Annotated in this window: 41 protein-coding genes, 1 tRNA gene, 2 pseudogenes and 1 other annotated feature; of the genes and pseudogenes, 10 read left to right on the top strand and 34 right to left on the bottom strand. The window is 37.6% G+C overall.

What is annotated here, in order from left to right; genetic code table 11:
* Positions 1-440: 440 nt before the first annotated feature.
* The 3 genes from celB to IV87_RS07630 all read left to right on the top strand — a co-directional run bounded on the left by celB (position 441) and on the right by IV87_RS07630 (position 4363).
* Positions 441-1793: a PTS cellobiose transporter subunit IIC gene (gene celB / locus IV87_RS07640; protein ID WP_057807040.1), complete on the top strand. Its 1353-nt coding sequence runs from the start codon at positions 441-443 to the stop codon at positions 1791-1793.
* Between the two features lie 197 nt (positions 1794-1990).
* Entirely contained in the window at positions 1991-2791 is an 801-nt protein-coding gene (locus tag IV87_RS07635) for an HAD family hydrolase (RefSeq protein WP_057807038.1), read from the top strand.
* A 165-nt stretch (positions 2792-2956) separates the two neighbouring features.
* Positions 2957-4363, top strand: coding sequence for a C69 family dipeptidase (locus tag IV87_RS07630; RefSeq protein ID WP_057807036.1), 1407 nt, complete (start codon positions 2957-2959; stop codon positions 4361-4363).
* A gap of 337 nt (positions 4364-4700) precedes the next feature.
* On the opposite strand, the gene IV87_RS07625 is transcribed toward IV87_RS07630, so the two are convergent.
* From IV87_RS07625 to IV87_RS07580, 10 genes and pseudogenes are all read right to left on the bottom strand, one after another.
* Positions 4701-5165 (bottom strand): universal stress protein, encoded by a 465-nt coding sequence (locus IV87_RS07625; RefSeq protein WP_057807033.1) that lies wholly within the window; start codon positions 5163-5165, stop codon positions 4701-4703.
* A gap of 173 nt (positions 5166-5338) precedes the next feature.
* A pseudogene (gene lacG, locus IV87_RS07620) lies at positions 5339-6760 on the bottom strand (6-phospho-beta-galactosidase).
* Between the two features lie 26 nt (positions 6761-6786).
* Entirely contained in the window at positions 6787-7140 is a 354-nt protein-coding gene (locus IV87_RS07615) for a PTS lactose/cellobiose transporter subunit IIA (RefSeq protein ID WP_057807031.1), read from the bottom strand.
* Between the two features lie 33 nt (positions 7141-7173).
* On the bottom strand, positions 7174-8034 hold the full coding sequence (locus tag IV87_RS07610; RefSeq protein WP_057807029.1) for a PRD domain-containing protein: 861 nt from the start codon (positions 8032-8034) through the stop codon (positions 7174-7176).
* 30 nt (positions 8035-8064) lie between these two features.
* A complete protein-coding gene (locus IV87_RS07605) occupies positions 8065-9822 on the bottom strand; it encodes a PTS lactose transporter subunit IIBC (RefSeq protein ID WP_057807027.1) in 1758 nt (585 codons plus the stop codon).
* A 235-nt stretch (positions 9823-10057) separates the two neighbouring features.
* Complete coding sequence (gene lacG, locus IV87_RS07600; RefSeq protein ID WP_057807024.1) at positions 10058-11470, bottom strand: 6-phospho-beta-galactosidase; 1413 nt, start codon at positions 11468-11470, stop codon at positions 10058-10060.
* A 19-nt stretch (positions 11471-11489) separates the two neighbouring features.
* Positions 11490-13238 carry a PTS lactose transporter subunit IIBC gene (locus tag IV87_RS07595; protein WP_057807022.1) on the bottom strand — a complete coding sequence of 583 codons (1749 nt, stop codon included), beginning with the start codon at positions 13236-13238 and terminating at the stop codon, positions 11490-11492.
* 23 nt (positions 13239-13261) lie between these two features.
* Positions 13262-13612 (bottom strand): PTS lactose/cellobiose transporter subunit IIA, encoded by a 351-nt coding sequence (locus IV87_RS07590; RefSeq protein WP_057807020.1) that lies wholly within the window; start codon positions 13610-13612, stop codon positions 13262-13264.
* Positions 13602-14486 (bottom strand): PRD domain-containing protein, encoded by an 885-nt coding sequence (locus tag IV87_RS07585; protein WP_057807017.1) that lies wholly within the window; start codon positions 14484-14486, stop codon positions 13602-13604. The genes IV87_RS07590 and IV87_RS07585 overlap by 11 nt, the downstream gene beginning before the upstream one ends.
* 227 nt (positions 14487-14713) lie before the next feature.
* Positions 14714-15226, bottom strand: coding sequence for a TetR/AcrR family transcriptional regulator (locus IV87_RS07580; protein WP_057807015.1), 513 nt, complete (start codon positions 15224-15226; stop codon positions 14714-14716).
* 175 nt (positions 15227-15401) lie between these two features.
* On the opposite strand from IV87_RS07580, the gene trhA reads away from it, so the two are divergent.
* The 3 genes from trhA to IV87_RS07565 all read left to right on the top strand — a co-directional run bounded on the left by trhA (position 15402) and on the right by IV87_RS07565 (position 16622).
* Positions 15402-16028 (top strand): PAQR family membrane homeostasis protein TrhA, encoded by a 627-nt coding sequence (trhA, locus tag IV87_RS07575; RefSeq protein WP_057807045.1) that lies wholly within the window; start codon positions 15402-15404, stop codon positions 16026-16028.
* Between the two features lie 31 nt (positions 16029-16059).
* Entirely contained in the window at positions 16060-16308 is a 249-nt protein-coding gene (locus IV87_RS07570) for a hypothetical protein (RefSeq protein ID WP_057807012.1), read from the top strand.
* 116 nt (positions 16309-16424) lie between these two features.
* Complete coding sequence (locus tag IV87_RS07565) at positions 16425-16622, top strand: hypothetical protein (protein WP_057807011.1); 198 nt, start codon at positions 16425-16427, stop codon at positions 16620-16622.
* 44 nt (positions 16623-16666) lie between these two features.
* On the opposite strand, the gene ispE is transcribed toward IV87_RS07565, so the two are convergent.
* From ispE to IV87_RS07515, 10 genes are all read right to left on the bottom strand, one after another.
* A complete protein-coding gene (ispE, locus tag IV87_RS07560; protein WP_057807009.1) occupies positions 16667-17521 on the bottom strand; it encodes a 4-(cytidine 5'-diphospho)-2-C-methyl-D-erythritol kinase in 855 nt (284 codons plus the stop codon).
* Between the two features lie 167 nt (positions 17522-17688).
* Positions 17689-17925: a Veg family protein gene (locus tag IV87_RS07555; protein WP_057807007.1), complete on the bottom strand. Its 237-nt coding sequence runs from the start codon at positions 17923-17925 to the stop codon at positions 17689-17691.
* 519 nt (positions 17926-18444) lie between these two features.
* Entirely contained in the window at positions 18445-19320 is an 876-nt protein-coding gene (gene rsmA / locus IV87_RS07550) for a 16S rRNA (adenine(1518)-N(6)/adenine(1519)-N(6))-dimethyltransferase RsmA (RefSeq protein ID WP_057807005.1), read from the bottom strand.
* A gap of 9 nt (positions 19321-19329) precedes the next feature.
* Positions 19330-19881, bottom strand: coding sequence for a ribonuclease M5 (gene rnmV, locus IV87_RS07545; protein WP_057807003.1), 552 nt, complete (start codon positions 19879-19881; stop codon positions 19330-19332).
* A complete protein-coding gene (locus tag IV87_RS07540) occupies positions 19868-20653 on the bottom strand; it encodes a TatD family hydrolase (protein ID WP_057807001.1) in 786 nt (261 codons plus the stop codon). The genes rnmV and IV87_RS07540 overlap by 14 nt, the downstream gene beginning before the upstream one ends.
* Positions 20654-20753: 100 nt before the next feature.
* Positions 20754-22784: a methionine--tRNA ligase gene (metG, locus tag IV87_RS07535; RefSeq protein ID WP_057806998.1), complete on the bottom strand. Its 2031-nt coding sequence runs from the start codon at positions 22782-22784 to the stop codon at positions 20754-20756.
* A gap of 146 nt (positions 22785-22930) precedes the next feature.
* A complete protein-coding gene (locus IV87_RS07530; protein ID WP_057806997.1) occupies positions 22931-23779 on the bottom strand; it encodes a DUF72 domain-containing protein in 849 nt (282 codons plus the stop codon).
* Between the two features lie 276 nt (positions 23780-24055).
* Positions 24056-25021: an AEC family transporter gene (locus IV87_RS07525; RefSeq protein WP_057806995.1), complete on the bottom strand. Its 966-nt coding sequence runs from the start codon at positions 25019-25021 to the stop codon at positions 24056-24058.
* 57 nt (positions 25022-25078) lie between these two features.
* Positions 25079-26470, bottom strand: coding sequence for a class II fumarate hydratase (locus IV87_RS07520; protein ID WP_057806993.1), 1392 nt, complete (start codon positions 26468-26470; stop codon positions 25079-25081).
* A 99-nt stretch (positions 26471-26569) separates the two neighbouring features.
* Positions 26570-28198 carry a malolactic enzyme gene (locus tag IV87_RS07515; RefSeq protein WP_057806991.1) on the bottom strand — a complete coding sequence of 543 codons (1629 nt, stop codon included), beginning with the start codon at positions 28196-28198 and terminating at the stop codon, positions 26570-26572.
* Positions 28199-28434: 236 nt separating this feature from the next.
* Here IV87_RS07515 and IV87_RS07510 point away from each other — a divergent pair, with 236 nt between their 5' ends.
* Positions 28435-28623: a PspC domain-containing protein gene (locus tag IV87_RS07510; protein WP_057806989.1), complete on the top strand. Its 189-nt coding sequence runs from the start codon at positions 28435-28437 to the stop codon at positions 28621-28623.
* A 158-nt stretch (positions 28624-28781) separates the two neighbouring features.
* Positions 28782-29657: a LysR family transcriptional regulator gene (locus IV87_RS07505; RefSeq protein ID WP_057806987.1), complete on the top strand. Its 876-nt coding sequence runs from the start codon at positions 28782-28784 to the stop codon at positions 29655-29657.
* A gap of 55 nt (positions 29658-29712) precedes the next feature.
* Here the strand turns inward: IV87_RS07505 and IV87_RS07500 are convergent, their stop codons facing one another.
* The 4 genes from IV87_RS07500 to IV87_RS07485 all read right to left on the bottom strand — a co-directional run bounded on the left by IV87_RS07500 (position 29713) and on the right by IV87_RS07485 (position 33348).
* Complete coding sequence (locus tag IV87_RS07500; RefSeq protein WP_057806985.1) at positions 29713-30036, bottom strand: hypothetical protein; 324 nt, start codon at positions 30034-30036, stop codon at positions 29713-29715.
* Between the two features lie 100 nt (positions 30037-30136).
* Positions 30137-31093, bottom strand: coding sequence for a hypothetical protein (locus tag IV87_RS07495; RefSeq protein ID WP_057806983.1), 957 nt, complete (start codon positions 31091-31093; stop codon positions 30137-30139).
* A complete protein-coding gene (locus IV87_RS07490; RefSeq protein WP_057806981.1) occupies positions 31086-32345 on the bottom strand; it encodes a hydroxymethylglutaryl-CoA reductase, degradative in 1260 nt (419 codons plus the stop codon). The genes IV87_RS07495 and IV87_RS07490 overlap by 8 nt, the downstream gene beginning before the upstream one ends.
* 82 nt (positions 32346-32427) lie before the next feature.
* Positions 32428-33348, bottom strand: coding sequence for a Ppx/GppA family phosphatase (locus IV87_RS07485; RefSeq protein WP_057806980.1), 921 nt, complete (start codon positions 33346-33348; stop codon positions 32428-32430).
* Between the two features lie 297 nt (positions 33349-33645).
* On the opposite strand from IV87_RS07485, the pseudogene IV87_RS07480 reads away from it, so the two are divergent.
* Positions 33646-34720, top strand: a pseudogene (locus IV87_RS07480) (IS30 family transposase).
* A gap of 104 nt (positions 34721-34824) precedes the next feature.
* Here the strand turns inward: IV87_RS07480 and trpS are convergent.
* On the bottom strand, positions 34825-35844 hold the full coding sequence (trpS, locus tag IV87_RS07475; RefSeq protein WP_057807042.1) for a tryptophan--tRNA ligase: 1020 nt from the start codon (positions 35842-35844) through the stop codon (positions 34825-34827).
* Positions 35845-35907: 63 nt separating this feature from the next.
* Positions 35908-36082: a binding site (T-box leader), on the bottom strand.
* 291 nt (positions 36083-36373) lie between these two features.
* On the opposite strand from trpS, the gene helD reads away from it, so the two are divergent.
* Positions 36374-38680, top strand: a complete 2307-nt coding sequence (gene helD, locus IV87_RS07470) for an RNA polymerase recycling motor HelD (RefSeq protein ID WP_177159945.1) — start codon at positions 36374-36376, stop codon at positions 38678-38680.
* 68 nt (positions 38681-38748) lie between these two features.
* On the opposite strand, the gene IV87_RS07465 is transcribed toward helD, so the two are convergent.
* The 9 genes from IV87_RS07465 to IV87_RS07425 all read right to left on the bottom strand — a co-directional run bounded on the left by IV87_RS07465 (position 38749) and on the right by IV87_RS07425 (position 49786).
* Positions 38749-39975 (bottom strand): hypothetical protein, encoded by a 1227-nt coding sequence (locus tag IV87_RS07465; RefSeq protein ID WP_057806977.1) that lies wholly within the window; start codon positions 39973-39975, stop codon positions 38749-38751.
* A 121-nt stretch (positions 39976-40096) separates the two neighbouring features.
* Complete coding sequence (locus tag IV87_RS07460; protein ID WP_057806975.1) at positions 40097-41254, bottom strand: cation:proton antiporter; 1158 nt, start codon at positions 41252-41254, stop codon at positions 40097-40099.
* An 18-nt stretch (positions 41255-41272) separates the two neighbouring features.
* On the bottom strand, positions 41273-42604 hold the full coding sequence (locus IV87_RS07455; protein ID WP_057806973.1) for a dihydrolipoyl dehydrogenase family protein: 1332 nt from the start codon (positions 42602-42604) through the stop codon (positions 41273-41275).
* 37 nt (positions 42605-42641) lie between these two features.
* The gene (locus IV87_RS07450) at positions 42642-43613 is read right to left on the bottom strand and encodes an ABC transporter ATP-binding protein (RefSeq protein ID WP_057806971.1); all 972 of its coding nucleotides are present in this window, start codon (positions 43611-43613) and stop codon (positions 42642-42644) included.
* Positions 43610-45139 carry an ABC transporter permease/substrate-binding protein gene (locus tag IV87_RS07445; protein WP_057806969.1) on the bottom strand — a complete coding sequence of 510 codons (1530 nt, stop codon included), beginning with the start codon at positions 45137-45139 and terminating at the stop codon, positions 43610-43612. The genes IV87_RS07450 and IV87_RS07445 overlap by 4 nt, the downstream gene beginning before the upstream one ends.
* Positions 45140-45463: 324 nt before the next feature.
* Entirely contained in the window at positions 45464-46699 is a 1236-nt protein-coding gene (codA, locus tag IV87_RS07440) for a cytosine deaminase (RefSeq protein WP_057806967.1), read from the bottom strand.
* Positions 46699-48066: a cytosine permease gene (locus IV87_RS07435; protein ID WP_057806965.1), complete on the bottom strand. Its 1368-nt coding sequence runs from the start codon at positions 48064-48066 to the stop codon at positions 46699-46701. Before IV87_RS07435 ends, codA begins: the two co-directional genes overlap by 1 nt.
* 219 nt (positions 48067-48285) lie before the next feature.
* Entirely contained in the window at positions 48286-49371 is a 1086-nt protein-coding gene (locus tag IV87_RS07430; protein ID WP_057806962.1) for a hypothetical protein, read from the bottom strand.
* A gap of 341 nt (positions 49372-49712) precedes the next feature.
* Positions 49713-49786: transfer RNA gene (locus IV87_RS07425), tRNA-Thr, on the bottom strand.
* Positions 49787-49916: the final 130 nt, after the last annotated feature.

Below are 49916 nucleotides of genomic sequence, written 5' to 3'. Positions count from 1 at the left end.
TACTTCGGACATTATCATTTGTGAATGACATTATTTAACAAATGTTTTCAGAAAGTTCTTGCAAAAGAAATACAAATACCTTAAACTGATCAGTATAAGTAAGCGCTCACCGTTTCCGATTTAGAGGTGATTTTAATGAAAACATAATTTAGAATCTTCATTCATGCTTGCTAGAGCAATTCTTAAATAAATTAAATTTTTTTCATTTGCTATTATTATATTTAATAAAAGTTACATTGTTTACTTTTATATTTATTTTTTTCACGTAATTTTTATTAACATTTGTTTTTTGATCTGGACCAATTTTTATTTAAGAGTAATAAAGCATGATTTGAATTTATTGATAACAACTACAAAAGTAATGAACACACATTTTGTGAAATGAATTTATTGCATGTTTGTTTATTCATTACTTCTCAAATCTTATTGGAGGTAGAAATATGGCTGATCAACCTGAAACATTCAAAGATAAATTTGGTAACGCAGTTGGTAAATTTTCTGGATCACGTTTTGTTCGTGCTATTATGGCTGCTGGCTACAGTGTTATTACATTCTCTATTATTGGTGCTATTTTTCTAATTTTAACCGTTTTGCCGCAAGCCTTTCCTATTCCAGGTTTTGCAACCTGGTACGCAGGCACAATTGGTAGATTTACTAACATGTTTCAAGTGATTTATAACTCTACAATGGGTATTTTGGCACTGGTTTTCTCAGGAACCTTCACTTACACCTACACCCAAATTTATCATGAAGAAGAAAATATTGACGTTGTTCCAGTAGATGGTCTGATGATGTTTTTAATGGCTATGTTCATCACAGTACCACAATTAGTTTGGAAAAACGGCAGTGTTCAATTTGTTCAATCATTAAATAAACTAAATATTATCGGTGGTGGCTATGCGGTTTCCACAAGTGGTATCACTCGAATTGCCTCAGTCGGAATTTTTACTGGCTTAGTTGTTGGTTGGTTAACGGTTCAGATTTATCGTTTTACCATAAAACACAACTGGCGAATTAAAATGCCAGATTCAGTACCTGCTGGTGTTGCCAATTCTTTCAGTGCATTAATTCCAGGATTTTGCGTGGCTTTTGTCGTAGGTGCCATCAACTTAGCATTGGTCATCGCTGGTACCGATATTTTCAAAGTACTTTACATTCCATTTTCATTTATCAGTAATATCGCCGATACTTGGTGGGGCTTCTTAGTCATCATCTTCTTGATTCACCTACTCTGGTGGTTCGGAATTCATGGTGCCACAATTATGAGTTCATTCTATACACCTATTGTTTTGGCCAATATGGCTGCTAATGTTAACGGTGCTAACCATTTCTTTGCTGGTGATCCAATGAACGCCTTTGTTATCATTGGTGGTTCTGGTGCCACTTTAGGTATGGCTATTTGGTTAAGTTTTAGAGCCAAATCAGCACAACTTAGCAGTATTGGTAAAGTTGAAATTGTGCCAGCTATTTTTAACATTAACGAACCTATTTTATTCGGACTACCAATCGTCTACAACGTTCAACTGGCCATCCCATTTATCTGTGCACCGTTAGTATCTGGAATTGTTGGTTATATAGCTGTAACAACAGGATTGGTTCACAAAATCATCCTTCAGCAACCATGGCCTACTCCAGTTGGACTAAGTGGCTTTCTCGCTACTGCTAGTTGGGAAGGTGCTGTCCTATCCATTTTCTGTGCCTTCGTTGCTTTCCTTGTTTGGTACCCATTCATTCGTCATTATGATCGTACTATTCTTAAGAAGGAACAGGCTGCAGCTGCTGCAGAGAAATAAAAAAATATATAGTTAATTCAATTTTAACAAAACGACTCTAAACCAATGTATCTAGTTTAGAATCGTTTTTTATATGTTTTTTGAAAACTTGATTTTTATTTGGAAAATACCCCAACTACGAATGTTTTCATGCTACACTTTATTTATGAAAGCGTCACCTTTACTATAATAAATACTGATGAAAGCGTGAATTTTATATGATTCAACATATTTTTCTAGATATGGACAACACTCTACTAAGCCCGGATGGTTCCATTAGTCCTAAAAACATTTCCGTTATTCAAAATAGTTCGATTCCAGTTTCACTTGTTTCAGCACGTGCCCCATTTGAAATGCAATTTGCAATTGACGAACTTAACCTTCAAACAACACAGGTCGCATTTAATGGTGGTTTAATTTATAAACCACAAACAAATGGTTATCAACAACTCTACTCACAGGCAATTGATCCACAAACAGTCAAAAAAATAATGACGATTGTTCATCAAAATTTTCCTAAAGTCTCATTAAACTGGTATTCTGATCACACTTGGTATACAGATAAAAATTGCCAAGAAACTGACGCTGAAACTGCCATTACTCATGAAAAACCCGTTATTCAAAAGACATCAGCTAATCTAACTCAAACAATATATAAATTTATGGTAATGAGTTTTGATCCGATCTTGTTCGACCGTCTCCAGAATTATCTCAAGCAGTTAGACTTACCGGATCTTAATGTGATGACCTCAGGAGATGCTTATATCGAAATCACCCCTATTAGTGCCACCAAAGCCAATGCAGTGGCGCACATTCAAAAAGAAGAACACTTGAAAATAGATCAATTGGCTGCTTTTGGCGATGGCGAAAACGACATTCCAATGTTTAAACACGTCGGTCTCCCGATTGCAGTGGCGAATGCCAGTCAAGAGGTTAAACAGTACGCCAAATTTGTCTCAACCAGTAATCGTGAAGATGGGGTTGCCAATGGCATTGAACGTCATATTTTAAAAAAATAGATTTTTATAATATCAATACCCAAAGCACTTGTAACCGACCCAATCTGTCGATAACAAGTGCTTTTTGTTCAATTCCAATTCTCAAATGGTTTGAAATTCGCAATTCGCATTTTTCCTCCAAGTAATCTACAATTAAGTAAATACTTAAAGTGAGATGATATTTTTATGACAAAACGTATCAAAGGCTCTTGTACGACTATTTTAGTCGGTAAAAAAGCTTCCATTGATGGTTCCACAATGATCGCCCGTAACGAGGACGGTGCAGGTCCACTCAATCCCCAAAAATTTGTTGTTGTAAAACCTGAAGATCAACCTAAACACTATCAGGCTGTTTTAAGTCCCGTTAAAATTGATCTTCCCGACAATCCATTGCGCTATACGTCAACGCCTGATGCTACTGATGGTCATGGCACATGGGCTGGTGCTGGTATTAATAGTGATAACGTTGCAATGACAGCTACTGAAACGATTACTTCCAATTCACGTATCTTGGGTGTTGATCCTCTTGTTGAAGACGGAATTGGTGAAGAGGATATCACTACCATTACTCTTCCTTATATCCATTCTGCCCGTGAAGGTGTTCAACGTCTTGGTGCACTTTTGGAAAAGTACGGAACTTATGAAATGAATGCCATGGCTTTTTCTGATCATGATGAAGTATGGTATTTTGAATCAATTGGTGGTCACCATTGGGCTGCTATTCGTATTCCCGATGATGCTTATGTAATCGCGCCTAACCGCTTTAACATTGATCAATATGACTTTGATTCTGAGGATACTTTGTTTGCTAGTGATCTACCTGAATTAATTGAAAAAAACCATTTAAATCCAGATCGGGATCAAGTAAACTTACGTCACATTTTTGGCAGCGCCACGATCAAAGACACCCGTTATAACAATCCGCGTGCTTGGTATGGTCAAAAATATTTTAATCCTGAATTTAAGAATTCACCAATTGATCAGGATTTACCTTTCATTTGCCGAACTTCTAAGAAAATCAGTGTGGAAGATATGAAGTTTGTTTTGAGTTCTCATTATCAAAACACACCTTATGATCCATATGGAACGGGCACTGAAGATGAAAAGAAACAATTTCGACCAATCGGTATTAACCGAAATCAAGAATTGCATATTTTACAAATTCGCTCAAATGTTCCTGATGAGATTGCCGGTGTTCACTGGTTAGCCTTTGGTCCTAATACGTTCAACGCTGTAATTCCATTTTATGCAAATGTGAATGATACTCCAGAAGCATACAAAAAGACAACGGGCGAGTGTGATCCAACAAGTATGTACTGGCTCACTAATGTTTTAGCTTTAATGGGTGACCATAATTTTGGTTTGTATGAGGATCAGGAAAACCTGTTTGAAGAAAATACGGTTGCTGATTGTCGTCATTTGCAGATGCAAGCGGACAAAGCTGCTGCACAACAGAAGGATGTTTCAAAGTATTTGGAATCTGTTAATGAACAGATGGCAGATGTTGCGATGAAATATGCCAATAAGTTACTAGGTCAAATGTTGGCATTGGGCGAACCACGGATGAAGTTGCAGTTTACGTTAAATGATTAGAGTGAGAAAAAGAGCGTTTAGCTTTTGAGTATTGTCTAGATAGGTCAATGATTCGCACTTGGAATCGTTGACCTATCGTAGCAAAACGGAGAAAGCTGCTCTTTTTTTCACGTTTCAGACCAAAAACAATCAACTAAAAAAGAGGATGGACAACAAGTTAGTTAAGCTTGTGCATCCTTTTTTTGATGTTGAGGGCTGTTTTTGTGGCCGAAACGTGTTGAAAAAGACAGTTTTTTCCGCTTAACCTAAATAATCCAACGATTCCAAAAACGAATCATTGGATTATTTTTGTTATTGCTCAAAAACTAACCATCTTTTTCAACACTCTAATCATCTACTAGCTTAGTAGGTTTGTTAGATCCGTTCTTACCAATAAAACATCGCACTTAGCTACTCGAACCACATAATCGGCCACTGAACCAATCATTGTTCGTTGTAAAGCTGACATCCCAGTTGCTCCCATCATGATTAAATCATCATCAAATTCCTTAGGAGCTACCTCCGCAATGATTTTAGCCGCGTTACCAGATTCAACTGAAATAGACACATCCTCAAAATTATATTTCTCTTTAATTGTCTCTTTCAGCATTTCTACATACTCTTTAGTCTTTCGATAAGTAATGTCTAAATAGTCTGTATTAGATCCCATGTGCCCATAAACGTCCAAGAAACGGCTTGTTTGGATGATAGAAATAATATCTAAATGTGCCGAATTTCGTTGGGCAGTGAACACGGCCTTTGTCACAGCAAGTTCAGCATTTTTCGATCCATCTACCGGAACCAGAATTCTTTTATATTGCATTGGGTTTACCTCTCACTTCAGTCTTCTAACTTGATTATAATCAATATTAGTCTGTAGCGCTACCATTTAGAAAAAATATTGACACATTTATAAAGTGAATCAAAAAAGCTCTAGTACTAAACATTTATGCAGACCAGCAGATGTTTATTCCAGAGCTTTCTTGTTAAAACATATTAATTTGGCATTGTATCAGCTAATTCTTTAAACCACCGGGCACTTTTTTTGATTTCTCGTGCTTGGGTTTCGAAGTTCACATAAAATAGTCCATAACGCTTGTTATAACCATTAGCCCAAGAGAATTGATCTTGTAATGACCAAACGAAGTATCCCTGAACATCAACATCTTCATTGCGCGCTTTAAGAAGTGCTTCAATGTGTTGATCAATAAAGTCAATTCGTGGTTCATCATCAATTACTTTTCCAATGCCCTTGTATTCATCCTTATAGCCAAGACCATTTTCAGTAATATAGATTGTTTTACAGTTTCTATAGGTTTCACTAACCCGTTTGAGCATATCATACAAGCCTTTAGGATAAATATTCCAATCCCAATCAGTTGTAGGAATTTCTGGATTCTTAACGTGTTGACAAACACCTTTAAACTTAAACGAACTGGTTCCTTTTTCACCTATTCCGTTAAACGTATTGGTGCTCTCGCCATTATATGCCGCAACAAACGATGGTTGATAATAATTCATTCCAAAATAGTCGTTGCGCGTTGACGCCTTTTTCAAGATAGCCATGTCACCCGGTTCAATGTTCAGTTGTGCATCGTTGGCCTTCAATACCTCATTGACCAACTTCATTGTTTCAGGTTGATATTCGCCTTTAAACGTCCCATCAAGTAAGAACGTATTCATGAACGCGTCTTCACATTGCGCTGCATGTGCATTTTCAGGTGTATTAGGATAGGGATAGACAGGTTGTAAGACATGAATTAAACCAATTCTGCCTGAATATCCTTTGTCCTTAAATAAATTAACAACCCGTGCGTGTGCCACTAATTCATTATGTTCAGCTTGAATGGCACTTGAAACATCAAAATGATGACTCGGAAGGAAATTGCCCTGAATATATTGAGAAAATGCCAATGAAATTAGTTCATTGATGGTGAACCAGTTTTCCACTTCAGAAAACTCTTTGAAACAGAAATCTGCATAATCAACAAAATAATCAATATTTTTGCGATTCAACCAATCGCCGTCATCGAACAACGTTTTGGGTGAATCAAAATGATGCAAAGAAACATATGGTGTTATCCCATTATCAATACAGCATTTAAATAAACGATGATAATAATCTACTCCAGCTTGATTGGGTTTTCCATAACCATTTGGGAAAATACGTGTCCATGAAATTGACAACCGAATCGCATTTAATCCATACATTTTGGAAAGCATAATATCTTCCGGATATAAATGGTAAAAATCACTGGCTGGATCAGGCGCAAAACGACCTTGCTTTTTTAAGTAATCGTCCTACATAGTTTTGCCTTTACCATCAACCTTAGTCGCACCTTCAACCTGATAAGCGGCTGTAGCTCCTCCCCACACGAAGTTTTTAGGTAACGACTTCACACGTTTTAAAAGTGTCATTTCTATATCGTTCTCCTTTTTTATCGCTATTTGGGTGCGTCAATTCCGAGTTGACTTTCAATTCTATGAATGCGCTCATATTCATCAATGAAAAAGGTGACTTCATCTTTAAGCATCATGGTGGTCATCAGCGTGTCTTGTCCGTGAACCATAATAAAGGTCACGTCCATATCACTGCCACCTGCTTCTTTACTTAATAATTTTGTCTGTTCATTATGGGCATCAACAATTGCTTGATTAGATTCTTTTACAAGCGAACGTGCATGTTCAAAATTTCCCTTACGAGCCTCTTGAAGTGCCTCAATTAAATCGGTTTTAGCATCACCGGCGTACGCAACAATGGCAAATCCTGTCATTGAAATTTCTTCTTTTGTAGCCATATCATAATCCTCCGTTCATCTAAAAAATTACTGCTAAGATGGTTTATTTTCATTTTCCTGAATTAACCTTTGAATGTGAATGATAAAGTAAACCCTTTCATTTTCATTCAAAGTAATATTCAGTTTTGATTCTAATTGTACACATATCTTTCCGGAGATTTCATATGATTTGGGATAAAGTTGATGAAAATCTCGTTCAATATTATTGTTCAAAGCATGATTATCTAACGCTTTGTTTTGTACTCGTTCAACTAAATATTGAAGATGAATCATTAAGCGATCAAAATAATTTTGGTTGTTCAAATTCCGTTTAATGTTATATTCTTTGAATACTGCATTCACAATTCTGTTTACCTTCATACTTAATGTATCCGTCGGTTCAGAGTCAGGATCATTTCCTTGAGCATTAATGAAATGCAATGCAATATTTTTTACTTCCGCATCTGGAAAATGAACATTTAGATTTTTATTGATTATTTCCAGAACATCTTTTGCAATTGCGTATTCGGTTGGATAACGTTCATGGATATCCGGAACCATGCTTGATCGATATTTTCCATTCATTAAATGCTTATACATTTGAAAAATATGATCTGTCAAGGTGACATAAATATAGTTCAAAACTGAATAATGATAATTCTTTTTAGCCATGTCAATAGCCGAAAAGGCAGTCACTACAATATCAATAGGAACATCTTTGAGCAATGTGGCAAAATGTTTTTTAATGCGCTCATCTTCCAAATATAAAATACTGCTTGTATTTGTCGACGAAATCGTATCACCTGGACGCTTTCGATATCCAATCCCTTTGCCAGAAACAATGGCCTGTTTTCCGGATCCTAAATTCACCAACACACTATTGTTGTTGTATACCGAACGAATCACCAGTTGCATTTTCCCACCTCCTGTCTGAACTATTTTCAATTACTTGGTAAAATCTGTTCCTTTCAAGTTTTCCAAAACAAAATTTAACGCTTTTTCTGGATCTCGGGTTAAGGCAATATATTGCTGTCCCTTTGTTGCCACTAATTTAATGCCCAGACGATCCGTATCACTCTTTAAATCATCATAATAAGTTCTTACTTGCGGTGCTAAAATAACCATATCATAGTTTGGTAAAATATCATGATGAGATCCATAGGCACCGGCACTGGCAACAATTGGTTCTTTATATTTCTTAGCAGCTGCAGTTAATGCATTAGCAAGTTGTTCACTAGTACCACCGCCTGCACATAAAACAAGTACTTTAACTTCACGAGCTAATCTTTGACTAACACTTGAATCATTAACAGTTGCAGATGTATCAGTTGTTTCAACAGTTTCATTTGTATTTTCAACTACAGGATTAGGTGTATCAGTAGTTGTCGTTACTGAAGCAGTAGCAACCGCACCGGCTGCTTCTTGAGCATCAACTTGAGCTTCTTTTTCAACTAAGGTGGCATCGTATGCGCGACAGAATGGTAAATAGATTAATGTATCAAGAACTAACAAGACAACCATCAAAAGTAAGGATATTGGCTGGAAGTTCGTATCCATAAACGCCCCAATCGGTCCAGGTAACGCCCACGAAAGGATATACATAAAGCCATTCATATGAAGCAAATCAATAAACAATTTACCAATCAGCACATTGATCATTGGTGTTAAAACAAATGGAATAAAGAAATAAGGATTCAAGATGATTGGTGCACCAAATAGTAAAGGTTCATTAACCGCAAACATAACTGGAATAACAGAAGCTTTCCCAATTGCTTTTAACTGCTTTGATCTCATTAAGAAAATGAAAATCAAAGGAACAACAAAGGTTGCACCAGTACCACCAAGCTCACCGACGAAATTTAAAAAGTTTTCAGTTAAAGCATGAACTGGAAAATGACCACCTTTGAACAAGGCCAAGTTAGCAGTTGTATTGCCATACAAAGCAGCTTCAAAAGCTGGTTTAACAACTGAAGGACCATGAATACCTAAGAACCAGAACATTGGAATTAAGAATTCGATCAGTGCTAATCCGGCATAACTATCAGCGCCTTTAAACAACGGTTGAATTAATGTAGCAATCAATGCTGAAAATGGTACATGTAAAGTTGCACGAACGATTACATCAACAATCGCACAAGCTAAAACGGGAAAGGCAAACGGAAAAATATCACGGAAGTTTTGTGAAATTGTTCCAGGAACTTCTTTTGGCATTTTGATTGTAATATCACGTTCTACAAAAAACTTATAAATATTAACTGTGGCAAACGCAGCAACAAACGCGGATAAAATACCTTCAGTACCAAAATATGTACCTAGATAAGCGCCACTTTTAGTGGTTCCAATTGCGAGTAACATAAATCCACACATTGCAGCCATCATTGTGGAAGTGCTGTTAATAAATTTTCCACCTTTGATTCTGTGATTCATTGAACCAGTCAAGGCCTTTGCAGTTGTCCCAGAAACGTACAAACCGACAAAACCCATGGTGTAACTATAAATCTTATTGAACCAATTAATTAAATCTGTCGGAACATTCATTCCAATCAAAGTTGGAATATTTGCTAAAAGAATAAAGACACTTGAAAAAAGAATAATTGGCATTGCTGCCAGAAAACCATCTTTAATTGCCATCAAGTAAATATTCTTTGAAATTTTTTCAAAAAATGCTTGATGCTTTTCAAGTCTACTAATGATGAAATTCATAATATAACTTCCTTCCTATATGTAAATAATAAATTAATAAAAAATTGCAAAAGAAAAACCACGAACCATGATAGAGTAAAACTCTAATCAAAGATTCGTGGTTACGCCTAATCGAATAGTTACGATCCACTTCTAATGCCTAATATTCTTTTAACAAATTCATATTAGCACGATAAGCAGTTTTTGTAAACGCTTTATTTTTAAATTACAAGTTACATCAAATACTCAAAAAACATTATTTCATCGTGTCAGCTAATGCCTTAAACCATTCTGCACTCTTTTTAATATAACGTTTTTGAGTATCGAAATCGACATAGAATAATCCATAACGCTTGTTATAGCCATTAGCCCACGAGAACTGATCTTGCAGCGACCAAACAAAGTAGCCTTGAACATTGACACCTTCACTGCGTGCTTTTAATAAAGCTGCCACATGTTGATCAATATAATCAATGCGCGGTTCATCGTCAATCACTTGATCTTCAGACACAAATTTATCTTTATATCCCAATCCATTTTCAGTAATATAAATGGTTTTAGAATTAGGATACTCTTTTGAAACTCGTTTCAAGATATCGTATAGGCCTTCCGGATAAATATTCCAATCCCAGTCAGTTGTCGGCACACCTGGTTTTTGCACAATCTGTCCTACACCATGGAAACTAAACGAAGAAGACCCCTTATCACCAGTACCGTTAAACTTATTGCCACTTGGCCCATCATAGGCTTGTATAAACTGTGATTGATAATAATTCATCCCAAAATAATCATTTTGAGTTGCAGCTTGTTTCAAAATAGCCCTGTCGCCATCTTGAATCTCTAATTTAGCATCGTTTTTATCTAGAATTTCATTAATCAGACTCATTGTTTCATCTGAATATTTACCTAAGAATGTCCCATCTAACAAGAAACGATTAATAAATGCATCGTATAGAGCAGCAGCATGCTTATTTTCAGGAGTTTCCGTAATTGGATAAATTGGCTGAAGCACATGAATTAAACCAATTCGTCCGTCTAAATGCAGTGACTTGTACAAGTTAACTGCTCTAGCATGTGCCAGCAATTCATTATGCTGTGCTTGAATAGCACTCGTCACATCAAAATGATGATTTGGTGGAAAGTTTCCGGCAATATATTGTGACAACGAAAGTGAAATTAATTCGTTGATCGTAAACCAATTTTTAACTTCAGTAAATTCCTTAAAACAAAATTCGGCATAATCAACAAAATAATCAATGTTTTTACGGTTTAACCAATCTCCTTGGTCGAACAATGTTTTCGGCGAATCAAAATGATGGAGAGAAACATACGGTGTCACGCCATTTTCAATACAAGTTTTAAATAAATCATGGTAATACTTTACGCCAGCCTGATTGGGTTCACCATAACCATTAGGAAAAATTCGCGTCCAAGCAATTGAAACTCGAATTGCATTTAATCCATACTTATGAGACAGTTTCACATCTTCCGGATACCGATGATAAAAGTCACTGGCAGGATCTGGTGAAAAACGACCTTGGGTCTTCAAATAATCATCCCACATGGTTTTACCTTTTCCGTCGACTTTTGTGGCACCTTCAACTTGATAGGCAGCTGTCGCACCACCCCAAACAAAATTCTTTGGTAATGCTTTTACTCGATTTAACATGTTTACCTCCTATAAGTTTCTATGCAGTTGGTGTTGGTGTATGAGTAGTCTCTTGACTATCTTCGGGTTCACCCTTTAACTTACCAACAATAAATTGCAAAGCTTTATCCGCGTGTCTTGTGAGATCAATGTACTGCTTACCAGTTGTAGTGATCATCTTGACATTGGCCTTATCCGTTTCTAACTTCAGTGAATCCCGCATCGCATCCATTTGAGGAGCGAGAACGACCACATCCATATCAGGCAATAAATCACCATGAGCGCCATATGCGGCCGCGGCAGCTTCAACAGGTAAATCTTTTTCTTTAGCCATCTTATTTAGTGCATTGGCTAAAATACCACTAGTACCACCACCGGCACAGATAACCATAATATTTAGATTCTTTTTATCTTTAGTCATACTTACTGGAATTTCACCACTGTCCACTTCAGCAGGTGCATCAACTGTTGTTGCTGAAATGCCAGCAGCAGCGTTTTTAGCATCAACTGCAGCTTCTTCTGCAACTTTTTGTACATCGTAAGCCTTGAAGAATGGGTAGTAACAAACGACATCCATTGCCAAAATAGCGACAATGAGAATTAATGCTTGAATCGAGAAACCAACTCCCATAAATAATCCAATTGGACCTGGAGTTGTCCATGGCAAGTTATAAATGAACCCATTCATACCAAAGAAATCAACGAAAATCTTGAATAACCAAACGTTAAAGATTGGTGTCAAAATAAATGGCAAGAAGAATACTGGGTTTAAAATCAAAGGAGCACCAAACAAAATTGGCTCGTTAACTCCGAATGAGACTGGAATTACCGAAGCTCGACCAACAGCTTTTAATTCCTTTGATTTTGCAAATAATGCAAACATATACGTAATCACTAGAGTAGCTCCAGTACCACCAATGGTAGCAACAAAGTATTGAGTACCTTGAGCTAAAATATTAGTTGCATGTCCCCCAGCTTCAAATACCTTTAAGTTAGCTTCTACATTAGTTAAATAAATCGCTGTAACAGCTGGTTCAACAATGGATGGTCCTTGAATTCCGATAAACCAGAAGAAGGCCATCGCACCATAGACAATTGCTAAACCAAAGTAACCATCAGCAGCTGTAAACAATGGTGAAAGAACCTGAATAATCCAAGCTGCTAAGTTTGCGCTTGTCAGTGTTCTGAATACAATGTCAAAAATCCAGAAGAAAAAGCTGGCAAATGCAAATGGAATAATATTTGTAAATGCTGACGAAATGTTTTGTGGGACTGCATCAGGCAACTTAATGGTAATGTGATGTTTAAAACAGAAAAAGTAAATATTCGGTACAATAAACGCAACTAAGAAAGCACAGATCAAACCTTTAGTACCCATAAATGCAGTATTAAAGAACAATACACCTGCTTTGTTAGTAAATGGGTCAACGGCAACCAGTAAGAAACTGATTTGTGCACCAAACATAACGGCTGCTTCTGGAATCTGATCAATTTTTGGTAACCGTACGTTCAAATTTCGTGTTAATGCACGCGCAACGTTTGCGGCTGCCATCAGTGACAAAACTCCCATTGAATAATTATAAAATCTGTTCAAATTATCGCTTACATTTGTTGGCCAATAAAAGCCCCAAATATTAGGTACGTTTGCAACAAGGATAAAAATACTTGAGAAAATGATAATTGGCATTAATGAAATAAAACCATCACGAACCGCTTGCAAATATATATTTGCCGACAGTTTTCGAAAAAACGGTTGTGCTTTCTCAATCTGTTTAACAATCCAATTCATGAGATAACCCTCCTACTATATTTTCAATTTTTTTCAATTCCTAATTTCTTTTCAATTTTATCTAATCTTTCGTACTCATCAATAAAGTACTGGACCTCATCCTTTAACATCATGGTAGTCATTAAAGTATCTTGCCCATGAACCATAATAAATGTAACGTCCATATCGTCACCACCAGCTTCTTTGCTTAGCAGTTTAGTTTGCTCATTGTGTGCGTCATTAATTGATTGTGTTGATTCTTCTACCAGGGCACGAGCCTTAGTAAAATTTCCATCTCGTGCTTGATCTAAAGCCTTCATTAATGCCGTTTTTGCATCCCCTGCATAAGCGACGATTGCAAAACCAACCATTGATACTTCTTCTCTACTTGCCATTTTGAATACCTCCATTAATATCCGTATTTTTAGGCTGTTCGTTAATTAGTTGTTGAATATGGATAATAAAATATAATTTTTCATTATCACTAAGTGTTGCGGATAATTGTTTTTGTAAATTGTCAAAAATTTCTTTAGCAATTCTAGCTGAACTTGGATAAGAGTTTTCTAGACTGTTTTCTAAGGATTCTGTAAAGGCTGAACTGTGCGTATCAGATTGGTTTAGTCGATCTACCAAATACTGCAAATGCACCATCAGTCGATCATAATAATTGCCGTTTTCTTTGGTTCGTAAAATATGATTCTGATTTAAAATTTCTTGAACAATGTCATTCACACTTGTTGTCAGTGACTCATCAAGTTTGTCGGCTCCCGGTGTGCCTTGCGCATTGATGAAATGTAATGCAATACTTTTTACCTCACTGTTGGGTAATTGAATATGCAAGTTGTTAGAAACTATTTCAACGGCTTTTCTTCCAATTGCATACTCAGTCGGGTACTCTGTGTGCATGTCTGGAACCAAACTTTCATGATAATCATTAGCTTGAATTCGTTTATAAACACCATAAATATGATCACTTAGGGTGATATAAACATAATCCAGAACTGAAAAACCAAAAGTCTTTTGAGCAACATCCACTATTTCATAGGTGGTTGTCACAATATCAATTGGAATATCTTTAAGTAAAAAATATAGATTTTCTTTAGATTCCGCGGTCTCCAAATAAAAAATTTTTTCTACTTGATTAACGTCTACCTGGTCACCTTTCTTTTTCTGAAAGACGATCCCTTTTCCTTTTACAATTGCCTGCCGATTATCATTTAACTTGATCAAGGCCACATTGTTATTAAAAATCTGAACGATGGTCAACATTTTATCATATCCTTTTTTTAAAAAAAAATGACCGCAAGCAATGAGTTACACTGCTTGTGGTCACGCCTAATCGAATTAGTAACGATCCACAAAAACTTTATCCATAAGTAATTGTAGACCAATTCTTCCAAAATGTAAACGCTTTATTTAATTTCTTTTCATTTTTCAGTATTAATTCCTTATGCCACAACTATTAGAATGGATAAAATAGCTAAAATAATTCAGTTTTATTTCAAAAATTTCCGACCAATCATGACCATTTCGGCATTGGACTCGACCATATCATCTTTATCCCACTCCACAATCATTTGAGTTAAACCACCTGCCACAAAGGCAATCCACATTTTAGATGCGCGATCCCGAATTTTTAAAACATCCTTATCCACAAGATCCGTAATATAGAATTGCAATTTATCCAAAATAATACCCACTAAATCGGCCTTGATTAAAATGTTTACTGTTCCCCGATGACGACGAATAACCGTAAAAAAGGCATCCAAAAAAGCCGTCATGTCATGATTGTTCATCACCTGAAGGTAGCTAAAGAATTCTTGAAACACTTCATCAAATTGGTATTCCAAGATCTGTTGTTTTGATTTAAAACTTCGATAATATGACATCCGCGATACAGACGCCTGTTTACAAATATCGCTAACTGTCACTTCATCTACTGAGCGGGTCTTCATTAATTCAAATAAGGCCAGCACAATTTTTTGTTTAGTATTCGAACGCTTTGCCATGATTTCCCTCTTTACTTTACTCTTTCTAATATCATACCATTTTCAGAAAAATTAGGTAATTTACAAGTTTTTGATATCATCTAGTTTTAAAAACTAGATAATTAGTATATAATATCTAGTTGAAGTGGAGGAATGCACATTGAAACCAACAACTAATCTAAAGAATCCCCTTTCTATGCATCACAGCCAATTACTAAACGAAATTTGGAGTGCCATTACACATGGTTTAGGCTTCTTTTTAAGTATCGCTGGAACCGTTTTGCTATTAATAAAAGGAATTGGACTTGGCAAACCACTCGATATAGTCGCATACACCATCTACAGCATCAGCCTTTTGGTCCTATTCTTTTCTTCTACTATGTTTCATAGTCTCTATTTCACAAGAGCTAGTCATGTCTTCCAAATATTAGATCATGATAGTATTAATTTTTTAATTGCTGGTACCTACACGCCATACTGTTTGTTGGCAATTCGTGGCGCCTTAGGAATTGTTTTATGTATTGTTATTTGGTTATTAGCCATTTCCGGAATTATTTTTCAATTTTTTGCGGTTGGAAAATTCAAAAAAATTGAAACTTTGATTTATGTACTAATGGGGTGGTTATGCCTAGTGGGTGCAAAACAGCTCTATGAAAGCTTAGGTATTGTTGGAATCAGCCTGCTTGTAGCCGGTGGCATTGCTTTTTCCTTAGGTGGTTTAATTTACAACATTCCTCACGTAAAATATGTCCATGTTTGGTGGCATATTTTAGTTTTGGTAGGCGCCGCACTCATGTATTTTTCCATTTTGCTGTATATTTAGGGTACAACAATGTATGGGAGGGTAAATTTAGATGAAGCGACCTAATAACCAATTTATGCTCATTCAGTATCTGTTTGGCTATGTGATTATGGCCTATTTTCTCTATAAATTTGGGTTTCCAATTTCGCTGATCATTATCTTAATTGCCGTTAGTTTAAGTTTGGCCGGTGGATCAATGTATTTATCACGTCATTTTTCTTGGCTAAACCTTGGTCTAATGCTTCTGGTGATTCTGATTGGCACCGGACTCTTATTTATGATTTTCAGAAGTTATTATTAAACAATCAGTCGAAGCTGAAAGCGTTTGCAAAAGGCTGATATCGATGCTATACTTTGGTTAATAATGTGGAAATAATTGTTTAATTAGATTTGTAAACTTGAATGAAGGCGATTGTGATGAATGCTAACCTCATAATTGGTGTAGTAGCTATCTTGATTGGTTTGTTTCAGTTTTACAGTGTTCACAAGAGTTGGAAAACATTACGTGTCAGTATGAATAGTCACTCATCTCTATTTATGCCATTTGCAATTTGGTACAGTATCTTTTTTGGCTTAATCTTTATCGGCCTTGGCATTTCCGCATTATTAGCTTAAAAAATAGAGAATTGACCAATTTAAATTCATTGGCAATTCTCTTTTTAATTTACCGGTCTCACAAGATAAACTTCAGGACAAAATCCTTTCAAACTATTCACTAAATGCTGAGCACGACTTTCTTTGCGACAAATTCCAAATACGGTCGGCCCTGTACCGCTCATTTGTGCTGCTTCAGCACCATAACGAAGCATCCGGTCCTTTAACTGAAGAATTTGAGGATGCATCTGTCCGGTCACCGGTTCAAGAACATTTCCCACATTCGCACAGATTTTTGTAAAATCATTCTGCTTAATGGCGTCTAAAATGCCCTCGATTTCCAAATGGTCTAAACTTTTATGATCAATCTGTCTCAAGATTTTTGGTGTTGAAACACTCAGCTTAGGTTTAGCAATCACAAAGTACATTGCCGGTAGTTGTCTTAAAAGCTGAATCCTTTCGCCTTTTCCATAAACATAGGCCGTTTGACTATACACACAGTAAGGCACATCAGAATCAATCTGCAAACCCAACTCTGCCAACTGTTTTTTAGAAACACCAAGATTCCATAAATTATTTAAACCACGTAAAACCGCAGCAGCATCTGATGAACCACCGCCCATTCCTGCCGCAACAGGAATATTTTTTTTAATTCGAATTTTTGCACCTGCCTGCACATGAAATTCATGTTGCAATAATTTTGCCGCTTGATAGGCCAAATTACGACTGTCATTTGGTAAAAACCCGGTATCTGTATGCACACTAATAGCGTGTTTCCCAGGTTTTGTTTCAATTTTAACGTAGTCGGCAAGATCCACCGAGGTCATTACCATGTTCCACTCTTGAAGCCCATCCGCATGATTATATGGGGTATCCAAAAACAAATTTAGTTTGGCCGGGGCTTTTTCCGTTGTCTCCATGCAATCACCTTGTTTATTAATCCTGTATTTTATCACAATTATACTTAAAAAAACGGTAAAGTACCAGTGTTGCATAAAAAGCTCAATTTTTTTATCTAATCTTACTTTCTCCAAAGGGACTAATTAAATTTAGACAAAATAAAAAGACCTTCGCGGTCCGATTATTTTTAATCTTCAAATGCGATTTCGATGTTCTTAGTTAGAATATCAGTATAACTGTATGATACTCGTTCGAAAGAATTTTCATCCTGATCTAAATCAACCACGAAAACCGCTGGATAAGTTTTGTGGAGAATTCCATGACGCTTCGTAATCTTCTTACGACCAGCTTGGGCAACAACCATCATTTCTTCTCCAACTTTGTTGTCTAGCTTTGACTTAATTGTGGCTAGTGTGTTTGGCATTGGCTTCACCTTCCCATGTGAAACATTGTAACATAGTTTCACAAAAAACGCAAATTATACCACAACGTTCAGTGAGCTGCAACCGCTATTTTTAAAACAACATGTTTTATTGTTACTTCTAGGACAGCTCGGCAAGTCTGAAGGGCAAACCTAAGCCCAACTCTCGCGGGATCGCGATCCCGCATCCGTCTCTTCTCCTTTTTTCTTTCTCATGCCCTAGGACAGCTCGGCAAGTCTGAAGGGCAAACCTATGGCCAACTCCCGCGGGATCGCGATCCCGCATCCGTCTCTTCTCCTTTTTTCTTTCTCATGCCCTAGGACAGCTCGGCAAGTCTGAAGGGAAAACCTATGGCCAACTCCCGCGGGATCGCGATCCCGCATCCGTCTCTTCTCTTTTTTTCTTTCTCATGCCCTAGGACAGCTCGGCAAGTCAGAAGGGCAAACCTAAGCCCAACTCCCGCGGGATCGCGATCCCGCATCCGTTGACCTTAGGTTTGCCCTTCTATCGACTTGCCTCGCTCACTTTTCTAATTCATTCGTCAACCTTATAAAATCAACAACCGTCAATCTTTCTGGTCTTATTCCTGGTTTAATACTCAGTTTCTCTAACACCTTAGTTAAACTTTCTTTCACTTCCGGCGTCTTACCATACATACCCAATAAGTTGTTCCACAACGTCTTTCTTCGGTGCGCAAAACAAGCATGCACCGTCTTAAAAAACGCATCTCGTGAATTGGGTTGCACTGGCCACGGCTCCCTTTTGGTTAACTTCACAATCGCCGAATCCACATTAGGCTGTGGCATAAAAGCCGTTCTTGGCACCTCAAATTCTACATTCACATTCATATCAAGCTGTACCGCCACACTCAATGAACCATATTCTTTATTGCCAGGCTGTGCATTTAGTCTATCCGCAACCTCTTTTTGCATCATCACCACAATTTGATCCAGTTTCAAAGAACTTTGCAACAACCCCTTTAGAATTGGTGTTGTAATATAGTACGGTAAATTTGCCACAATTTTTAAGGTATGGTTACCATCCAAATTTTCTGCCACAACTTTGGGTAAATCAACCTTCAAAATATCCGCATTCACAATCGTGATATTTTCGTAGGGATCCAGAGTTTCATCCAAAACATCAAGTAAATTTTCGTCAATTTCAAACGCCAAAACATGGTGTGCATGACGAGCCAGTTGCTCCGTCAGCGCACCAATTCCTGGGCCAACTTCAATCACATCGTCCGCATCAGAAATGTCAGCAGCTGCCACAATATCTTTTAGGATTTGTGGTCGCGTCAAAAAATTTTGGCCCAAACTCTTTTTGGCATTTAATCGATAACGTTCTAAAATTGCCCGCGTTCGAATTGGATCCGCAATATCTATGTGTTCTGTCATTTTTTCTCCCTATTTTTGATCTAATTGGTCAACAGCAGCTTGAAAGGCTTTACGACTTATTTGAAACAACTGTAACCTCTTAACTAATTGTTTACCGTTAACATATCCAATATTCAAGAGCTCGCATAACTCCATACGGCGTTGTTTTGCATGCGTTCCTGCAATTAGATCTGCATCCAGTAAATCATCCCTCGTAATTTGCAACGGCGCATCAGCAGCTTCCGTGTACACTTTACCTAGCGCTTCGCGAATCACTTCAGGTGTTGCGTGTTCTACACCTAAACTTCCTTTTTTACTTGGCACAGCATCTTTTCTGGCCAAAAATGCATGTTTAACTTCAGGGACTTCAGCCGAAATGGTCTTACGAATTTTCTCACCCGAAAAATCAGGATCAGTAAACACAATTACACCCCGTTCTGCTTGTAAACGCCGAATTTGTTCGATCGTTTCCTCAGAAATGGCAGAACCTCGTGTTTCCAACGTATCTGCATTCACAGCTTTTTTTATGCGTACCGTGTCATCCTTACCTTCAACAACAATAACTTCTTTAATTTTTTTCATCATCATTTACCTTATAAAATTGTTTGGCATTTTCGTAGGTTGCCTTTCCTGTCACATCAGGATCCTCATCACGTAGACGGGCTAAAGCTTCAACCACATACAACGTGTAAGCAGGTTCGTTTTGTTTCCCCCGAAAGGGAATTGGTGCTAGATAAGGGGCGTCCGTTTCCGCCATAATGCGATCTGCCGGTGTTGCCTGAACTGATTTATGAACATCATGTGCCGAGTTAAAGCTGGCCACACCACTGTAAGAGATATGCATCCCCAACTCTAGAAATTTGTTTAGCCACTCAGGATCACCATTAAAACTATGCATGACACCGCCAAAATTTTCTACATGTGCATTCTTCAAGATGGCATACGTATCTTCAAAAGCGTCACGATTATGAATAGCAACTGGTATATGAAATTTACTAGCCAATTCAAGTTGTTCTTCAAAGACACGACGCTGAATTTTTCGAGGTGAATTTGTCTCATAATAATCCAATCCAATTTCACCAAGAGCTACTACCTTAGAATCTTGTAATTGATTCCGTAAAACTTCTGCTTGCGTTTCATGGAAATATTTAGAATCTTCTGGATGCCAGCCAACTACTGCGTAAACATCATCATATTGATGAGCCAGTTTGATTGCAGACGCATTAAACTCGGCATTTGAACCCACCATCGCCATCTTTTCAACACCTAGTTTATGTGCATGCTCGAGATAAGCTTTTTCATGTCCCAAAAAAGCTGGATCATTTAAATGGGTATGTGAATCAAATAATTGCATAGTTACCTCCAACTATCAAAAACCAACCCAAGACGCCGCTAACTGTTCACTTAGTCTTAGATTGGTTTTTACAATATCATCGTGTTCTTATAAAACTAACTTATTCGACTCCGGAACCATTTACTAAACTAGTTGGAACTTCGACAACTTGAATATGACCATCATGTTCAGCTGATAGCAACATGCCTTGACTAAGTTCACCACGCATTTTACGGGGTTTTAAGTTAGCCACAATCAAAACTTTTTTACCCACTAAAACACTTGGATCTGGATAATATTCTGCAATTCCAGACAGAATTTGACGGTCGCCCTTATCTCCAGCATCTAGCTTGAATTTCAAAAGTTTATCAGCACCTTGAACATGGTCAACCGACTTAATTTCAGCAACTTTAAGTTCAACTTTATCAAAAGCTTCAATTCGAATTGGTTTCTTAGTTAAATTAAGTTCAGCTTCGTTTTCAGTTTGAACTGCCTTTTTAGCTTCTTCCATTGCAGCTCGTCCCTTTTTCTTGTCTGTTTTGGTCATCTGAGCCTTGATAAATTCAACTTCTTCTTTAGCATCCAATCGAGGGAAAATTGGTGTTCCCTTTGCCACAACCTTAGTTCCGGCAGGAATAGTACCAAATTTCAAATCAGCTAAATTAACTGTTTGTGCCGCTAATCCTAATTGATCTAAAATTTTAGTAGGTGCTTGAGTCAAGATTGGTTGAAGTAAATGAGCCAACAAACGTAAGCTCTCTGCCAAATGGTTCATCACACTGCCCAACTTTACTTGATCACTTGCATCGTCACTTTTAGCTAATACCCATGGTTGTGTTTCATCAATATATTTATTCGAGCGACTAACTAATTTCCAGATTTCAGAAAGTGCGTCAGAAAAGTGTAACGAGTTCATTAATTCTCGATAGTTTGCAATAACAGTTGCAGCGGTGCTCTCTAAATTCTCATCAAAGGCTGTTACACCGGACTTGAAGGTTGGGATAACGCCACCTTCATACTTGTTGATCATTGCTACTGTACGGTTCAACAAGTTACCAAGATCATTAGCTAAATCGTAATTAATTTTGTCTACGAAATCTTCAGGCGTAAATACCCCATCGTTACCATATGGCATTGCTTTTAATAGATAATAACGTAGAGCATCCAAGCCATAACGTTTTACCAAAGTTTCAGGATAAATAACATTTCCCTTAGATTTAGACATTTTACCGTCTTTCATCAACAACCAGCCATGACCCACAACGTGTTTGGGTAGTTGTAAACCAAGCGCATGCAACATAATTGGCCAATAAATCGTGTGGAAACGCACAATTTCTTTACCTACCATATGAACATCTGCTGGCCAATACTTATCAAAATTACTCTGATCAGCACTGCCATAGCCTAACGCCGTAATATAGTTTGACAACGCATCAATCCAAACATAAACCACATGTTTAGGATTGTTTTTAACTTTTACTCCCCAATTGAAGGTGGTTCGTGAAACAGCTAAGTCTTCCAAACCAGGTTTGATAAAGTTATTAATCATTTCATTCATTCGCGTTGCAGGTTGAATAAAGTCTGGATGCTCCTTATAATATTGCAACAACCAGTCGGCATACTTACTCATTTTGAAGAAATAAGATTCTTCTTTAACTTTTTGAACCTCATGACCAGATGGTGCCTTACCACCAATTACCTTACCATTTTCATCACGGTAAACTTCTGCTAATTGTGTTTCGGTGAAATACTCTTCATCTGAAACAGAATACCAGCCTTCGTATTCACCTAAATAGATGTCACCACTATCTTCTAATTTTTGGAAGATTTCTTGAACGGCTTTTTCATGATAATCATCGGTTGTCCGAATAAACTTTGTATTGGAAATATCCAAAAGTTTCCAAAGCTTTTTAATACCATCTGCCATACCATCTACGTATGCTTTAGGAGTTGTATTTAAGGCTTCTGCTTTTTGTTCGATTTTCAAGCCATGTTCGTCAGTTCCCGTTAAGAAGAAAACATCCTTTCCTTCTAATCGTTGAAACCGGGCCTCTGCATCACACGCAATTGTTGTGTATGAGTTCCCGATATGTAGCTTTCCCGACGGATAATAAATTGGTGTTGTTATATAGTAAGTAGGTTTGTCTGCCATTGAAGATTTCCTTCCTAGTTCCAATATTTTTAGTTTATATTGATAATTTTAATTTAGAATGTTTTAACTTTAAGTATATCACAATGAAACGCTACGCAAAGGCTGTTTCATCCGTTTAATTCGCAGTAACTTATTTTTTTACGTCATTAAAATAGTCCGAGTTGTAATGGTCCCAAACCATCAAAATTGATTCCCAATATTTCTTTCAATCTGAGTGCATTTCCAGCCGCATCTCTACCGCCATTATTATTAAAGATTATACAAACTTCTTCTGCTTGTAATTCTAATTTTTGAGCTAATTTCGCGAAGGTTTGCAGTTCTGCTTCAGAATACTTATACAAAGTCCGTTTTTTCCGCCAGTCTGGTCCTTTTTCAACCCAACCTTTAGCGTTTTGTCCGTGTAATCGGAGCACAGCCAAATTTTGATTTGTCACTGTCTCAACTAATGGAACACCATTGGGTACCGAACTCGGTTCATCAACCGCCACATGACTCATACCTAATTTTTTTAAATAAAGCATGGTTTCATCACGAACGGCCGGGTCATACCAACTTGGATTACGAAATTCCACGGCAATCGGCAAATCACTCATTAGTACCCGCACATCCCGCAAATAACGAATATTATTCATCTCACAATTAAAATAAGGTGGAAATTGAAATAAAACCGTTTTTAGTTGATCTTTTTTAACTAACGGGCGGACCATTTTGCGAAACTCGGTAAACACAAGACGATGTTCATCCGATAGGTACTCATCAACATCTGCACCGTCGTGTAAAGTCATTAGTTTATTTGCTTTAATGATAAATTGAAATTTTTCTGGAACTGATTTTTGCCAATTCTCTACTGTTGATACCCTTGGCACGCCATAAAATGAAGTGTCCACTTCTACAACTGGAAAATAGCCTGCATATTCAGTTAATTCAACTTTTCGATCTTCATGATTTATAAGTGCCGGATGATCCGTCCAGGTTGTGAGTCCAATTGTAATCAATTTTTACGCCTCAATTTGTTGATATTTTAAGCCTAGTCTATCACAACTTTAGGGTTCAAAAAATAGTCTGCTCCGACGTTACAAGTGTCAGGGCCGACTATTTTTGAATGCTTTTTTATTTTTAGATGGTAAAGTGTTCTATTTTTATAGCCGAAACGTGTTCAAGAGAGCAGCTTCCTCCGCTTAGCTACAGAACCCCAACGATTCCTAAACCGAATCATTGGGGCTCTTAAGCTATGCTCAGAAGCTATTCGCTCTCTTGAACACTCTGCTTTTTTATACAAACTGAATCAAACTCATCACAATCGGTACCACCACAATAAAGAGAATCGTACTCGTCGTCACCAAGTTTGTCGCGTACTCCACATCTCCATGCGATTCATTCGCCAAAATTGGCATTACCGCCAAACCTGGAGCCGCCGCCTGCACTATCAACGTCTGCATTTCCATCGTTGGAATTGCATGCCCCATACTTGCACCCCACATAATCAACATCGTGATCACAATCGGTGACAACACAAAACGACCCAACAACGCAAAAATCGTATCCCTATCAAACTTAATACTCTTCAATCCAGCATCCGCCAACACAATTCCAATATAAATCAATGATAGCGGTGTAACCAAATTACCGACATAAGACAACGTGTTATTTGCCCAATCAGGCACCGGCAAACTCAAAACCAACCAAACCAACGCAACCAAGAATCCTAACAATGGTGGTGGCAAAAGTTTCTTCCAGTTAAAATTACCAGAACCTTTTTCACCCTTTTTCTTCGTTGGATCATCATTTGAGATCAAGAATACACCAAATGCCCAAGTCGAAACCGTATTAGTCACATAATAAACTAAGAAATATGGCAAACTAATCGAACCAAACAAAGCAATATTCAATGGCAAACCAATAAAAATTGTGTTTGCATTCACAACTGTATTCATGAAAATTCCACGACGTCCCGGACGTACACGCAAAACCTTAACAGCTAGCCAAGCAATAATATACCCAATAATGACGCTGCCAAACGAATAAATTAATCCGCTTGAGAGGCTAATCAATTTGTGTAGAGTTAAATACTTCATTACCGACACAAAAATTGACGCTGGTAATGCCACATTCATAATTAATTTTGAAATACTACCACTAAAGTTATCATCAAACCAGCCAATTCGGCGAAGTAAATAACCTAGGGCCATCATTAGTAAAATTGTTACAATGCTTTCAACGGAAGTTATAAAAGCCATGATAAACCTTCTTTCACTTAGGAAATCTAATTTTATTTTTTTATTTGAGTTTAAAATTTATTTTTGTTGCTTATTAATTCCTGTCATTTTTACCGGATCAACCCACGCATCATACTGTTTAGCCGTGACTTCTCCCGACTGGATTGCGGTCTGACGTAATGTACTACCATCTTTTTGAGCCTGTTGGGCAATTTTGGCACTAGCATGGTAACCAATATGCGGAGATAAAGCCGTTACCATCATCAAAGAACGATCAACCAATTCTTTCATTCGATCCGGATTAACCGTCAATCCAGCAATCATTAAATCAGTAAAATTAGTCATTGTTCCAGTCAATAGGGTTGCAGATTCAAGAAAAGTACTGATAATCACTGGCTTATAGACATTCATTTCAAAATTTCCTTGACTAGCTGCTAACGAAATCACAACGTCATTTCCAATTACGCGAACGGCTGCCATTGTAATGGCCTCTGCCTGGGTGGGATTCACTTTACCCGGCATAATTGATGAACCTGGTTCATTAGCCGGAATCCTTATTTCGCCATAGCCTGCTCGAGGCCCACTCGCTAAGAAACGCACATCATTAGCAATCTTTATTAAATCGCTTGCTAAGGTCTTCATAGCTCCATGAACAACATTCAAGCTGGAATGCGCAGCCAATCCATAAAACTTATTGGTATCAGCCGTGAAGTCGATTCCATAAACGGCACTCATTTTTTGCGCAACCTGTTCTGCAAAATGAGGTGCTGCATTCAGTCCCGTACCAACTGCTGTACCACCGATTGCTAACTCATTTAACGTACCACTTAGCTCTTTTAAGTAACTCAAATCGTGCTCCAACATACTCTTCCAACCACTAATTTCCTGGCCAAAAGTTATTGGTGTGGCATCCTGTAAATGTGTTCGACCAATTTTGACAACTCGCCAAAATTCTTTTTGTTTAGCAGCTAATTTATCAATTAAATGCTGCACTGCATTCTCCAATTTTTCAATTGAAAACGCCGCAGTAATATTCATTGCTGTTGGAAAAATATCATTTGAGCTTTGACCATGATTAACATCATCGTTAGGCAAAATTTCAACTTTTGAATTCAGTCTCTTAGCCATGTTTGCCACAACTTCATTTACATTCATATTAGTCTGCGTACCCGAACCAGTTTGATAAACAACCAACGGAAAATTTTTTCGCAACTGATCATCATCCAGACTAAGTAACTGATTTATTGCCGTAACAATTAAAGTCGCTTTTTCTGAAGAAATTTCTCCTGCATCCTTATTGGCAACGGCTGCTGCTTTTTTCAGTTGAAGTAGCACTTTAATCAGTACCAGAGGCATTTTTTCACCAGTAGAGAAATTCTGTAGGCTTCTCTGTGTTTGAGCTCCCCACAGTGCATCTACTGGGACTTTAACAGGCCCCAAGGTATCCTCTTCTATTCGATAATCTGACAAGATATAGCCCCCTATTTGCTAAACTACTTTAGGTTGCCAATTATAAAACAATTTATACGTTATACCTTCAATTAACTTAAAAATGATTATTCAAACTGTTTAATATTTTGGTTCCCATTTCATGTCGGTAATTGTCTTATCAACATCTGAAATGGATTCTTTATTTAGTTTTTGATCAACCGCACTTTGCGCTACGGCCTTAGCAACCGTGTATGAGAATTGGTCAAGTTTAGAAACAGGAGGTAAAACTGCAGCTCCTGGTTTACTACCATCAACAATTCCACCTAAGGAATGGGCAGCCTTTGAAATCATCTCATCATTTAAAACTTTAGCAGTTGAAGCAATCACACCTAAACCTAAACCAGGATATACTAACGCATTGTTGGCTTGGCCAATCTGGTAACTAACACCCTTATATTCCACATCAGCAGCTGGAATACCAGTAGCTACAAGCGCCTTTCCATCACTCCATTTGATCAAATCTTCTGCTTTTGCTTCTGCAAGTTTAGTTGGATTTGATAATGGGAAAATAATTGGACGCTCTGTATGAGCAGCCATTTCTTTCACGATGGCTTCTGTAAAGGTTCCAGGTTGTGTTGAAGTTCCTACCAAAATAGTTGGGTGAACAGCTTTAACAGCAGCTTCTAAGGTTGTTAACTCGTCAGCGTTCGCAAATTCCGAGCGGGAACGCGCAAATGGTTTTTGCTCTGGTGTCAATGTTTCATCATCATCAAATAACAAGCCTTGCTTATCAACTAAATAGAAATGTTTTTTAGCTTCTGCCTCTGATAAACCTTGTTGCAAAAATTCATCGTAAATTCGTTTTGTAATTCCTGCACCAGCAGTTCCAGCACCAAATGATAGATAAACTTGATCGGTCATTTTTTGTTTAGAAACATTTAAAGCACCAAGAATCCCTGCCAAAACAATAATTCCAGTTCCCTGAATATCATCATTGAACGTGGTGATTTGATCCTTATACTTATTTAAAATATTAGCTGCGTTACCACGGCCAAAGTCTTCAAAGTGAAGGTATAACTTAGGGAACAAATCTTCAGCAGTTTTTACAAATTGATCAACAAATTCATAATAACGGTCACCTGTAACGCGTTCGTGACGATTGCCAAGATACATTGGATTCTTCAATAGATCTTGGTTGTTAGTTCCTACATCAAGTACAACTGGCATCACTTGACTTGGATCAATTCCAGCTGCAGCTGTGTAAACCATCAACTTACCAACGGAAATATCAACACCGTTTGTTCCCCAATCACCAATGCCCAAGATTCCTTCCGCATCAGTAACCACAATTAAACGAATGTCACGGCCGTCAGCTGCATTCTTTAATGAAGCTTTCATGCTATCTGGATCGTCAATTGACAAGAAAACTGCATTTTGTGATTGAATAAATAATTCACTATAGTTTTCGATAGTGTCTGCAATCGTTGGATCATAAACGATTGGCATAAACTCAACGACATGCTGACTGAATAACTTATAAAATAAAACGCGATTTTCATTGAAAATTTCCATCAAGAAAATTCTCTTTTCTAAATCACTTGTTTTACTCTGAAACTGGGCATACGTTTGGGTAGCCTGCTCATCTAATGTTTGTACATAAGGTGGTAGTAACCCAACCAAACCAAGTGATTGACGTTCTTTTTCGGTAAATGCTGTTCCTTTATTTAAAAAAGGATTGTTTAAAATTTCTACTGGACTCTTTGTCATATTAATAACCTCCAATTACTTACTTTTTGTATCAACGCAAGCTAGTCTACATGCTTAGGAAAACTATAGTCAAATCTGTAAGAAAGTATTAAGAATATTAATAGTTGTTAGTTAAAACGGCAAAGGTACGCGGTTTATCGTCTTTATAATTTTTTAGTACTTTTGAATAGAATTTAATAGTCCAAAAAGTTATAATAAAAGTGGTAAAAGTCTTTGTCAAAAGGGGAGGGTTCAACATGACAAAAAAACTTACAAAATCTTCAGATAAAATGATTGCTGGCGTGATTGGTGGCTTTGCAGAATATCTAGGTGTTGATAAAACACTATTACGCGTGATTTATGCAGCTATTTCAATTCCCGGTTTTATCCCATGCATTATCTTATATTTGGTGGCTGCATGGGTAATGCCTGAAAAGAATCAATAATCAAGACTAGTTTGATTATTCTTTTTGGTTATTAAAAATTTAGTGTTGCTATTTAACTCTGAATTAAAAAGCTAACTATGATGATTTTAAAGTTTCAATCACTCGTAGTTAGCTATTTCAATTTATTCAAAAACTTAAGAAACAATCAGAGGCAGTTTATGAATATTAAAGACTTTGAATACTTTCAAGCAATGGTAAAAGAACGCAATTTTTCTCGTGTAGCAACGGCATTTAACGTTAGCCAACCGACAATTAGTACCGCCATAAAGCGTTTGGAAACCGAATTTCAAACACAATTGTTTGTTCGTGACGCCAGTCAGCATAAGCTAACCACTACAATGAGTGGCCAACAACTTGCCGAACATACAGATATTATTCTTGATCAAGTAAATGTGGCTCAAAATGAAATTCGGAATATTAACACTGGAAAAATAATTTTAGGTTTACCACCAGTCATCAGCCAATCATACTTTCCAAAGATTGCGGCTGAGTTATCCAAACAAAACTTATTAACTCAAATTGTGCCTGTTGAACATGGTTCCGCCGAGTTACTAAAGCTACTTTTAAATGGAACTCTAGATATGGCTTTGGTGGGATCAGTTGAACCCTTTGATGCAGCACGCTTGTTCAGCCAAAACTTTGCCAAAACCAAATTTCATATCATTGTCAGCAAAAAAAGTGAATTGGCACATCAAGGTAAGGTTTGGTTCCGTGATCTTAAAAATAGAGACTTTATCACGTTTGGTAGCAGCTTCGTACATGCCGAAGCTCTAAAACAACTCAGTCATGCTAACCATTTTCGTCCACAAATTATTTATAAAAGTAATGACCCACAAGTTATTCAGGGAATGGTCGAAAAAAACGTGGGGCTTGGTTTTCTGGCCGAATCGGCGATCAATAATCCTAACGTTGTTACATTAGAATTATTAGATGATCCCCAACCCGAGTTTTATATGAGTTTGGCTTATCGAACCAATCACCTCTTATCACCGGTGCAGCAAAAAGTCGCCAACATTTGTCTCCAAATAAGTTAAAAAGCAACCTCAATTTGTTCCGTGAATTGAACAAACTTGAAATTGCTTTTTTTATTTAATATCTTTCAAACTGTCTGATAACTAAGATTTCATCTTCCGATAACTGCCCACCTAAATGGCCAATCAAATTACGCCCAGCGTTACGATAATTTTTCCGAATTTGTGTAAAACACAGGTCAATAATCGCAATCAAGAAAGTAACAACCATCGCACTATTTTGGGTTAGAACCGTTCCAAACAAATTAACCGTGGTCCCACTTAACACCGTTCTCAAAAATGCATAAATCATGATTAAATCTATGACAACTTGAAAACGCGTCAAGTCGCGCATTCGATTTTTCAATTTAACAAGTTGCTGAAAAACGTTTTGACGTGTCATGGCTCAAATCTCCTTTAATCAAAAATCTCGCTTATCGCCATCTGGATCCTATCTTTAGTTTAGGCTAAATGGAAGTTTAGGTAAACTATTTGATTTCTCGTTATCGAACTGAATATGGTAAGTTCAACTGCTCAAATAAATCTTTGATCGACATACCATACATGTGTTTAAAAAATACTTCCGATTTATTTTGTGGTGGTGTTGGTAAAACAAATGCGTTTTGTTGATCCGTTACCCCAATTCCGATATAAGCTCTTTGCTTAGTTGCTTTATCTTGAATTTCTGAATGTGAAATTTGAAAAAGTTGACGCACTTCTAAGCGTAACTGACGGTTACTAAAGACACTACCTAACGTCACAAATTCTTTGCCACCTACTGTTGGTAAATTCCATCTTTCAAGTTGCGCATCAAAAGCTTCAAACGCCTTAACTACCGTCCTTCGAAGTGCAAACGGTGAATCAACTGGCTTTTGAATCAATTCTTGATACACCTTTTGTGCGCCTTGCAAAGAGATTGGATAGTCAAGCTGAAATTGATCAGCAACTTTATCAAAATCATTACCATAGAAGACTAACGCATCCAAAAGTGTGAGTAATCGTAAATGCATCATGCCATCCATTTTGCCTTTTTCTTCAGGTTTGATGGTCTGTTGAACTCCTTTTAAATATTCAGTCTGAACTTCATTAGTCAATAGGCCATGGCTTTTTTGCCAATTATAAATATTCAAATGAGTAACTGTATCGTATAAAGTGGTCGTCACAATCATTAATTGCTCGTCAAAGTCCTGGTGCCCACTTGTTAAATTAAAAGAAATCATCGGATAGCCAGTTGCATCCAATAATGCATGTCGTAATTCATGTGAAACCGTATAATTCGGTGCTGTAATATCTTTAACATGAATGATTAAGTCGCCGTTTTGCCAACTTTGATAGGATTGATCATACCGGACATACCCAGATTTCTCTGTGCCATAATCAAATGTCACTTCCCCAGAAATTTTCTCATTAACTTCATCTAATAACTCTTTTACTTCACTATTAAGTTTAATGTCACTCATTATTTTCTCCTCGCAACTCTTTTAAAATCTGCCGTGCTGTTTGTTGGTCTATTACAGGTGCACTTTCTAATTTTGCTTGTGCATCTGCTAACTCCGCTGTTGTTGCACCTACACTTAACAATAGTGATTTTGCTTGCAAATGCATATGACCACGCTGAATTCCCTCTGAAACTAAGGCTTTTAAGGCCGCCAAATTCTGCGCTAGTCCAACGCTTACCAAAACTTCTTCTAATTCTTTTGCTGTACTTACCTGCAAAATTCGATGATTGAGTTGCGCTTTTTGATTGAGTTTAATTGATCCACCAACAAACCCCACCGGTAAAGGTAGTGTTAAGTTTCCTATCAAAAAATCATTTTCAATTTGCCAACAACTTAATCCCCGATAGTGACCATCTCGAGCAGCATATGCATGAACACTACTTTCGATTGCACGCCAATCGTTTCCAGAAGCCATTACTACCACATCTATGCCATTCATGATTCCTTTGTTGTGCGTTGCCGCCCGATAAGGATCTACCTGAGCTGCCTCACTAGCGAGAACTATGCGCTGTGCTACTTCCTTACCATTCAGTTGCTTTGTGGTCAAAACCTTCACTGGAATTCGGCAGGTTGCCGTTGCTAAACATTCATCAGCTAAATTACTTAAAATAGCCATCAAACTGGTTTGCCCCAACTTGACCTTTAAAAGCTTTGCGACAGCCTCCAACATGGCATTAATCATATTAGCGCCCATGGCCTCTTTTGTATCAATAAAAATATCTAACGAAATAAATTGATGTGCTAATTTTCTCACACGGATTTTTTTTGCGCCACCACCACGTTTTACAATTGAAGGATGAGCATCATTTGCCGTTTGTAAAATTTCTGGTTTGTACTGCAACAAGCGCTGCGTCAATTGAACTGGTTTCTGAACATTTGCCATTAAAACTTGTCCCATCATCAACCGTTCGGTAGTTGAAGCTTGGATCCCTCCCCCCGCTGCTATTATTTTAGCGCCATTGCTGGCAGCTGCGATCACGGAAGGTTCCTCTGTTGCCATTGGGACTACTTTTTCTTTACCATTAATTTTGAAATTAACGGCAACGCCTTCTGGTATTGAAAAATCCATCAAATAATTCTCGATAGTTTGATTACCAAGTGTCGCCGTTTTTCCAGTAATCAAAGCTTCATCGACATCAGTTAAACCCAGTTTTTCTTTCAACATTGCCAGCCGTTGTTCATAATTTTGTTTATAAAAAGGTGTTAAGTTCATGAATTATTTCTCCTAAAATCAAAAAAATGCGGTGAAACTCATTTTTTAAATGTGCTTTCCCGCTTTTTGATTTTTATTTGCTTTATCTGTGCTGAACATACTCAGAAATAATGCCCTCACGAACACCACTTTCTGAAAAAATTACGCGATCCGCATCTAACATTTGAAGCAGCATAACCAATGGTAAAATACCACCAATAATGATGTCGGCACGCTGCGTTTCTAATCCTGGCATCTTTTTTCGATTAACTAAATTTCGTGACAATAATGCTCGAAAAGTTTTATTTACAACTTCTGTTTTCAAACGATAACCATGAATATTATCCACACGGAGCATTCCTTGATGTTGTCGGTTCATGCGAGCCAATGTGCGGTTAGCCCCACCCAGCAAAATAATGGGCAACTGTACCGCGTCCATGATCCACCAAATATCTCGAAACTGTTTGTTTACAAAATTTTGCGCTGCAAAGAGACGATCTGCACGAACCACATTATTTAAATGGAACCGTTCAGACAGACTTACAGCACCAAATGGTACACTAATTAAATTACGGGGTTTACCATTCTTTACGTGAATTAGTTCGCAACTGGCACCACCAGTGTCCAGAATTAAACAATCGCTGACTTCTAGCGAGTTCATAACGCCTAAATAATCATAGTAAGCTTCATCATTGCCAGACAAAACATCTAACTGAATGCCAATTTCATCCTGAACACGTTTTAAAAATTCAGCTTGATTACGCGCCACACGAACGGCTGCCGTGGTAATCCCCCGTACGGTTCGATTAGGATAACTTTCATAAATCTGCTTAAATCGTTTTAAGGCTGCTACTGTACGGTCCATCGCAATTTGCTGCAAAATGTGACTACTGCCCATTCCTTCAGAGATGCGAGAGTCTTCTTTGATTCGACGAACCTCATGAAAACTTCCATCCTCGTGAATTTCATTAATTGCCATTCTAACCGAATTGGAACCTAAATCCACAATTACTAAGTTTTCCATTTTTACACCTCGATCATCACGATAATTTATTGTTTATATTTTACCATGTTTTTACGTAGGTATGCGACAAATGTATACGGAACAAACGGGACTTCGTAAATGTTAAGCGCAATCATAAAAAAAGAGAGCAAGTATAGGTCATAGTTGTTATGAAAACTGTCCTGTTTTCACAACAGCTTATACTTCTCTCTTCTTATCGCAGATTTTATAATCAAGTTAGCCACCTTGTAAAAATGGTCAAATAAAAAGACACCAAGACGAAAAAATCAGGTATCATTGAAGTTCCTACACTAAACAATGAAAGAGGTTTTCGTCTTGGCGCAAGAACAGCTTACCATATCTCACTCAAAGGGTCATCATTTAACACCAATTGAACGTGGAAAAATTGCGGGATTGCTTGCTGCAGGCAAATCTGCTCGTCAAATTGCGACGGAACTTGGTGTTTGCCATCAAACTATCAATAACGAACTCAAACGTGGCTGTGTTCAACAGGTAAAGAAGATTAATGGTAAAGAACAGTACTTCAATATCTATGCTCCTGATACAGCTCAAATTCGTTATGAAATGAATCGTCAGCACTGTCATCGACCATCAAAGATTCAAACACATTACTAATTTTTTGGCCTACTTTGATGATCATTTCCATCAAGATCATTGGTCACCTGATGCAGCAGTTGGCTTCGCCCACAAACATCATTTATTTAAGCGTACAGAGATGGTCTGCACTAAGACCCTCTATAACTATATTGATGCGAAATTATTAGAAATCCGCAATCTTGATTTGCTTGAGAAAACCAAACGGCGTACGAAACATCACTGGTCGCATAAACATCGACGTTTGATTGGTAAAAGTATTGAAGAACGACCTAAGCGTGTCGACAAGCGCAATGAATTTGGCCACTTTGAAATTGATACCGTGGTTGGTAAACGTAGTGGCCATGAAAGTGTCCTATTGACCTTCACTGAACGTAAAACTCGTTTTGACTTTATTCGTTTGATTGAAGGCAAAGATGCTGACTCCGTAGCCTATGCCATTAAAGGGATTTGTGCTGAATTTGGTGATCTGATCAAATCTGTTACCGCTGACAATGGAACGGAGTTCACAACCTTGGAAGAAGCTTTAACTGGCATTGCTGATATCTATTATGCTCATCCGTATAGTTCTTCTGAACGAGGAACCAATGAAACTCATAACCGCATGATTAGACGTTATTTACCTAAAGGATATTCATTAGATACAATTAGTCCTAAGACTGTTGCCCTGGTTGAAGCACGTCTCAACCAACTACCACGACGTATCTTAAAGTACCAACCACCTGAAAAAGCTTTTCAGATTGAAGCAGCGCGCGCTCGCAAAACTCGCATTGCTTAATCATTTATTCCAATCTTCAATAGATATTCTGACATGCCCCGCAACTTCGCCTGCGGGGTGGCTAACTTGTTCTTGCAATTTGCGTCTCTCTTCTTATTTAGTTACTATTTAAAGTAGTTAATTCCCATGGCATCTCGTACTTCATCCAAAGTTTGATTAGCCACTTTGTTGGCCTTTTCGCTACCACGTTTCAAAATATCATACACACCAGGAATATCCTGAGCATACTGTTCCCTTCGCTCACGAATTGGTTTCAATGTGTTTTGCAAAACTTCATTCAAATAACGTTTAATTTTAACATCACCTAAACCGCCTGCTTGATACTGCGCCTTCAAGTCGGCAACTTTAGCCTTGTCCTCATCAAAGATATCCAAATAAGTAAATACGGTATTTCCTTCAACATGACCGGGATCGGAAACCTTGATGTGTTTTGGATCCGTGTACATCGACATTACTTTCTTTTGAATGGTATCTTCATCATCTGCCAAATAAATTGCGTTATTTAGTGATTTGCTCATCTTAGCATTCCCATCCAATCCAGGGATTCTTCCCAGACCCTTAGGTGGAAAATAACCTTCTGGTTCAACCAAGATTTGTTTACCATAAACATTATTGAATGTTCGCACAATTTCGCGAGTTTGTTCCAACATAGGTTCTTGGTCATCGCCAACAGGTACCGTATCTGCTTTGAATGCTGTAATATCAGCTGCTTGACTAACCGGATAAATAAAGAATCCGGCCGGTACACTTTCACCAAACTTCTTTTGTTTAATTTCGGTTTTTACCGTTGGATTTCTTTCCAAACGTGAAACCGTCACTAAATTCATATATGTTTCCGTTAACTCACTCAACGCCGGAATTTGTGATTGAACTAAAATAGTGGATTTTTCTGGATCAATACCAACCGCTAAATAATCTAAAGCTACCTGAATGAGACTGTGACGAATCTTTTCTGGATCACGTGCATTATCTGTCAAAGCCTGCATATCTGCAATCATAATAAAACTATCATAATTACCCGTATTTTGTAATTCAACCCGATTCTTCAATGACCCGACATAATGGCCAATGTGCAGCTTTCCGGTTGGTCGATCACCCGTTAAAATTACGTGTTTTTTTGTCATCATTAAAACTCCCTTTTGTTTAGTTTTGAGTAAATAAAAAATCCCATCACTAGTAATAACTAGTAATAGGACGAATTCACCGTGGTGCCACCTAATTTGCAGAATAGTCTGCCACTCATTGCAGTTATCGGTGCCCCGTTTCATCGTCCTCCAAAACCCAATTCGTTTTTCCGAAATCTTTCAGCAAGTGATTTCTCTCTGTTTATGAAAAACTACTTTATTTCTTCATTGAACTTAATATCCCCATTGTACCTATCTTTAGTTTGAGGAGCAAGTGATAATTAGTTAAACACTGCGTTGATTGTTGAAGTAACTTGGCCGTATGCATTTACCTTCATTTCACTTTCTCTTTTTTAAATCTAGCAAGTTGTTTCGTTCACTTCTTTTTTCCGCTGAGCCACAACTCCACAAATCCTGCTTATAGTTCAAAACCTACCGATTTGCTTCGTTCACTATTCTTGACTTTTTCCTTCAAACAGCCTAGAATATCAGAACATTAAAATGCTTTTACACTAAGGGAGTCATGCAATTGAGCACCGTTGATTCAAATGAAATTAAATCCGAACAAAACCGTGTCGATCACGTCATTCGCAAAATCCAAACCCAAGCCGATCACACCCAACAACTATACAATCAAGCTCATTTTGAAACTCGCTCCGTTGAAAGCAATTATTCTCAAAATGCTAAAATCAACACTTTTGAAGCTGATGACCGTATCGAAACCAACGCCGAAGTTCAACAACAAAAAGGCCTCGTCGCTCGTGCCGTCGAAAATGAAACCATTCTCAAACGCCAAGTGGCCACCTACAAGGAACTTCAAAATTCTCCCTATTTTGGACGAATTGACATTCAAGACCCTGGTGAAACCACCGCGGAGCCGCTATACATTGGAACAGCATCCTTCGCAGATGAACACGAGAATTTTCTCATCTATGATTGGCGTGCACCCATCTCCAGTATTTATTACAACGGAACACTCGGAAATGTCTCCTACCAGACTCCTGCGGGAAAAATGACAACCGATTTAGTTAAAAAACGGCAATTTTCCATTCAATCCGGCAAAATCACCAACGTGTTTGACACAAACGAAACCGTTGGCGACGAAATTTTGCAAGAAGTGCTTGGTCAACAGAATGATACTTATATGGCTAACATTGTGGCAACTATCCAAAAAGAACAAAATGACATCATTCGTGACACAACCAGCGATTTACTTGTCGTTCAGGGTGTCGCTGGCAGTGGAAAAACCTCTGCCATCTTGCAACGCATCGCCTTTTTACTTTATCATAGTCGTCAGTCATTAAACGCCGATGAAATTGTGTTGTTCTCGCCAAATCGGCTTTACAGTCGCTATATTTCAGATGTTTTGCCAAGTCTTGGCGAACGCAATATGCGACAAATCACGCTCGCTGATTTTCTTTCACAACGTTTCCAGGGACTTAATGTTGAAACCCTCTTTGATCGCTATGAACGTAACTCGCAGACCAAACCTGATATTCAATCCTTAACAAACTTTTTTGAAAGTTCTGAGTTTATGCAACTTATTCAAAACTATGTACTTGAGTTAACTCCTGACAAAATACAGTTCACTAATGTGATGTTTGAAGAAAAACCATTTTTTAAAGCTGCGGACATTCAAAAAATTTATACAGATCTCCCTTCTTCAATGAACCCAGCTGACCGGTTTTTAAAAACCAAGAATACATTGATTAAACAATTAAAAAACCGTATTGATCAGGAGGCTGATGCTGACTGGATTCATGAAACAATTGATCATTTAAGCAATGAAGAATATAACAACTTAATTGGTAAGAAAAAACTACGTGCATTTGAAAGCTACGATGATGAAATTCATTATTTAGGTCGCAAGTTAGCTGCCAAACATTTTCGTGTCATTTACGACGCTTTGTTCAATAATTACTTTGTGGATATTTACTCCCAATACGCTCAATTTCTTAAACAAGTTAAAATTCCAAACACAATTTCAACAGCAACCTGGCAAAAAAATCAATTTACCTTTCAACAATCAATTGAATATCATCAATTACGTTTGATGGATGGCGCACCACTGCTGTTAATGCGTGACCTTTTAACTGGTAGTGGTCGCAATCGGCAAATTCAGCACATCTTCATTGACGAAATGCAGGACTATTCACTTGCCCAAATGGTTTATTTTAAACATGCCTTTCCAAATGCCAAGTTCACCCTACTCGGTGACAGTGAACAGGCACTTTTCAAAGATGTTGAGTCTCCACAAACCTTATTAACTCATTTAAAGAACGCTTTTCATGTCAAAAAGGCTAACTTAATTACTTTAAATAGAAGCTATCGATCAACCTATCCAATCACTAGTTTTGCAAAAAAGCTTTTGCCTGATGGTGATCAAATTCAGGCATTTAATCGTGATGGCGATTTACCCAGTATCATCATCCGTGACAGTGTTTCAACGATTAACCAGGCCCTTGTCAAAAATTGTCTGAAAGAATTACAAACCTATGGCACAGTGGCCATTTTGACGCGGAATATGGCAGAAAGTCAGCAGGTTTCCGAAAATATTCATCGTACAACTAAAGCAACTTTACTTTCAGATGCTGATTTAGCGCTTCCTAAAGGTGTTTTGATTATGCCAATTTATTTAGCCAAAGGATTAGAATTTGACTCCGTTATTGCTTATGATATCTCTCAAAATAATTATCCTGATGAAAGTTCACTAGGAATTTTATATACAATGGCTTCACGAGCAATGCATAACTTGACTTTAACGAGTATTGGGGCCGTTTCTCCACTCATTCACGGTGTCGTCAATGATCAAGAACATCTTGTTAAAATTAAATAACATAAAAAAACGATAAGTTTGCAATCTGTTTTGACAGATCGAACTTATCGTTTTTTATTTTATTACTATTAATTTTGTTTATTACCGTGCATCACGTAAGTACTACCTTCAAGAGTACCTTGAGCAGTCGCAGCAAAGTCAGCTGTTTGAACAGTCATTTCTGAAGAAGAATTATCATCTTTGTCACTATTAGCTGAAGCACGTTCCGTTGTTTGCGTAGCTTCACTTTGAGCATTACTAATTGCTCGTGAGGTTTCTTGGAACTGCGTAACCGGAATTGCCGCCTGCTGATACTTGTCATTTAAATCAGTAACTTCAGTCGTGGTTGCCGTTCTTGTGCTAACAAACTGAGATAGATTTTCAAAATAAATTGACCGATCGACTCGTTGATGAACTGTGGTTGCCTGTTGTAAAGCGGCAGTTGCTTCACTAACCTGTTGAACAACTTTGGAAATAGATGTCGTCACAACACTATTTTCATTGGTATTCGTATTGCTGGTCTGTGTCGTAGTTGTGGCTGAGCTAGCCGCTGAAGTTGTTGATTCACTTGAAACGGTCGAATCAGCTGCTGCCGAACTGACACTTTCAGAGCTTGCCTTTGTAACAGAACTAGCCTCACTACTTGTTTGGTCGGTTTTTATATCAGCAGAAGAACCCTCATCAGCAGAACTAACTGCCGACGAAGCCACACTAGCTACTTCCGAACTAGACGTTGAAACGCTGCTAGCCACACTGCTTAGTACGGCAACACTTGAAGCATTTGAAGTTACATCCTCAGAGCTCACCGCAGCAGCCGAACTAACACTTGAACTAACGCTAGGCGTCCAAGAACTTGCAACCGAACTACTTACACTACTTGAAGCAACTGCAGAGCTTGTAGTCACTGTACTCGTAGCTGCACTTTTCTCTGAGCTAGAGCTTGCAACCGAACTCGAACTGCTACTTGATGCACTGCTAGAACTTGTTGAAGTACTGCTACTTACTGCCGAAGAGCTTGCAACACTAGAAGTAGCACTTGAACTAGCTTGACTAGCACTACTACTCAATGTGCTTGAGCTTGTTGCGTATGAGTTTGAATAAGCATAACTACTTGATTTAGTTTGTTTATTACTAACTTGCGTTGCATTACTACTGGTATCCGCGAATACCGGTGTGGTTTCATTAAAAGCAACCGCTGCATTGACACCCACTAAAACAAGGCCAGCATACAACCACTGCTTATGACTCTTATACGTTTTTAAACTTAATTTTGAGTCTTGATTATGTTCAAACGTGTGATCATCACTATTCTTCATATATAATAACCTCCAAACTTCCTTATTTTAAGAATTTCTTAAGTTAATTATACGACATTTTTCGAGTTCTGAATACATCATAAACTAAAATCTATCACATTTATTTGCCAATTCAAATAAACTATTCCGTGGCTAAATTTCGTTGACGCGTAATTGCATGTTTTAAAATGAAGGGCGCAATAATGGTTACCAAAATAATTACCAAAATAACATCTGAATAATGCGTTGGATCCATTAATTTAGCTGAAAAACCGATTTGTGCAGTAATCAGACCCATTTCACCACGCGAAATCATTCCCGCACCAATCACATAATTACTCGTTAAATCAAATCCCGACAGTTTGCCACCCAATCCACAGCCAATTAATTTAGTCCCGATTCCTAGAACCGTCATCAAAACAACAAAACCTAAAGATTGCCATAAATGGGAAAAATTCATATTTAAGCCCACGCTCACGAAAAACATTGGAATAAAAATTGCGTACCCAATTGGTTCCACACTTTCACCAATTTCTTCATGAGCTGGTGTCATTGCAACTGCAATACCGGCAAAAAAGGCGCCAACAGCACCACTTAGCCCAACTAGTTCCGCTAACCATGCCATCGCTAAACAGATGATCATCGACATAATGGTCCGACTCGCAGTCATGAATAAATGGTCTGCAGTTCGCATCAAATATGGGGCAATCCACTTAATCAGCAAGTAGACACCGGCAAAGTACAGAATTTGTTTTAAAATCACAATTAATAAATTCTGATTACCGCTTGATTCACCCATCATGCTAACTAAAATACTCAACAAAATAACGCCAATAATATCATCTGCTACAGCGGCTCCTAGAATAGTTGCTCCTTCTTTAGTATCAAGTGCATGGAATTCTTTCAACACTTCTACCGAAATACTTACCGAAGTGGCAGAAAAAACCACCCCTAAGAAAAAGCACTCCAAACGGCTAAAATGAAATAGTAATCCAGAGGCGCCCATGATAACTACGGGAAAAATCACCCCAATTACCGCAACAATCAGAGCTGGACGCAAATATTTTTTTAACAGTGCAATATTACTCTCTAATCCGGCAATAAACATCAAGATAATGACACCTAAATCAGAGAAAACTTGAACTAAACTATTTAAATGAATCCAATTTAAAATAGCGGGACCTAAGACAACCCCCACTAAGAGTTGTCCAATAACTCCTGGAACACCCATTCGTTGACTATAGTGACCAACAAACAACGTTAAAAAAAGTATCAAAGCAAGTGTTCCAATGAATTCCATATAGTTACCTCCACAAGTTTACATTAAATAGGTTAAATCACTTGCGGTTGTTGGATACGCAAAAATTGTTCGTTTCAAATTTTCTGGAGTTAATTGACGATTAATTGCCATTGCAAAATAATTAATCAACTCATCGGCTTCTCCACTCATAAGGCTTGCTCCAACAACTGCACCTGTTTTTTTAGATGTTATTACTGTAGCATGTGCCAACGGTTCATTCAAGCGGTGATAAGTAAACCATCCCGTTAAATCGAGATTTTGAATAGTGTAGTTATCTTTTTGGGCTTCTGCCTTTTCAACACTAAGACCAACCATCGCCAATCGCGGTGTTCCATAAACAACCGTTGGAATCGCTGGGTACTGAATTGCTTGAGTTTGTCCAGCAAATAATTCTGCTAGATACTGGGCTTCAAATCCCGACACTGGTGTCAGTTTAGGTTGCGATTTGTCCAGAACATCCCCCAAAGCAAAGATGTTTTCCGAAGCCGTTTGCAAATGATCGTTCACCTTAATACCCCGGTTAGAGAATTCCACTCCCACTTTATCTAAAGCTAAAGTATCATCATTAGGTATTCTACCTGCCGTGCAGAAAACTTTATCCGTTTGTAAACTAAAGCCTTGTGCACTCACTAATTCATAGCCATCGGCATTATTTTCAATTCGGCTAATGTCGACCCCAAAATGAAAATGAACGCCATTGTCTTCAAGTTGTGCAATCAAACGATCCACGTCAGCTTTTGCAAATGCTTTTAATGGACGATCATTGTGATGAACAATATGAACATCTGCACCGGCTGCAGATGCCATTGCGGCAAACTCAAAAGCAATATAACCTCCCCCAACAAAGGTTATTGAATGAGGCATTGCGGTCATTTTTAGAAAATCCGTACTAGTTTCAAAATATCTTTTACCATCAACATCAAGTAGCTTCGGTCGTGCACCCGTGGCAATGACAAACTTATCGGCAACTACTTTGGTCTGATCTGCTAAAATAGTATGCTTATCCACAAATTTCACCGAGCCATCAATCACGGTAATCCCAGCAGTTTGCAGTCCCTTTTTGGTCCCGTCAGATACTGGATCAGTAAAAGTTTTTTCAAAACCAATTAAGGCTGGCCAATCGATTACGGGTGCACTTTGTAGGCCTTTACCCACCAAGTTTTGTGCACGCCGACGCGCATCAACTGCTGCCAAAATAACTTTTTTAGGATCACACCCACGATTGGGACAGGTGCCACCCCAAAGATTTTCCTCTACAATTGCCACTTTTTTGTTTTGAGCCTTTAGGGCGTACGCTAACGCCGAACCACCAGGCCCTGCACCAATAACGACAACATCAAATTTATCCATGGTTAACCCCTCCGTTTTTTTTATTTACGTCCTCATTTTAACGCTTAACTTCACTAAGATAACGTATAACCTGTTGACGATTTAAATAACCTTCAATTTCATTCTTACCTTTTACACCTATTTCACTAGTTTTACTTAAGAGCTGAAAAGCAGTTTCCAGTGAATCATTAATTTCAACCTGTGAACCTATATCATTCGTTTGGGGTTTCTCATAAACATACCCCGTTTTTACCAATTTGCTTATTGGCGTTTCAAAAATATTCTTGGCTACCGTTCCTGCAAAGAAGTTTTCCACAAACTCGTTAACTGGATGTTGTGCAATTTCATCTGGCGTATCGACTTGCAGAAGTTTGCCATGACTCATCACACCGATGCGATCACCTAATTTGAGCGCCTCATCCATATCATGAGTGACAAAAACAATGGTATTGTGCATGGTATGGTGTAAGTTCAAGACTAAATCCTGCAACTGCGTTCTAACAATTGGATCCAAAGCACTAAAGGGTTCATCAAATAAAACAATTGGTGGTTTTGCTGCTAATGCACGCACAATACCAATTCGTTGTTGTTCACCACCGGAAAGTTCACTTGGCATTCGATCTCGATAAGTGTCTGGATCAATTCCCACCTGTGTCAATAAATCGTCAACAATTTGAGCGGTTTGTTTCTTAGGCATTTTTTTCATGTCAGGAATCACACTAATATTTTGTGCAACCGTCATGGTTGGAAATAGAGCAATTTGTTGTAGAACATACCCAATATCTAGACGCAAACTTTGCTTATCAAATTCCTTCAGTTTTTTCCCATTGAATAAAATATCGCCGTCAGTTTGTGTAATTAACTGATTAATCATTTTTAAAGTGGTTGTTTTACCACTACCAGAAGTTCCAACCAAAACAAATAGTTCACCAGGTTGAATTGCTAAACTTAAATCCTGAATTGCCAGATTTTCGCCAAATTCTTTACGTACATTTTTAAATTCAATAATTGGTTGTTTATTAGTTATCATTTGGCATCCCTCAACAATCCATGAGCAGTCAAATATTGTCGTGCAACCTTTGCTGCCGACACTTTTTTGACGTTAACCTCATAATTCATTTCTTGCATATCTTCGTCCGAAATCTTTCCCGCTAATTTGTTTAAAGCTTGTACAATTTTAGGATGACTAGCAGCTAGTTTTTCGGACATAACCGGTGCACCTTGATAAGGTGGGAAAACATGTTTGGTGTCTTTTAACATGACCAAATTAAGTTGTTTCAATTGACTATCGGTTGAATATGCATCCCCAACGTTGATGTTGCCCCTATTAAGCGCTTCGTAACGTAAACTGGCCTGCATCGAGCGTGCTTTAATATTAAGTCCGTATTTTTTATTGATTCCCTTGAGTCCATCAGTTCGATTAATAAATTCAAGGGTCATACCGGCTTTGATCTGATTTTTAATTGCTGCTAAATCACCGATAGATTTCAAATCGTACTTTTTGGCGAATGATTTTTTTACAACAATTGCAAAGGTGTTTTGATAAGCCATCGGTTTCAAATAAGCCATATCAAACTGATTTTTAAGATCATCCCGTGCCTTAACGTATGTTTCATGGGCACTTAAATCGGTTGTATCACCTGATTTTTTAACCAAACTCTCTAAAACAGTTCCAGAGAATTCTGGATAAATATCAATACTTTTACTTTTCAAGGCATTAAAGAGAAAACTAGTAGTTCCAAAGTTCGGTTTCAATGTAACGGTGACGTTCTTATCGTTTTGTTCGATTAAATCTTTATACATGTGAATTAAAATATCTGGCTCTGATCCTAGTTTTCCGGCAATAACAATGTTTTCTTTTGGTTGTGAGATGGCTTGATAACCACTTACACCTACAAAGCCCACAATAATTACACTGACCGTCGCAATTACTGTCCGCAACCGCGCAGTTTGTAAGAATTTTATCAAGGCACTTAAAATGATCGCCAAAAGCGCAGATGTAACAGCGCCAATCACAATTAACGACGTATCATTTTGATCAATACCTAATAAGATAAAGTTACCTAAACCACCAGCGCCAATCAAAGCTGCCAGTGTTGCAGTTCCCACAATCAAAACTAGTGCCGTTCGAATCCCAGAAATTATAACGGGTAAAGCAATTGGGATTTCCACTTTAAATAATTTTCTTAGACGTGACATTCCAAAAGCATCCGCGGCTTCTTCTAAAGAAGGATCAATTTCGTCGATTCCCACATATGTATTTTGAAAGATTGGCAATAGTGCATAGATAACTAATGCGATAATTGCAGGTACACTTCCAATACCAACTAAGGGAATCAACAGTCCCAATAATGCTAATGAGGGGATAGTTTGTAAAACACTAGTTACCTGTAACAAAAATTCGGCCACACTTTTATGATGTGTGGCCCAAATAGCTAGGGGTACTGCGATCACAATTGCAATCAACAAAGCTGTTAAAGAAATCTGTAAATGTTCCCACAAAGCTTGCAGCAACTGTGTACGCTGATCTAAAAATGTGTTCCATAAAGTTGTCATTATCATACTCCCAATAATTTAATTGGTTCTATTCTCTCACATAAACCCAAAATAACCATGCAATATACTCATTAAAAAAATCCCAACCGATTAGTGATCATCGGTTGAGATTTTGTCTGTTCTAACTATATTAACTAAAGGTTGAAAGCACAAAAATACATCTCATTACCTAATACAAAAGCGTTCATGTTAACAAAATTAGATTTAAATGCCGTCCTACGGCTCACCCGGTCTGGAAGACGGTAATTTAATCTGATTTTGTTAACATGAACGCTTTTGCATCAAACAATGAGATGCGTTTTTGTACTTTCAATCTGCAGTCATTTAAAAGTTTAATTTTACTTCTTTAGGTTTAGTTTCTACCAAAACCTTTCCCTGACGAACTGAATATAAGACCTCAGAACGTTCATTTAATGCGTTGTAAAAGTTATTATTATTTAAAATAATAAAATTGGCAGGTTTTCCAACCTCAATACCGTAATGATCTGTGATATGCAGTGTTTTGGCTGCGTTATTGGTCACAAAGTTATATGAATCCTGAATACTTTGATATCCCATTAGCTGTTCTGCATGAATGCCCATGTGAACTGGATCCATCATATTACCGTTTCCCATTGGGTACCAAGGATCCTTAACATCGTCTTCGCCAAACGAAACATTGATTCCAGCCTCTGTCAGTTCTTTGACTCGGGTAATCCCACGTCGTTTAGGATAAGTATCAAAGCGGCCGCCTAAATGAATATTAACAAGTGGGTTAGAAACCATATTGATTTTAGCCAGTTTCAGAAGTCGGAAAAGTTTATAGCAATAAGCATTATTATATGATCCCATTGCCGTCGTGTGACTAGCCGTAACTCGGTCGGCCAAACCGGTCTCATATGCCAAGGTAGCTAATACTTCCAAATTACGTGAATTTGGATCATCAATTTCGTCACAATGCACATCAATTAAGCGATCATATTTCTGAGCTAACTCTGCGATATAATGCAACGATTGAACCCCATAGTCACGCGTAAATTCGTAATGGGGAATTCCTCCAATTACATCGGCGCCCTCTTTGACAGCCGTTTCCAGTAATTCTTTTCCGTGTGGGTACGACAACACCCCTTCTTGAGGAAAGGCAACTAATTGTACTTCAACAATATCTTTCATTTCCTCTTTAACTTCTAACAAAGCTTCCAATGCTGTCATGGTTGGATCCGTTGTATCAACATGACTTCGAACAACTTGAATACCATTCTCAACTTGTTTTCCAATCGTTGCCTTTGCTCGCGTTTTAACATCTTCTTTAGTTAAAGTTTTCTTACGTTCTGACCAAATTCGAATGCCATCAAATAAGGTACCAGTTTGATTCCATTCTGGATCACCAGCTGTTAAGGTCGCATCTAAATGGACGTGCGAATCGATGAATGGTGGCAAAAGTAACTTTCCGTTGGCTTCAATCAACTTTTCATTTTCATGTGCGGTTAATTGTTTGCCAATTTCAGTAAATTTACCGTCTTCAATCCGAACATCTTGTTTCTGATCATTATTTTCAATATAAACATTTTTAATTAACATTATTTTTCCTCCCTATTTAAAATCAATTTCATCACAACATAATAAACTAATCCAACCAAAATCATATCGATAAACGTAGCACCGGTATAATTTTCAATCCAACTGACTTTTTGCAATAAAAGATACACGACAACGCCTGACACCCAGAGACCAAACGCCAACCAGTGAATCCCACCTTGATACCAGTAATGACCACCCTTTCGCGAAAGTTCTTTAGGTTGATAATTACGTTTCCGAATTAAATAGTAGTCAACACACATGATACTGATAATTGGTCCAAGAACCATCCCAACATAGTCTAGAAATGCCGTGAATGTATCTAGAAAACTACCCACAAAAACCGGAACAAACGTTACAATTGTCGCTAAAATGGTCACAATCCAAAGCGATTTTTTCAAACTTATTTTGGGAAACATATTGTTTACTGCTGATCCTGCTGCCTGCAAGTTTACAGCGTTTGCAGTCATGCTAGTCAAGACAATCACAATCATCGCGATTAATCCTAAGCCTAATCTATTCGCAATTGTACTAGGGTCCGAATTGTTTGCGTCATATACTCCAGAAGTAATCGCAATACTAATCGTCGCAACTAGTCCAATAAAGGCAAACCAGAAAACACCAATATCCGCACCAATAAACGGTGCCGTAACTGCAATATGTTTTTTATTGGTAAACCGGGTGAAATCTGCACCGGCAGTTACCCAGGCCAAATTAAAGGCGGCCAAAGTATCAATTGCTGCACCAAAAGGCATTTTTTGAGCACTGGGTACTTTCCAATTCGCAATTTGAGAAAAAGATACATCACGAAAAACAACGACCGATTCCCAAAGAACGAAAATAATTACAAGAATTATCCCTATTCGTTCAATAATTTGAATCGACCGTTGTCCGGAAGAAATACTTATTAAATGGAGAATACTCATTACTAAAATACCGAATATCAACCCTTTATTGCCACCAGGTTGACCATAAACGGGCCAGCCTAACAATGAATGTAAAATATATGACATTGATGTCGCAGCTATAAATGTATTGACAGCTGTCCATCCCACAAATTGAGTCACATTAACCAATGAAGGAACAATACTGCCACGAATACCAAAAGAAGCACGTGAAATTGCCATTGTAGTGGCACCAGTCTTGTAACCCATATAACCAACAAGTGATAAAAATATGTACGAAATACTTGAAGCAATAATTAGTGCCTTGATGCCACCCCAGAATCCACAGGCAGCAATAATACCACCAACAAACCATGTTCCATTATTAGCATTAGCTCCAACCCAGGTGGCAAACATATCCCAATAAGACATGTGTCGATGCTCTGTCGGTACAATATCTACCGCGTATCGATCTTTGGTTTCCATAAGAAAATCTCCTCCTTAGAATTTTTACACATTTTTATTGATTATACACTTCTCAAGAAAAAAATCGAGAACTTTTTTAAAGGGAGTTACGGAAATTTCGTCTACATGGAAGTAACGATGCTTGTTGAACTATGTTTAAAATTTTTCAATTAATTTCGAAAATCAAAAAAAGACGAGTATATTGTCTTTAGTATTTGTTAAATATTTTGGAAGTAATTCTCATTCAGAAACGTCATCAAAATGAGGACGGTTATTTTCAGTTTGAATAATTTTAAGGTGAAAAATCTTAATAAAGTTAACTTGGTAAGTGGCCCAAAATGAAAAAACGAGAAAAATTCCAACCAGAATGATAATGATTCCGAAAATGCTTTCTAAATTAGCTTCCATAAGTACCATAAAAATACTTACTAAAACGGTGGTAATTATAATACGAGTAACAATGAATATTGTATATAAGCAGCGTGCTCGCTTTGTAATTTGTTGACGTCTTTGCTGGTAAGCAACATCAGTTTTAACAAATATTGGGATTTGCAAAGTATTGCGTCGAAGAAAAATTTTCCGTCCACTTACAGTCGAATGCCAACCAAGTTTGTAAATTATCCAATAACTTAATTCTGATAAACTCAGTAGTATCGGGGTTGCTAATCCAAAATAGACAAACATGCCATTTAAATCACCAGTTACAGTCAGTTTAGTTATTATATAACTAGGCACACGCCATGCTAAAACAGCTGCAATAATCTCCAAAAATGTCCAAAAATACCAAATCACCTTGGAGTTAGTTTGCGTAAATTTTTGCTTAAATTCAATATCAGCCTTAATATAATCAAATTGCTGCGAATGCGTTTCAAATTCTTCTTGAAAAGTATTTATATAAGTAATTCCTTGTTCAATAATAAACGTAGCTTCTTCGATTGCTCTACTTGAAGCTCCTACTAAAGGAAAAGCGAATGTATCCTTACCATCAACCGGCGACTTTAAAGTTATAACGAGTGTCGTAAGCAAGTAGCGTTGACTTGTTGACACATTCGTAATATTGTTCCACTCGATTAAGAACCGTTTTCGTTTCAAAAAAGGCATGCGATTTATGATTCCATTTGTGGAGAATTCTAAAAGAATTGGTTGCGTTATTCTATAAAGTATCATCACTGTTCCCCAGCCAAATACCGCCAGTACAAATAATCCCATGAAGTAATTATGATGATCAAAATAGGTAATTAAGGCTCCAGCTGACATTAAAATCAGATCCAAAAGAAGATAAACTAATTGTGGTAGCAAATGTGATTTTATAACTACACTTTTCATAATGATCTCTCTTATCGTTATTTATTAATATAATACTATTCTTCTTTTTATAATATTAGCATAAAATTTACCTATTTTAAGATTTAAGCAAAAAAACGACGAAAAATTATATTTTCAGTCGTTTCTTTGTTGTTTATATAATTAACTAAAGATTGAAACTACAGAAATACAACTCGTTGCCTAATACAAAAGCGTTCATGGTAATAAAATTGGATTAAGATGTCGTCTTCCAAACCAAGTGAACTGCACGCCAGCAGTTAGATTTTTTTATAGGCTAAGTTGTTTAATATCAGTTACTGAAATAGTTTTGGTACTTTCAATATTTAGTACTTATTCATGAAAGCCACTTATCGGATTCGGACCGATGACCCCTTCCTTACCATGGAAGTGCTCTACCTAGCTGAGCTAAAGCGGCATAAAAGGCCCAAATAAGTATACCATATTCGGAAATTTTTCAACAATGGCCTAAATTTGGGTAAAAAAAAAGCTTCCGATTAAGGAAACTCTTTAAGTTGCATGGCAACGTCCTACCCTCGCAGGGAGCG

Source organism: Pediococcus ethanolidurans (assembly GCF_001437405.1).
GTDB classification, from domain to species: domain Bacteria; phylum Bacillota; class Bacilli; order Lactobacillales; family Lactobacillaceae; genus Pediococcus; species Pediococcus ethanolidurans.
This window is presented reverse-complemented; position numbering and strand designations above follow the sequence as displayed.

Coding starts and splice junctions, on each gene's coding strand:
- celB (WP_057807040.1), top strand. CDS start 441: ATGGCTGATCAACCTGAAACATTCAAAGATAAATTTGGTAACGCAGTT.
- IV87_RS07635 (WP_057807038.1), top strand. CDS start 1,991: ATGATTCAACATATTTTTCTAGATATGGACAACACTCTACTAAGCCCG.
- IV87_RS07630 (WP_057807036.1), top strand. CDS start 2,957: ATGACAAAACGTATCAAAGGCTCTTGTACGACTATTTTAGTCGGTAAA.
- IV87_RS07625 (WP_057807033.1), bottom strand. CDS start 5,165: ATGCAATATAAAAGAATTCTGGTTCCGGTAGATGGATCGAAAAATGCT.
- IV87_RS07615 (WP_057807031.1), bottom strand. CDS start 7,140: ATGGCTACAAAAGAAGAAATTTCAATGACAGGATTTGCCATTGTTGCG.
- IV87_RS07610 (WP_057807029.1), bottom strand. CDS start 8,034: ATGCAACTGGTGATTCGTTCGGTATACAACAACAATAGTGTGTTGGTG.
- IV87_RS07605 (WP_057807027.1), bottom strand. CDS start 9,822: ATGAATTTCATCATTAGTAGACTTGAAAAGCATCAAGCATTTTTTGAA.
- lacG (WP_057807024.1), bottom strand. CDS start 11,470: ATGTTAAATCGAGTAAAAGCATTACCAAAGAATTTTGTTTGGGGTGGT.
- IV87_RS07595 (WP_057807022.1), bottom strand. CDS start 13,238: ATGAATTGGATTGTTAAACAGATTGAGAAAGCACAACCGTTTTTTCGA.
- IV87_RS07590 (WP_057807020.1), bottom strand. CDS start 13,612: ATGGCAAGTAGAGAAGAAGTATCAATGGTTGGTTTTGCAATCGTCGCT.
- IV87_RS07585 (WP_057807017.1), bottom strand. CDS start 14,486: ATGTTGACCATCGTTCAGATTTTTAATAACAATGTGGCCTTGATCAAG.
- IV87_RS07580 (WP_057807015.1), bottom strand. CDS start 15,226: ATGGCAAAGCGTTCGAATACTAAACAAAAAATTGTGCTGGCCTTATTT.
- trhA (WP_057807045.1), top strand. CDS start 15,402: ATGCATCACAGCCAATTACTAAACGAAATTTGGAGTGCCATTACACAT.
- IV87_RS07570 (WP_057807012.1), top strand. CDS start 16,060: ATGAAGCGACCTAATAACCAATTTATGCTCATTCAGTATCTGTTTGGC.
- IV87_RS07565 (WP_057807011.1), top strand. CDS start 16,425: ATGAATGCTAACCTCATAATTGGTGTAGTAGCTATCTTGATTGGTTTG.
- ispE (WP_057807009.1), bottom strand. CDS start 17,521: ATGGAGACAACGGAAAAAGCCCCGGCCAAACTAAATTTGTTTTTGGAT.
- IV87_RS07555 (WP_057807007.1), bottom strand. CDS start 17,925: ATGCCAAACACACTAGCCACAATTAAGTCAAAGCTAGACAACAAAGTT.
- rsmA (WP_057807005.1), bottom strand. CDS start 19,320: ATGACAGAACACATAGATATTGCGGATCCAATTCGAACGCGGGCAATT.
- rnmV (WP_057807003.1), bottom strand. CDS start 19,881: ATGAAAAAAATTAAAGAAGTTATTGTTGTTGAAGGTAAGGATGACACG.
- IV87_RS07540 (WP_057807001.1), bottom strand. CDS start 20,653: ATGCAATTATTTGATTCACATACCCATTTAAATGATCCAGCTTTTTTG.
- metG (WP_057806998.1), bottom strand. CDS start 22,784: ATGGCAGACAAACCTACTTACTATATAACAACACCAATTTATTATCCG.
- IV87_RS07525 (WP_057806995.1), bottom strand. CDS start 25,021: ATGGCTTTTATAACTTCCGTTGAAAGCATTGTAACAATTTTACTAATG.
- IV87_RS07515 (WP_057806991.1), bottom strand. CDS start 28,198: ATGACAAAGAGTCCAGTAGAAATTTTAAACAATCCTTTTTTAAATAAA.
- IV87_RS07510 (WP_057806989.1), top strand. CDS start 28,435: ATGACAAAAAAACTTACAAAATCTTCAGATAAAATGATTGCTGGCGTG.
- IV87_RS07505 (WP_057806987.1), top strand. CDS start 28,782: ATGAATATTAAAGACTTTGAATACTTTCAAGCAATGGTAAAAGAACGC.
- IV87_RS07500 (WP_057806985.1), bottom strand. CDS start 30,036: ATGACACGTCAAAACGTTTTTCAGCAACTTGTTAAATTGAAAAATCGA.
- IV87_RS07495 (WP_057806983.1), bottom strand. CDS start 31,093: ATGAGTGACATTAAACTTAATAGTGAAGTAAAAGAGTTATTAGATGAA.
- IV87_RS07490 (WP_057806981.1), bottom strand. CDS start 32,345: ATGAACTTAACACCTTTTTATAAACAAAATTATGAACAACGGCTGGCA.
- IV87_RS07485 (WP_057806980.1), bottom strand. CDS start 33,348: ATGGAAAACTTAGTAATTGTGGATTTAGGTTCCAATTCGGTTAGAATG.
- trpS (WP_057807042.1), bottom strand. CDS start 35,844: ATGACAAAAAAACACGTAATTTTAACGGGTGATCGACCAACCGGAAAG.
- IV87_RS07465 (WP_057806977.1), bottom strand. CDS start 39,975: ATGAAGAATAGTGATGATCACACGTTTGAACATAATCAAGACTCAAAA.
- IV87_RS07460 (WP_057806975.1), bottom strand. CDS start 41,254: ATGGAATTCATTGGAACACTTGCTTTGATACTTTTTTTAACGTTGTTT.
- IV87_RS07455 (WP_057806973.1), bottom strand. CDS start 42,604: ATGGATAAATTTGATGTTGTCGTTATTGGTGCAGGGCCTGGTGGTTCG.
- IV87_RS07450 (WP_057806971.1), bottom strand. CDS start 43,613: ATGATAACTAATAAACAACCAATTATTGAATTTAAAAATGTACGTAAA.
- IV87_RS07445 (WP_057806969.1), bottom strand. CDS start 45,139: ATGACAACTTTATGGAACACATTTTTAGATCAGCGTACACAGTTGCTG.
- codA (WP_057806967.1), bottom strand. CDS start 46,699: ATGTTAATTAAAAATGTTTATATTGAAAATAATGATCAGAAACAAGAT.
- IV87_RS07435 (WP_057806965.1), bottom strand. CDS start 48,066: ATGGAAACCAAAGATCGATACGCGGTAGATATTGTACCGACAGAGCAT.
- IV87_RS07430 (WP_057806962.1), bottom strand. CDS start 49,371: ATGAAAAGTGTAGTTATAAAATCACATTTGCTACCACAATTAGTTTAT.